Source organism: Sphingopyxis sp. BE235 (genome assembly GCF_031457175.1).
Taxonomy (GTDB): domain Bacteria; phylum Pseudomonadota; class Alphaproteobacteria; order Sphingomonadales; family Sphingomonadaceae; genus Sphingopyxis.
Window position 1 is genome coordinate 920,306 of record NZ_JAVDWC010000001.1, and the last position, 57,671, is coordinate 977,976.

General features: G+C 65.4%; 43 protein-coding genes (2 of these 43 running past the window's edge). 29 read left to right on the plus strand and 14 right to left on the minus strand.

Annotation, left to right across the window (positions count from 1 at the left end; genetic code table 11):
• The 3 genes from J2X38_RS04410 to J2X38_RS04420 all read left to right on the plus strand — a co-directional run.
• Positions 1-533, plus strand: the 3' end of a protein-coding gene (locus tag J2X38_RS04410) for a GH92 family glycosyl hydrolase (protein ID WP_310251690.1). It extends 1,798 nt beyond the left edge of the window; the window shows 533 of its 2,331 coding nt (coding positions 1,799-2,331); the start codon falls outside the window, past its left edge; the stop codon is at positions 531-533.
• A 150-nt stretch (positions 534-683) separates the two neighbouring features.
• On the plus strand, positions 684-1,604 hold the full coding sequence (locus J2X38_RS04415; RefSeq protein WP_310251692.1) for an ROK family protein: 921 nt from the start codon (positions 684-686) through the stop codon (positions 1,602-1,604).
• Between the two features lie 74 nt (positions 1,605-1,678).
• Positions 1,679-4,000 (plus strand): GH92 family glycosyl hydrolase, encoded by a 2,322-nt coding sequence (locus tag J2X38_RS04420; RefSeq protein WP_405053427.1) that lies wholly within the window; start codon positions 1,679-1,681, stop codon positions 3,998-4,000.
• A 99-nt stretch (positions 4,001-4,099) separates the two neighbouring features.
• On the opposite strand, the gene J2X38_RS04425 is transcribed toward J2X38_RS04420, so the two are convergent.
• Positions 4,100-5,689, minus strand: coding sequence for a Na+/H+ antiporter (locus J2X38_RS04425; protein ID WP_310251694.1), 1,590 nt, complete (start codon positions 5,687-5,689; stop codon positions 4,100-4,102).
• A gap of 383 nt (positions 5,690-6,072) precedes the next feature.
• Between J2X38_RS04425 and J2X38_RS04430 the strand changes: the two genes are divergently transcribed.
• From J2X38_RS04430 to J2X38_RS04440, 3 genes are all read left to right on the plus strand, one after another.
• Positions 6,073-6,849, plus strand: a complete 777-nt coding sequence (locus tag J2X38_RS04430) for an SDR family NAD(P)-dependent oxidoreductase (RefSeq protein WP_310252693.1) — start codon at positions 6,073-6,075, stop codon at positions 6,847-6,849.
• A complete protein-coding gene (locus tag J2X38_RS04435) occupies positions 6,843-7,634 on the plus strand; it encodes an enoyl-CoA hydratase-related protein (RefSeq protein WP_310252695.1) in 792 nt (263 codons plus the stop codon). Before J2X38_RS04430 ends, J2X38_RS04435 begins: the two co-directional genes overlap by 7 nt.
• A gap of 106 nt (positions 7,635-7,740) precedes the next feature.
• Positions 7,741-9,582, plus strand: a complete 1,842-nt coding sequence (locus tag J2X38_RS04440; RefSeq protein WP_310251696.1) for an arylsulfatase — start codon at positions 7,741-7,743, stop codon at positions 9,580-9,582.
• Here the strand turns inward: J2X38_RS04440 and J2X38_RS04445 are convergent.
• Together J2X38_RS04445 and J2X38_RS04450 are read right to left on the minus strand one after the other, a co-directional pair.
• Positions 9,502-10,440: a formylglycine-generating enzyme family protein gene (locus J2X38_RS04445; RefSeq protein WP_310251698.1), complete on the minus strand. Its 939-nt coding sequence runs from the start codon at positions 10,438-10,440 to the stop codon at positions 9,502-9,504. The two genes, J2X38_RS04440 and J2X38_RS04445, sit on opposite strands and share 81 nt — an antisense overlap.
• Positions 10,440-11,066, minus strand: a complete 627-nt coding sequence (locus J2X38_RS04450) for a TetR/AcrR family transcriptional regulator (protein ID WP_310251700.1) — start codon at positions 11,064-11,066, stop codon at positions 10,440-10,442. Before J2X38_RS04450 ends, J2X38_RS04445 begins: the two co-directional genes overlap by 1 nt.
• Positions 11,067-11,187: 121 nt before the next feature.
• Between J2X38_RS04450 and J2X38_RS04455 the strand changes: the two genes are divergently transcribed.
• Entirely contained in the window at positions 11,188-12,834 is a 1,647-nt protein-coding gene (locus J2X38_RS04455; protein ID WP_310251702.1) for a sulfatase-like hydrolase/transferase, read from the plus strand.
• Here the strand turns inward: J2X38_RS04455 and J2X38_RS04460 are convergent.
• Complete coding sequence (locus J2X38_RS04460; RefSeq protein ID WP_310251704.1) at positions 12,831-14,414, minus strand: winged helix-turn-helix domain-containing protein; 1,584 nt, start codon at positions 14,412-14,414, stop codon at positions 12,831-12,833. The two genes, J2X38_RS04455 and J2X38_RS04460, sit on opposite strands and share 4 nt — an antisense overlap.
• A 108-nt stretch (positions 14,415-14,522) precedes the next feature.
• On the opposite strand from J2X38_RS04460, the gene J2X38_RS04465 reads away from it, so the two are divergent.
• Entirely contained in the window at positions 14,523-15,401 is an 879-nt protein-coding gene (locus J2X38_RS04465) for a methyltransferase domain-containing protein (RefSeq protein WP_310251706.1), read from the plus strand.
• A 146-nt stretch (positions 15,402-15,547) separates the two neighbouring features.
• Positions 15,548-16,390, plus strand: a complete 843-nt coding sequence (locus J2X38_RS04470; protein WP_310251708.1) for an amidohydrolase family protein — start codon at positions 15,548-15,550, stop codon at positions 16,388-16,390.
• On the opposite strand, the gene J2X38_RS04475 is transcribed toward J2X38_RS04470, so the two are convergent.
• Positions 16,387-17,454, minus strand: coding sequence for a putative sulfate exporter family transporter (locus tag J2X38_RS04475; protein ID WP_310251710.1), 1,068 nt, complete (start codon positions 17,452-17,454; stop codon positions 16,387-16,389). The genes J2X38_RS04470 and J2X38_RS04475 overlap by 4 nt on opposite strands.
• 206 nt (positions 17,455-17,660) lie before the next feature.
• Here J2X38_RS04475 and J2X38_RS04480 point away from each other — a divergent pair, with 206 nt between their 5' ends.
• From J2X38_RS04480 to J2X38_RS04500, 5 genes are all read left to right on the plus strand, one after another.
• Complete coding sequence (locus J2X38_RS04480) at positions 17,661-18,665, plus strand: LacI family DNA-binding transcriptional regulator (RefSeq protein ID WP_192648376.1); 1,005 nt, start codon at positions 17,661-17,663, stop codon at positions 18,663-18,665.
• Between the two features lie 265 nt (positions 18,666-18,930).
• The gene (locus tag J2X38_RS04485; RefSeq protein WP_310251713.1) at positions 18,931-20,739 is read left to right on the plus strand and encodes an ABC transporter ATP-binding protein; all 1,809 of its coding nucleotides are present in this window, start codon (positions 18,931-18,933) and stop codon (positions 20,737-20,739) included.
• A 145-nt stretch (positions 20,740-20,884) separates the two neighbouring features.
• A complete protein-coding gene (locus J2X38_RS04490; RefSeq protein WP_405053428.1) occupies positions 20,885-22,135 on the plus strand; it encodes an MFS transporter in 1,251 nt (416 codons plus the stop codon).
• A gap of 161 nt (positions 22,136-22,296) precedes the next feature.
• Entirely contained in the window at positions 22,297-23,199 is a 903-nt protein-coding gene (locus J2X38_RS04495; RefSeq protein ID WP_310252699.1) for an aldo/keto reductase, read from the plus strand.
• On the plus strand, positions 23,196-24,263 hold the full coding sequence (locus J2X38_RS04500) for an LLM class flavin-dependent oxidoreductase (protein WP_310251715.1): 1,068 nt from the start codon (positions 23,196-23,198) through the stop codon (positions 24,261-24,263). Before J2X38_RS04495 ends, J2X38_RS04500 begins: the two co-directional genes overlap by 4 nt.
• A 103-nt stretch (positions 24,264-24,366) precedes the next feature.
• Here the strand turns inward: J2X38_RS04500 and J2X38_RS04505 are convergent, their stop codons facing one another.
• A complete protein-coding gene (locus J2X38_RS04505) occupies positions 24,367-25,533 on the minus strand; it encodes an iron-containing alcohol dehydrogenase (RefSeq protein WP_310251717.1) in 1,167 nt (388 codons plus the stop codon).
• Positions 25,530-26,864 carry an MFS transporter gene (locus J2X38_RS04510; protein WP_310251719.1) on the minus strand — a complete coding sequence of 445 codons (1,335 nt, stop codon included), beginning with the start codon at positions 26,862-26,864 and terminating at the stop codon, positions 25,530-25,532. The genes J2X38_RS04505 and J2X38_RS04510 overlap by 4 nt, the downstream gene beginning before the upstream one ends.
• A 177-nt stretch (positions 26,865-27,041) precedes the next feature.
• Between J2X38_RS04510 and J2X38_RS04515 the strand changes: the two genes are divergently transcribed.
• Entirely contained in the window at positions 27,042-27,878 is an 837-nt protein-coding gene (locus J2X38_RS04515) for a hypothetical protein (RefSeq protein WP_310251721.1), read from the plus strand.
• Positions 27,879-28,012: 134 nt separating this feature from the next.
• On the opposite strand, the gene J2X38_RS04520 is transcribed toward J2X38_RS04515, so the two are convergent.
• The 5 genes from J2X38_RS04520 to J2X38_RS04540 all read right to left on the minus strand — a co-directional run bounded on the left by J2X38_RS04520 (position 28,013) and on the right by J2X38_RS04540 (position 36,888).
• Entirely contained in the window at positions 28,013-29,431 is a 1,419-nt protein-coding gene (locus tag J2X38_RS04520) for an FGGY family carbohydrate kinase (protein ID WP_310251723.1), read from the minus strand.
• A complete protein-coding gene (locus tag J2X38_RS04525) occupies positions 29,424-30,824 on the minus strand; it encodes an FAD-binding oxidoreductase (protein WP_310251725.1) in 1,401 nt (466 codons plus the stop codon). The genes J2X38_RS04520 and J2X38_RS04525 overlap by 8 nt, the downstream gene beginning before the upstream one ends.
• A 1-nt stretch (position 30,825) precedes the next feature.
• Entirely contained in the window at positions 30,826-32,379 is a 1,554-nt protein-coding gene (locus J2X38_RS04530; RefSeq protein ID WP_310251727.1) for a glycerol-3-phosphate dehydrogenase/oxidase, read from the minus strand.
• Positions 32,376-34,385: an alpha-glucosidase gene (locus tag J2X38_RS04535; RefSeq protein ID WP_310251729.1), complete on the minus strand. Its 2,010-nt coding sequence runs from the start codon at positions 34,383-34,385 to the stop codon at positions 32,376-32,378. Before J2X38_RS04535 ends, J2X38_RS04530 begins: the two co-directional genes overlap by 4 nt.
• Before the next feature lie 172 nt (positions 34,386-34,557).
• Complete coding sequence (locus J2X38_RS04540) at positions 34,558-36,888, minus strand: TonB-dependent receptor (RefSeq protein ID WP_310251731.1); 2,331 nt, start codon at positions 36,886-36,888, stop codon at positions 34,558-34,560.
• A gap of 687 nt (positions 36,889-37,575) precedes the next feature.
• On the opposite strand from J2X38_RS04540, the gene J2X38_RS04545 reads away from it, so the two are divergent.
• Together J2X38_RS04545 and J2X38_RS04550 are read left to right on the plus strand one after the other, a co-directional pair.
• Entirely contained in the window at positions 37,576-38,001 is a 426-nt protein-coding gene (locus tag J2X38_RS04545; protein ID WP_310251733.1) for an AraC family transcriptional regulator, read from the plus strand.
• Positions 37,932-38,471, plus strand: a complete 540-nt coding sequence (locus tag J2X38_RS04550; protein WP_310251736.1) for a GyrI-like domain-containing protein — start codon at positions 37,932-37,934, stop codon at positions 38,469-38,471. The genes J2X38_RS04545 and J2X38_RS04550 overlap by 70 nt, the downstream gene beginning before the upstream one ends.
• Here the strand turns inward: J2X38_RS04550 and J2X38_RS04555 are convergent.
• On the minus strand, positions 38,468-39,382 hold the full coding sequence (locus J2X38_RS04555; RefSeq protein WP_310251738.1) for a LysR substrate-binding domain-containing protein: 915 nt from the start codon (positions 39,380-39,382) through the stop codon (positions 38,468-38,470). The genes J2X38_RS04550 and J2X38_RS04555 overlap by 4 nt on opposite strands.
• 108 nt (positions 39,383-39,490) lie before the next feature.
• On the opposite strand from J2X38_RS04555, the gene J2X38_RS04560 reads away from it, so the two are divergent.
• A complete protein-coding gene (locus J2X38_RS04560) occupies positions 39,491-40,255 on the plus strand; it encodes a phytanoyl-CoA dioxygenase family protein (protein ID WP_310251741.1) in 765 nt (254 codons plus the stop codon).
• A gap of 11 nt (positions 40,256-40,266) precedes the next feature.
• Positions 40,267-40,866: an NAD(P)H-dependent oxidoreductase gene (locus tag J2X38_RS04565; RefSeq protein ID WP_310251743.1), complete on the plus strand. Its 600-nt coding sequence runs from the start codon at positions 40,267-40,269 to the stop codon at positions 40,864-40,866.
• A 54-nt stretch (positions 40,867-40,920) separates the two neighbouring features.
• Here the strand turns inward: J2X38_RS04565 and J2X38_RS04570 are convergent, their stop codons facing one another.
• Positions 40,921-43,971, minus strand: a complete 3,051-nt coding sequence (locus J2X38_RS04570; RefSeq protein WP_310251745.1) for a TonB-dependent receptor — start codon at positions 43,969-43,971, stop codon at positions 40,921-40,923.
• Positions 43,972-44,118: 147 nt separating this feature from the next.
• On the opposite strand from J2X38_RS04570, the gene J2X38_RS04575 reads away from it, so the two are divergent.
• The 10 genes from J2X38_RS04575 to J2X38_RS04620 form a co-directional block, all read left to right on the plus strand.
• Positions 44,119-46,332 carry a chondroitinase-B domain-containing protein gene (locus J2X38_RS04575; protein ID WP_310251747.1) on the plus strand — a complete coding sequence of 738 codons (2,214 nt, stop codon included), beginning with the start codon at positions 44,119-44,121 and terminating at the stop codon, positions 46,330-46,332.
• Positions 46,329-48,491 carry a heparinase II/III family protein gene (locus tag J2X38_RS04580; protein WP_310251749.1) on the plus strand — a complete coding sequence of 721 codons (2,163 nt, stop codon included), beginning with the start codon at positions 46,329-46,331 and terminating at the stop codon, positions 48,489-48,491. Before J2X38_RS04575 ends, J2X38_RS04580 begins: the two co-directional genes overlap by 4 nt.
• Positions 48,488-49,771 carry an MFS transporter gene (locus J2X38_RS04585; RefSeq protein WP_310251751.1) on the plus strand — a complete coding sequence of 428 codons (1,284 nt, stop codon included), beginning with the start codon at positions 48,488-48,490 and terminating at the stop codon, positions 49,769-49,771. Before J2X38_RS04580 ends, J2X38_RS04585 begins: the two co-directional genes overlap by 4 nt.
• A gap of 13 nt (positions 49,772-49,784) precedes the next feature.
• Entirely contained in the window at positions 49,785-50,537 is a 753-nt protein-coding gene (locus J2X38_RS04590; RefSeq protein WP_137890316.1) for an SDR family NAD(P)-dependent oxidoreductase, read from the plus strand.
• Positions 50,537-51,376, plus strand: coding sequence for a rhamnogalacturonan acetylesterase (locus J2X38_RS04595; RefSeq protein WP_310251753.1), 840 nt, complete (start codon positions 50,537-50,539; stop codon positions 51,374-51,376). The genes J2X38_RS04590 and J2X38_RS04595 overlap by 1 nt, the downstream gene beginning before the upstream one ends.
• Before the next feature lie 115 nt (positions 51,377-51,491).
• Entirely contained in the window at positions 51,492-54,356 is a 2,865-nt protein-coding gene (locus tag J2X38_RS04600; RefSeq protein ID WP_231732740.1) for a TonB-dependent receptor, read from the plus strand.
• Positions 54,357-54,438: 82 nt separating this feature from the next.
• Positions 54,439-55,185, plus strand: a complete 747-nt coding sequence (locus tag J2X38_RS04605; RefSeq protein ID WP_058536788.1) for a FadR/GntR family transcriptional regulator — start codon at positions 54,439-54,441, stop codon at positions 55,183-55,185.
• Positions 55,185-55,982, plus strand: coding sequence for a 2-keto-4-pentenoate hydratase (locus J2X38_RS04610; RefSeq protein WP_310251756.1), 798 nt, complete (start codon positions 55,185-55,187; stop codon positions 55,980-55,982). The genes J2X38_RS04605 and J2X38_RS04610 overlap by 1 nt, the downstream gene beginning before the upstream one ends.
• Positions 55,979-56,998 (plus strand): sugar kinase, encoded by a 1,020-nt coding sequence (locus tag J2X38_RS04615; protein ID WP_310251758.1) that lies wholly within the window; start codon positions 55,979-55,981, stop codon positions 56,996-56,998. The genes J2X38_RS04610 and J2X38_RS04615 overlap by 4 nt, the downstream gene beginning before the upstream one ends.
• A gap of 394 nt (positions 56,999-57,392) precedes the next feature.
• On the plus strand, positions 57,393-57,671 hold the beginning of the coding sequence (locus J2X38_RS04620; RefSeq protein WP_310251760.1) for a TonB-dependent siderophore receptor. The gene runs 1,812 nt beyond the window's last position; only the first 279 of its 2,091 coding nucleotides appear in the window; it begins with the start codon at positions 57,393-57,395; the stop codon falls past the right edge of the window.

The window sequence follows — 57,671 nt, forward strand, 5'->3', positions numbered from 1 at the left end:
CGACCTTGCCCGACAATGCGCCGCCCGACATTTCGGGATTGGTCGGCCAATATGCGCACGGCAACGAGCCGAACCATCACGTCGCGTACATGTACGCCTATTGCGGCGCGCCCGCGAAGGCGCAGGCGATGATCCGGCGGCTCCTCGTTGAAATGTACAAGAACGACCCCGACGGCGTGATCGGCAACGACGACTGCGGCCAGATGAGCGCGTGGTTCATCCTCTCGGCGCTCGGCTTCTACCCCGTCGATCCGGTGAGCGCGATCTACGTCTTCGGATCGCCGTTGTTCGACGTCGCCGAGGTGACGGTGGGGGCGGGCAAGACGCTGACCGTCCGCGCCGAGGGCAATGGCGCCGACCGGCCCTATGTTCAGTCGGTCAGCTGGAACGGCAAGCCGTGGAGCAAGAACTGGATCGCGCACGCCGACCTGATCGGCGGCGGCGAACTCGTCTTCGAAATGGGCGCCAAGCCGTCAGCGTTCGGCACCGCGAAGGCCGACCGTCCGCCCTCCTTCGGTTCTGCCCCCGCGTGAAGCAAATTGGCGACAAGTTTTTGGTAACGAAAATAAAATGATAAGAACGGAATGCGTTGTGAAATCTCTCCAAATCCCGACACGTTCGGCCTTGCGCTGCGGCCCGGCACCCTTCAGAAACCTCAGCGATCGAGCGAAGGGGTGGCGCTGATGGATGGTCCCGCAAAAGACCGCGGTGAAGCGCGCCTGTTCGCCGGCGTCGAGCTCGGCGGCACTAAGTGCATCGTCACGCTCGCCGCGGGGCCGGGCGACATTCGCGACCAGCGGACAATCGCGACCACCGTGCCGTGGGAAACGCTGCCCGCGATCAAGGCGGTGCTCGACGAGTGGGCCGGGTCGAATGGTTTCTGCGGTCTCGGCATCGCATCCTTTGGTCCGATCAGGCTCGACCCCGCCAAGGCCGGCTATGGTCGGATCGGCGCGACGAACAAACCCGATTGGGAAGGCGCCGACCTGCTCGGGCCGCTGCAATCGGCCTTCGGCGTTCCCATCGGGTTCGACACCGACGTCAACGGCGCGGCGCTCGCTGAAATTCGCTGGGGCAGCGGGCGCGGTCTCGAGGATTTCGCCTATGTCACCGTCGGCACCGGCGTCGGGGTCGGGTTGATCGTCCATGGCAAGCCGACGCGCGGCTTCAGCCACAGCGAGATCGGCCATGTCCTGGTGCCGCGCCTGAAGGGCGACGAGACGCCGAGCGTGTGCCGCTTCCACGACGATTGCGTCGAGGGGCTCGCCTCGGGCACCGCATTGAATGCGCGGCTGAACGGGCGGCCGATGGCGGACGTTGCGGCCGACGACCCGGTCTGGGAACCGATCGTGCACACGCTTGCATCGATGGTTCATTCGCTCGCCTGCACGACCGGCCCGATGCGGGTCGCGATGGGGGGCGGCGTGCTTGCCGGCCAGCCGCAATTGCTTCCCCGGATCAACGCGAAGCTCGAAGCGAGCCTCTCGGGCTATATGCAGATTCCGGGTGACGGTGCTTATGTCACCGCACCCGAACTCGGGACGATGGCGGGACCGCTCGGTGCGATCGCGCTGGCGATGGACGCGGTGGGCGCGCCCGCATGAGCAGCGACGGCGGCGTAGCGATATCTGTCCTTTCGCCGTTGGACAGCGCGCCCGCCCGGCGGCACAAGGGCGCGATGAAACGCCTGTCCGCCGCTGCCGCGCTGCTCGCCCTTATGCCGATCCAGTCCTTCGCCGAGCAGCCGGCGCCCGATCCGCTGGGCTTCGTCGATCCGATGATCGGCACCGGCCCCGAAGGCCATACTTTCCCGGGCGCGACCGCGCCCTTCGGCATGGTCCAGCTGTCGCCCGACACCGACGCGACGTGCCAGATCCGCGACTGTTACGATCACGCCGCGGGCTACAGCTACAACGACCCGACGATCCAGGGGTTCAGCCACACCCACTTCTCGGGCGCGGGCCATTCGGACCTCGGCGACATCCTCGTCATGCCGCAGGCGGGTGGGGTCAAGCTCGATCCGGGCGATCCGAAACAGCCCGGCTCGGGTTATCGCCAGCGCTTCGACCATGCGACCGAAAAGGCGAGCCCCGGCTATTACGCCGTCACGCTCGCCGACAGCGGCATCCGCGCCGAACTCACCGCGGGCACGCGCGTCGGCGTCCATCGCTACAGCTTCCCCGCGGGCAAGCAGGCGCACCTGCTGCTCGACCTCCGCTCGTCGCTCTACGATTATCCGGGCAAGATCCTCTGGTCGGGGCTGCATCTCCGACCCGACGGCACGCTCACCGGCTTCCGCGAGACGCGCGGCTGGGCGCCGGGGCGCAAGCTTTTCTTCGCGATGCGCTTCTCGGCGCCGCTCAAGAGCCACGCCTTCCTCGATCGCGACGAGAAGGTCGCGTATAAGGGCTTCCAGGCACCCGGCCGCGGCAGCGACGCGCTCGCCGAAAAGCTCGGCAAGGCGCTCGAAGCCCGCCTCGATTTCGGCGCGCTTGCCGGCCCGCTTGAAGTGCGCGTTGCGCTATCCGGGGTCGACGAGGCCGGCGCGATCGCCAACCTCGATGCAGAAGGCACGGGCTTCGATGCCATCCGTGCCCGGACCGAAGGCGAATGGCGCAAAGCCCTAGGCGCACTCGAAATCGAGGCGCCCGCGCCGATGCGCACCAATCTCTACACCGCGCTCTATCACAGCCTGCTCGCGCCGAGCGTGTGGAGCGACGTCGACGGGCGCTATCGCGGCCCCGACGATCAGGTCCACGCCGCGAAGGATTTCACCTTCCGCTCGACCTTTTCGCTCTGGGACACGTTCCGCGCGCAGCACCCGCTGCTGACGCTCGTCCAGCCCGATGCGATGAACAGCGACATCGTCAAATCGCTCGTCGCGAGCCGCAAGGTGAGCCCGCACGGCATCCTGCCCGTGTGGCAGTTCCACGGCCGCGAAACCTGGACGATGATCGGCTATCATGCCGTCCCGGTGATCGCCGACGCCTATATGAAGGGCGTGGGCGATTTCGACGCGAACGAAGCGCTCGATGCTATGGTCGCGAGCGCCGAATACGCCCCCTATGGCGGGCTCGGCGATTATATGAAGCTCGGCTATGTCGCGATCGACCGCGAGCCCGAGGCAGCGTCGAAGACGGTCGAATATGCCTATGACGACTGGACGATCGCGCGGATGGCCGAGAAGATGGGGCGGAAGGACATCGCCGACCGCTTCTACAAACGCGCGGGTTACTGGCGGAACAGTTTCGATGCCAAGACCGGCTGGCTGCGCGCGCGCAAGGCCGACGGCAGCTTCCGCACCCCTTTCGATCCGACCGCGATCAACTATGGCTCGGACTATACCGAGGGCAATGCCTGGCAGTACAGCTGGTTCGTCCCGCAGGATCAGGCCGCGCTCTTCCGCATCCTCGGCGGCGACGCGAAGACGGTCGCCAAGCTCGACGCGATGTTCGATTACGACAACTCGAAGCTCGACTATAGCCATGCCGAGGATATCGCCGGGCTGATCGGCCAATATATCCACGGCAACGAACCGAGCCATCACGTCGCCTATCTCTACGCCTATGCGGGCGCGCCGTGGCGGACGCAGGAGCGGCTGAAGCAGATCGTCGACAGCCAGTATAAGCCGACCCCCGACGGCCTGTCGGGCAACGACGATCTCGGCCAGATGTCGGCGTGGCTCGTCTTCACCGGTCTTGGTTTCTATCCGGTCGCGCCGGGGTCAAACCAATATGTGATCGGCCGGCCCTTCGTCGACCGTGCGGTGCTGAACCTGCCCGGCGGCAAGCGCTTCACCGTCGAAACGGCGGGGCTTTCAGATGCGAACCGCTACGTCGGCAAGGTCGAGCTCAACGGCAAGCCGCTGACGCGCAGCTGGATTTCGGACGCCGAAATCCGCAGCGGCGGCACGTTGCGCTTCACGATGCAGGCAAAGCCCGACACCGCGTGGGGCAAGGCGCCGGGCGCGCGGCCCTATTCGCAGTCGACCGCGCGCTAGAGCGTTTTCAAGTCAGGTGGAATCACCTGACGACTCAGAAAACGCGGTAAAACTAGAATCTAGAGTGCCGGTTTTGATTCAATCAAAACCGAACGCACTCTAGGTCTGTTCGCCGAACTGCAGCGTCATCGCCAGTTCCTCGACGTCGACGTCGCGTTCGAGTTCGTGAAGAACCTCGTCCTCGATCAGCCCGGCGCGATGGATACGGAGCAGCTCGGCGCGCCCGGCGGCGATCGCCTGCAGCAGGACGTCGAAATGCGAGCGTAGCCCGTCCATCGCGGTGCTGGCGTCGGCCTCGTACCGCTCCATGAAATTCATCCGCTTGCGATGTTCTTCGAGCATCATCGGATGGATCAGCGTCCCGTTCTCGTCATAAGCGAGCCGCTCGATCACCGCGAACCGCGCGCGCGCCATCGCGGCTTCGGCAGCGGGCAGCGCCATTTTTGCGGGCGGATCGGTGTCGATCGGCTTCACCGCGCGGATGAGCATCCCGAGGCTCGACCCCTGCGCGACGACGGTCACGAAGATCACCGCAAAAGCGCAGATCAGCATCAGGTCGCGGCCGGGCATGTCGACGGGCAGGGTCAGCGGCACCGCCAGCGTCACGACGCCGCGCATCCCGGCCCAGCTCAGCACCGTCGCTTGCCGCCAGCCCAGCGGCCGCGCGCGTTCCAGTCCGACCTTGCGGGCGATACCCAGAAGCGCCTCCGACCCGAAAATCCACACGAAGCGCGCGATGGTAACGGTGATCACGACCGCGGCGATCACGATGGTCCACGACAGCGGCATCGCCTCGATCCCGCCGATCCGTTCGATCACGCCGCGCAGCGAAAAGCCGATCAGGATGAAGACGAGCGCTTCGAGGACGAACACCATGATGAACCACCCCGAATTGGCGCGGAGGCGGACGTCGGCGGACAATATCTCATGCTGATACCAGCCCATCGCAAGGCCCGCGGTGACGGTCGCGATGACGCCTGACACATGCACGGCTTCACCGGCGATATAGGCGGCCCAGCACAGCAGGATCGTGACGAGCATGACGAGCATGCGGTCGTGGAGGCGCTTGGCGAGGAAAATCCACCCCGCGGCGACCAGCGCGCCGACGATCACCCCGCCGATCGCGACGAAGGCAAAGCTCTGGATCGCCTCGCCGGTGTGGAACACCCCGCTGAGCGTCGCGGCGACCGCGAAGCGGAAGAGGATGAGGCCGGTCGCGTCGTTGAGCAGGCTTTCGCCTTCGAGCAGGGCTTCGAGCCGGCGCGGCAAATGGACGCCCTTCAGCACCGCGCGCGCCGACACCGCGTCGGGCGGCGAGACGATCGCGCCAAGCGCGAAGCACGCCGCCCAGGGCAGTTCGGGCAAGATCATGTGGACGACCACGCCGACGACGAGCGTCGTGAACACTACCGCGCCCACGGCGAGCGACAGGATGCCGGGAAGGTGGCGGCGAAACCGGCCGAGCGCGGTGAAATAGGCGCCGTCCATCAACAGCGGCGGCAGGAACAGCACAAGCGCGAGTTCGGGGTCGAGCGAGATCGCCGGCAACCCCGGGATGAAAGCGAGCGCGCCGCCGCCGACAAGGAGCGCGGTCGCGGGCGGCCAGCGCAGTTTCAGCGCCAGCCAGTGCAGCCCGATGACGAGCGCGAGCAGCCCGAGGACGAGTTCGAAGGTTTCGACGGGGTGCATCGGATCAGGTCCGGTCCATGGCGTCGCCGAACGGTGCTGACATATGGAGGCCCCTTGTTTCGTCCAATCCGACGAGGCCATTTGTGACGGCGTTTGCCGCCGAGTTCAATGCTGGAGATTGGGCAAGCTCAAAAGCTTGGCGGCCTTCGCGACGGGGGTAAGCCATGCCGGGCTGCGGAATGCAAAAGGAGGAACCTTTATCCCCCGCCCGCCGCGCTCGGCAGCCGCGACGGGGGATGAGGTTTGGTGTGCACAAGAGAACATTAGGAGAACAAAATATGTTCGTCAACCTGTTTCTTGCGGTTTTTCAGCGAGGCCGCGCGTCCGGTTGACGCGAACGTCAATCAGGGTCAATGCATAGCAAACGAAGGAAAGGGAGTATGATGGCGGAGCAACCGAAATTCGACCTCAAGGGACGCGTGGCGCTGGTGACCGGGGCGTCCTCGGGCCTCGGTGCGGGCTTTGCCAAGGCGCTGGCGGCGGCGGGAGCGAAGGTCGTGCTCGCGGCGCGCCGCGCCGACAAGCTGGCCGAGCAGGTCGCCGCGATCGAAGCCGCGGGCGGGCAGGCGATCGCCGTCAGCATGGACGTCACCGACGAGGCATCGACGATCGCCGCCTATGACGCCGCCGAGGCGGCATTCGGCACCGTCGACACGATTGTCGCCAATGCCGGGGTCGCGACCGAGAAGATGGCGATGAGCCTGTCGGTCGCCGACGTCGATTTCCTGCTCGCGGCCAATGTCCGCGGTGTCTTCCTGACCGCGAACGAGGGCGCCAAGCGGCTCGATAAGGCGGGCAGCCGCGAAAAGCAGCATGGCCGCATCGTCCTCATCGGCTCGATCACCGCCGAAAAGGTTTTTCCCGCGACCTCGGTCTATGGCGCGACCAAGGCGGCGGTGCGCCACCTCGGGAAAGCGCTCGCGCGCGAATGGGCGCGGCGCGGGATCAGCGTCAATGTGATCCAGCCCGGCTATTTCGAATCCGAAATGACCGCCGAATTGTTCGAGGGCGACGTCGGCGCGGCGATGGTGAAGAGCTTCCCGCGCCAGCGGATGCGTCCGCCGAGCGACCTCCACGCGCCGCTGCTGCTCCTCTGCTCCGACGCCGCGCTCGGCATCACCGGCAGCGTGATCACCGTCGACGACGGGCAGACATTGTGACCGAGCTGCTGATCGAGGCGCGCGGCGCGGTCGAGATCGCGACGCTCAACCGCCCCGAACGCCTCAATGCGCTCAACGAGGCGCTGGTCGACGAGCTCAACGCCTATTTCGGCGGGCTTGCCGAGCGCCCCGACGTGCGCGTCGTCATCCTGCGCGGTGCAGGGCGCGGCTTCTGCGCCGGGCTCGATATTCAGGAGGACCGGTCGAGTGACGAAACACCAGTGCTCCGCACGCTGCGCACCCAGACGCGCATCGGCAATATCTACCGCAAGATGCGCGCCTGTCCGCAGCCGATCATCGCGCTCGGCCATGGCGCCGCGGCGGGGGGCGGCCTGTCGCTGCTGCTCGCATCGGACGTGCGCTATGCCTCGCCCTCGTTCAAGGCGAACGCCGCCTATATCCGCATCGGCCTTGGCGGCTGCGACATGGCGTCGAGCTATTTCCTCCCGCGCCTCGTCGGCGCGAGCCTCGCGTCCGAGATGATCCTGACCGGCCGTTTCATCGATGCCGGGCGCGCGCTGCGCGCGGGCCTCGTCAGCGAGGTCGTCGAAGAAGAGGCATTACTCGGCCGCGGCCTCGCGCTCGCCGACGAGATGCTGGCGACGTCGCCCTATGGCCTGCGCCTCTCGAAACAGGCGCTGAACCTCAACCTCGATGCGCCGAGTCTCGACGCGGCGATGGCGATCGAGGACCGCCAGCAGGTCATCCTTTCGGCGACCGATGACCACCGCGAAGCGCTCGCCGCCTTCCTCGAAAAGCGCGCTCCCGACTATCGCGAGCGATAAGGTTAAGGCTTCCGTATCACCCCCATTGACTCGCGAATATATTGACATAGTAAGTGCCATATCCCGAGGGGGTGGGAGTGATGGCAGTACGCAGGAGGACCACTAAATGCCGGGTCGCTTAGGCGGGTCCCGGCGTGCTGCCATCATCATTATCGGCGCCCTGATCACCATCGCGCCCGCGCAGGCGCAGCGCGCTCCATCCGCGCCAAAGCACCCCAACATCGTTATCCTGCTTGCCGACGACTGGGGCTTTTCGGACGTCGGTTCGTTCGGTTCCGAAATCGCGACGCCGAACATCGACGCACTGGCAAAAGCGGGGATGCGCTTCTCCAATTTCCATGTCGCGGGGTCGTGCTCGCCGACGCGCGCGATGCTGCAGACGGGGGTGATGAATCACCGCAATGGGCTCGGCAACATGCCCGAGACGATCCCCGACGAGCATCGCGGCAAACCCGGTTACGATACGGTGATGAACCTGCGCGTCGTCACGATCGCGCAGCTTCTGAAGGCGGCGGGCTATCGCACCTACCTCACCGGCAAATGGCATCTCGGCAGCGACGCGAAGCGCCTGCCGCACGCGCGCGGCTACGACCGCGCCTACAGCCTCGCCGATGCCGGCGCCGACAATTTCGAACAGCGTCCGATCGAGGGCATGTACGACAGCGCCGCATGGACCGAGAATGGCAAGCCTGCGACCTTGCCCAAGGATTATTATTCGTCGCGCTTCGTCGTGCAGCGGATGATCGACTACATCGAGGCGGACCGGAAAAGCGGCAAACCCTTCCTCGCGTCGATCAACTTTCTTGCCAATCATATCCCCATCCAGGCGCCCGACAGCGACATCGCGCTTTATTCGGCGATGTACAGCGACGGCTGGACAGCGCTCCGCGCCGCGCGGGCGAAGCGCGCCGCGGCGCTCGGCATCGTGCCCGCGGGCGTGCCGATCGTGACGATGGCGACGACGCCCGATTGGAAAAAACTCGACGCCGAAGAGCGCGCCGCCGCGGTGCGCGTGATGCAGGCCTATGGCGGGATGGCGACCGCGATGGACCGCGAGGTCGGCCGCCTCGTCGCGCATCTCAAGGCCACGGGCGATTATGAGAACACGATCTTCGTCTTCCTCTCGGACAATGGCGCCGAGCCGACCAACCCCTTCAACAGCCTGCGCAACCGCCTGTACCTCGATATGCAGTACGACCTCGCCACCGCAAACATCGGCCGGCGCGGCAGTTTCGCCGCGATCGGGCCGGGCTGGGCGAGCGCCGCGGCGTCGCCCCTGTCGGGGTACAAGTTCAGCGCCACCGAAGGCGGGCTGCGCGTTCCGTTGATCATAACATGGCCGGGCCATGCGGAGATCCGCGCGGGCGCGATCAGCAACGGCCTCGCGCATGTCACCGACATTATGCCGACGCTCACCCAGCTTGCCGGCGTGCCGGGCCACGGCGGAAGCTGGCAGGGCAAGGCGGTCGAGCCCGTCACCGGGCGCAGTCTCGTCCCCATGCTGAAAGGACAGCAGGGCAGCGTCCATGGCGACGCGCCGCTCGGCTATGAATTGTCGGGCAATGCGGCGCTGTTCCGCGGCGATTACAAGCTGGTGCGCAACCTCGCGCCGACCGGCGACGGCAAATGGCGCCTGTTCAATCTCAAGACCGACCCCGGCGAAACGCGCGACCTGGCCGCGGCCGACCCCGCCCGCTTCGCCGCGATGATAACCGACTACCGCGCCTATGCGAAGGCGAACGGCGTGCTCGACATGCCCGCGGGCTACACCGCCGACGAACAGATCAACGCCTATGCCTTCGAGCAACAGGGCAAGCCGCGGCTGATCCGTCTCGGCCTGTGGGTTGGCGGGATCGCCGTGCTGCTGTCAGCCCTTGTCTGGGGCCTTCGCCGCCGGCGCCGGGCGCGCCGTATCGATCAGGCGAAAGCCGATATGGTCGGTGCCTAGGCTGCGTTCCTGGAACTGGCGCGCCGCGGGACGATAACGCGCGCAATAATTGGCGGCGCACAGGAAGCTGCCGCCCTTGATCACATTGCTCTCGCCGCCCGCCTTGTTCGTCGTCCATTCCCACACATTGCCGATCAGGTCGTGGACGCCATGCCGGTCGGCGGGGAAGCAGGCGACCGGCGCGCGACCGGTAAAGCCGTCGGTGCCGAGGTCGCGCGCCGGAAAGGCGCCCTGATAATAATTGGCCAGCGGCTTGCCCGCCTTGTCGACCGGGACATTGCGGTCGGCGCCGCCGGTTGCGGCGGCCAGCTCCCACTGCTCCTCGCTCGGCAGCGCCTTGCCCTTCCATTTGGCATAGGCGAGCGCATCGTCATAACCGATCTGCACCACCGGGTCGCGGCCGCGTCCGTCGATATTCGTCTTGGGGCCTGCCGGATGCCGCCACTCGGCGCCGACGACCCAGCGCCACCAGTTCGGATTGCCGTCGGTCGGCGCGGTGAACACCGCCGAGCCCGGGATCAGCATTTCGGGCGGTGCGCCGGGCAGCTTCGGCGGGTCCTGCTCGGCGAGCGTTTTGTAGCCGGTAGCCTTCACGAATTCGGCGAATTCGGCGTTGGTGACCTCGTGCGTCGACATCCAGAAGCCCGCGACGGTCGCGTCGCGCGCCGGGCCTTCTTCGGGCAGGTGTGCGTCGGCGCCCATCGCAAAGGTCGCGCCCGGGATCCACACATAATGTTCTGCGGGGATCGCCGGACATTCGGGCGCCTTCGCTTCGGCAAGCGGCGCATCCTTCGCTTCGCCGCACGCCGCGAGCGCGCCGAGCATTGCGAGCGACAACAGGACCGAAGCGTCGCGCATCAATCTTCTTCGACGATTGTGGTCATCACCGCTTCGACCATCTGCCCCATCACCGTCCCGGCCTCTTCGGCCGACAGGCTCTGGTCGTGGCGCAGCGTGCGCCAGGTCTGGAAAGACAGCGCGGCGCACAAAGCCTCGACGCCGATCCGGTCGGCGCGGACCGAAGCGGGGAGCAGGCGGACGATCAGCTCGCGCTCGAGCATCACGACGCGGCTATATTGTCCCATCAGGAAGGGCGACTGGTAACGCTTGATGTTGGCGGCAAGGCGGAAGGGCAGCGTCGCCTCGAACACGTCGACCCGCCGGCGGACGAGTTCCCCCATATTGGCGCGCCACGGCTGGTCGGGATAGGGCGCCACGACGATCGGCATCACGCGCTCGGTGATTGTCGCCGTGATCTCGGCATAAAGCGCGTCCATATCGTCGAAATGGCGGAATACGGTGCGCAGACCGATGCCCGCCTCTTCGGCGACGCGCGCCGCGCTCGGCGACAGGTCGCCCGCGACGATCAGCTCCATCATCGCCTCGACGATGCGCTTGTGGCTCGACCGCCCGCGTTCGCGGCGGCCGTCGACCCTGCCGGGCTCGATCTTTGGCGCGTCTATCTTCTTCACCCCTGTCGTCATGACCTCTCTGCTGGCCCGGCTTGGCGCCGGGGTCAAACAATCTTGCGTATCGGCCAATATAGTGACACATATAGTGCCAATAGTTTTGGAGCAAGCCGAGCGCAGGGAATAGGGGCCGAAGATGAAGAAAACATGGGTTGCTCTGTGCGTAGTGGCCGCCGCGGGCGCGGGTGGCTATTGGGCCTATGAGGCGAATAAATACAAGCTTCCGGGTATCGTTCAGGACTGGAAGGATCCGGTGCAGCCGAACCGCGCGGTCGTGTGGCAGCAGGGTCCGGCGAAGGCGCATGCCACTCCGCCGGGGGGCAAAAGTCCGCCCAACATCATCCTGATCGTCGCCGACGATCTCGGTTACAACGACATCAGCCTCAATGGCGGCGGGGTCGCGGGCGGGATCGTCAAGACGCCGAATATCGACGCGATCGCGCGCGAAGGAACCAACTTCACCACCGCCTATGCCGCGAACGCGACCTGCTCGCCGTCGCGCGCGGCGATGATGACGGGACGCTACCCGACGCGCTTCGGTTTCGAATATACCGCGGTGCCGGTCGAGTTCGCCGAAAGCGTTTCGCACGGCGAGGGGATCGGGCCGCACAAGGCGATCTTCCACAAGGATCTGATCACGCCCGACATCCCCGCCTATCCCGACATGGGCGTGCCCGCAAAGGAAGTGACGATCGCCGAGGCGGTCAAGGCTGCGGGTTATCACACGCTGCACATCGGCAAATGGCATCTGGGCGAGTCGCCGGCGCTGCAGCCGCACGCGCAGGGCTTCGACGAAAGCCTTGCCGTGCTCGGCGGCGCGGCGATGTTTCTGCCCGAGGATGACGCCGATGCGGTGAATGCGAAGTTGCCGTGGGACCGCATCGACCATTTCCTGTGGGCCAATTTGCGCCATGCCGTGACCTTCAACGGCGGCAAACGCTTCCATCCCAAGGGGCATATGACCGATTATTTCGCCGATGAGGCGATAGCGGCGATAGCGGCGAACAAGAACCGGCCCTTCTTCCTGTATCTCGCGTTCAACGCCCCGCACACGCCGTTTCAGGCGACAAGAGCGGACTATGCAAAGCTGCCGCAGATCAGGGATCACAAGACGCGCGTTTACGGCGCGATGATCGCGCAGCTCGACCGGCGCATCGGCGACGTGATGGCGAAACTGAAAGAGCTGGGGATCGACGACAGCACCCTTGTGATTTTCACCAGCGACAATGGCGGCGCCTGGTACACGGGCATCGACAACTTGAACGCACCCTATCGCGGATGGAAGGCCACTTTCTTCGAAGGCGGCATCCGCACCCCCTTCTTCATGCGCTGGCCGGGGCATCTCGCGCCCGGATCGACGCGCGCCGATGCAACGGGGCATATCGACCTCTTCTCAACCATCGCGGCCGCGGCGGGCGCGAAGGTGCCGGCCGACCGGATCGTCGACAGCGAGAATATCTTGGCGGGCCCCGCAAAGCGTACGGCGCTCTATTGGCGCTCGGGCGATTATCGCGCCGTGCGCGCGGGCGACTGGAAATTGAAGGTGACGAAGCGGCCCGAAAAGGCGCGCCTCTATAATCTCGCGGTCGATCCGACCGAACGGCGCGACCTGTCGGCAAGCGAGCCACAGCGCGTCGCCGAGCTTCGCGCGATGATCGACGCGCAGAACAAAGGCATGGCCAAGCCCATCTGGCCGGGACTGGTCGAAGCGCCGGTGCGGATCGACGTGCCGCAGAATGCGCCGTGGAAAGACGGCCAGGATTATGTCTACTGGACGAACTAAAGCCCGGTGCCCTGCAGCGCCCGCTCGATCATCTCGCGTCCGCTCGTCGCGGCAAAGGGGAAGGATCGCAGGAAAGTCCCCCGCGACACTTGCGGGTCGAGTTGCCGCGCCCGCCCGATCCACTGCGCCGCGCGCTCGTGATTGCCCGACGCCTCGGCGGCGATCGCCGCGATCACCGCGATATGCTTGTGCGCGCCGGGCGACTGCGCGGCGCGCTCGCCCCAGTCGAGTGCGCTCTGATGGTCGCCGCGCATCAACGCACTGACCGAGCGCACCCCCAGCATCGCATAGCGCAGCGGATCGAGCGGGCTCAGGCGCAGCGCCAGTTCGGCATGTTCGTCGCTGTGCCCGACATCGCACTGCGTCATCTCGGCCCAGGCTTTCGAATAGATCGCCTGCGCATAATTGGGGCTGAGCGCGATCGCCGCCGACAGCCGCTCCATGCTTTCGGGCACCGCATCGGCAAACCACAGCGATCGACCGAGGTTGAGGTGCGCGAAGGGGTCGAGCGGATCGAGCTGCACCGCGCGCTCGGCAAGCGACCGCGCCTGCTCGGCCATCGCGTCGGGGTCGTCCGAATATTGCAGGAAGCAATCCTGAAAGCGCGTGAAGGACAGCCCCGACAGCGCGCGCGAGAAATTGGGATCGCGTGCCAGCGCCTGCGCGAACAAATCGGCCGCGCGCGCATTGTCCGACCGGTTAAAGCGGAACATATGGTCGAGCCCGAGGTGATAGGAGGACCAGGCGTCGAGCCCGGACTCGGGCATGCGGCGCGCGCGCTCGACTTCGTTCTGGACGATCCGCGTTTCGAGGTTGGCTATCACGGCGCCAAGCACCTCGCAGCGCAGCTCGTGCAATTCGTCGCGGCCGGCGGTGAAGCGGTCGGCCCACACCACTGCGCTGTCACTCGTTCGTGCAAGGCTGACCGACAGGATGACGCGGCCGGCGGCTTCCTCGAGCGTGCCGGTCAGGCAATAACGGACACCCAGCGCGGCGCCGACCTGTTCGCAGCCCGCCTCCTGCCCGCGAAAACGGAAGGTCGACGTGCGCGCGATCACGAGCAGCCAGCGCAGCCGCGACAAGTCGCCGATCAGTTCGTCGGCGAGCGCATCGGCGACAACCGACAGCGGTCCGGGGCCGCCGATGAGATGGAAGGGGAGGACGGCGATCGACGGCCGCTCTTCCGCGGCGGAGGCGGGGGGCGATCGATCGGCGGCGGGTTCGGCGAACCGCCGCACGGGCCCGGGCGCCTGTTCGAACAGGACCTGCGCACCGAACCGAAAGCCCTTGCCGTGGACGGTGCGGATGAAGCGCTGTTCCTTGCCGTCGTCGCCCAGCGCCTGCCGCGCCGCCTTGACGCGCGACGCCACCGCGGCTTCGGAGACGATCCGGCCGCCCCAGATCTTCTCGATAATCTCGTCCTTGCTGACGAGGCGGTCGGCATTGCTGGCAAGCAGGATCAGCAGCGACAGCACCTGCGGCTCCAGATGCTTCGCCTGCCCGTGCTCGCGCAGTTCGAACTTGCCCGGATCGAGCTCGAAGCCTGCAAAGCGGTAGATCAGGGCGGCGCCGAACGACAAGCCAGCATTTCTCCATAACTTCTCCATGCCGTCTTCAAGCATGGGACCACGGAAAGCCTATTCAGCGTCATATCGAACCGGCACCCGGTTCCGTTCAAGGAGGCTATCGTGACGCTCGCAACAACCAGGCCGGAAACGGCGCCTACCGCGCCGCAAACCGAAAATCTATCAACGACGGGTAACCCGAACAAGGCTCTTTGGGAGAAGGGAGATTTTACCCGTCTCGCGGCGTGCATGCGCGAAAGCGGCGATGCGCTGATCGAGAGCCTCGGCGTGCATGCCGGGCTCGACGTGCTCGATCTCGGCTGCGGTGACGGCACGACCGCGCTGCCGTCGGCCGCCCGCGGCGCGACGGTGCTCGGCGTCGACATCGCATCGAACCTCGTTGCCGCCGGCAATGTCCGCGCCCGCGAAGCCGGCCTGTCGAACCTCCGCTTCGAGGAAGGCGACGCCTCGCACCTCGATGGACTCGCCGACAACAGCTTCGATCTCGTCGTCAGCATCTTCGGTGCGATGTTCGCGCCGCGGCCGCTCGACACCGCTGCCGAAATGGTCCGTGTGACGCGCCCCGGCGGGCGCATCGTGATGGGCAACTGGATCCCCGGCGATCCGACCCTCATCGCGCAGGTGCTCAAGATCTGCGCCGCCTACACCCCGCCGCCGCCCGAAGGCTTCATCAGCCCGGTGACCTGGGGACAGGAAGAGGCAGTGCGCGAACGCTTCGGCGCCGCGGGCATCGCGCAGGACCGGATCAGCTGCGAACGCGCAACCTATACCTTCCGCTATGCGGGAAGCCCGCGCGAATTTCTCGCGATCTTCCGCGACTATTACGGCCCGACGATGAACGCCTTTGCTGCCGCCGAGGCAAGCGGCCGCCGCGCCGAGTTGCAGACCGAACTCGAACAATTGTTCGAACGCGAAAATTTTGGCGGTGCCGATCGCACCGAAATTCCGGCGACCTATCTCAAGGTCACCGTCCGCAAATAGGACCCTGCCGATGCCGCTCCTGCATTCTCCCGGCGGGGGCGGCGTCATGCATTCTTCTCTTCGAACAATGGCTTCCAAGGTAATTGGCCAACCGCCGGCTTTGTGGCAGGTCAGGGGCACCCAACCCTATCCTTCCCGGAGCCCCCATGCGAACCTTGCTGCTTTCGATTGTTCTTCTGGCGTCCGCCGCGCCCGCTTTTGCACAGGACGCCGTCGTCGACACCCACGTTCATCTGCACAAGGGCGAGGCATCGATTGCCGAATATCGCGCGCAGCTCAAAGCTGCGAACCAGCCGGTCACGGCGTTTGGCGCGATGTGGTTCGGCGGCCCCAATCAGGCACTCGCAGGCAACCCCGCCGACATCGGCAAACGCAACGACGAACTGATCGCGCTCGCGGCAAAGAACCCCGATATGATCGCGATCGCCACGGTCCACCCCTATGACGGCGACGCCGCGCTCGCGGAGGTCGACCGCGTGGCCGCGCGCGGGATCAAGCTGCTCAAGATCCACCCGCACACCCAGAAATTCGATGCCGCCGACCCGCGCGTGCTGACGCTCGTCAAGCGAGCGGGCGACCGGGGCATGATCGTCGTCATGGACAACGCCAGCATCGTCCCCAGCGACAATGAGAAACTCTTCAACCTCGCGCTCGCGGCGCCGAAGACGAAATTCATCTTCGGCCATATGGGCGGGCTGGGTTTCCGCTTCTGGAACATCCTCGCGCTCGCGCGCACCGCCGAAAATCTCTTCGCCGACAATATCTATTTCGACATTTCGGCAAGCGTCATCCTCGCCGCGGATTCGCCGATCGAGGCCGAATATGTCTGGACGATCCGCAACGTCGGCGTCGACCATGTGCTGATCGCGTCGGACTTCCCGCAAATTTCGCTACCCAAAACGCTTGAAGCCTTCGCCAAGCTCGACCTGACCGACGAGGAGCGCGCCAAGATCCGCTCGGGCAATGCGCGAAAGCTGCTCGGGCTTTAGACGATCGCGAGCGCGAAGAGCAGCGACACGGCAAAGCTCGCCAGCGACGCCAGCAGCACCGGAACGCCCGCGCGCCAGCCCATGTCGAGCAGCAAGTCCATCCGCGTCCGCATCGCGGTCGCGGTCACCGCGAGCAGCAGCAGCGCCTTCGACGCGGTCAACGCGCCGCCGCGCATCGCATCGGGGATCGGCGCAAGGCTGTTCAGCGTCACCATCGCAAAGAAAGCGACGATGAACCAGGGCAGGGCAAGGCGCCGCCAGATGCGCCCGTCGCTGCCGTCCTCGGGCTTCAGCAGCAGCCCGACGAGCGCCACCACCGGGGCGAGCAGCGCGACGCGCGCCAGCTTGACGATCGTCGCGCTCGCCCCCGCCGCGTCGGAAAAGGCATAGCCGCCGCCGATCGCCTGCGCGACATCATGGATCGACGCGCCGATCAGGAATCCCGCTTGCGCATCGCTCAGCCCGAACCGCGCGGCGAGCAGCGGATAGATGGTCATCGCGAGCGCGCTGGCGAGCGAGACGCCGACGAGGGTCAAGGCGAACTGCGCCTGCGACAGCCGCTGCCGCCCGATCACGCCATAGAGCGCCAGCGCCGCGCTCGCGCCGCAGATTGCGGTCGCACCGCCCGCGAGCAGCCCGGCGTAGGCGGATTGTCCCGAAATCCGCGCGCCCAGAAATCCCGCGCCCATCGTCAGCGTCATGATGATGATCAGCGCCGCGAACGGCACCGGCCCGAGCACCGCGATCTGCAGAAAGGTCACCTGCAGCCCGAGCACGACGATCCCGATGCGCAGGAAGGTGCGCGAAGCGAAGTCGAGCCCGCGGTGCGTCGCCTCGTTCGTCGCGATGAAATTGAGCGCCAGCCCGACGAGCAGGCCAAGCAGGATGATCGGAAAACCATAATGGTCGGACAGCCATGCCGCGGCCGCCGATGCCACCGCGCAGGCGGCGAGACCCGGAAACAGGCGGCCTTTCGGCGCCGTGCCGGCCCTGGTCTGCGCGAGATGCAATTCGCCGAACAGGTCCCCGCCGCTCGGCAAATTGTTCCAATGCGCATGGCGCATCGATGTCAGATCGTTTCTGTCTAACGCTGTCATAAGATTGCGCCATATCGCCAACGCGGGCGCTGGCGCAAGGCTTCTCTTGCGGCGCGCGGCGCGACGCGCCAAAGCAGACAGCGCCAAAGAAGACAGCGGTGGTCAACAGGCCGAACGGGGAGATGCGCAGCCGTGACGAGGATTTTCCAGCCGGGTGCGGAGCGCAAGCGCGCATGACCCGGGCGACGATCAAGGATGTGTCGCGCGTCGCCGGCGTGTCGATCAAGACCGTCTCGCGCGTGCTCAACAAGGAACGCTATGTCAGCGACGACATGCGGCAAAAGGTCGAGGAAGCCGTCGCGCGCCTCAACTATCACCCGAGCCAGGCGGCGCGCACGCTCGCGGGAAAACGCTCGTTCCAGATCGGGCTGATCCACGACAACCCCAGCCCCTATTATATCTTCAACATGCAGGCCGGCGTCGGACAGCGCTGCCGCGAGGCCGACTTTCGCATGATCGTCCAGCCGTGCGACATCAACTCGCCCGGCCTCGTCGACGACATCGGCGCGCTGATCGATCAGGCGCAGCTCGACGGCATCATCATGACCCCCCCGGTGACCGACGTCGGCACCGCGCTCGCCGAGCTGTTTCGCCGCAAGATTCCCGTCGTGCGCGTCCAGCCGGGCACCGATCTGACCGCAACCTCAGCGGTTTACATCGACAATGTGCAGGCGGCCGACGACATGACCGCGTACCTCATCTCGCTCGGCCACCGCCGCATCGGCTTCGTCACCGGGCATGGCAATTATTTCGCGAGCGGCCAGCGGCTGACCGGATATCGGCAGGCGCTCCAGCGCGCAGGCATCGGCTTCGACGCGGCGCTGGTCTTTCCGGGCCAGTTCGATTTCCAGTCGGGGACCGCCGCGGCCGAAGCCTTGCTGGCGCTCGACCAGCCGCCGACCGCGATCTTTGCGAGCAGCGACGATATGGCGGCGGGCGTGCTCGCGGCGGCGCACCGGCTGGGCGTATCGGTGCCCGACCAACTGTCGGTTGCGGGCTTCGACGACACCGACCTCGCACAGGTCGTCTGGCCGTCGCTGACCACGATCCACCAGCCGATCCGCGACCTCGGCTACGCCGCCGCCGACCTGCTGCTCGAATTCGGCGAGACGATCGAGCGCCGGCAGCTTCCGCACAAGCTGGTCGTGCGCGGCTCGACCGCGGCGCCGAAAGGCTGAGCGGGAGGGGCCGCCCCGGCCCGCCCATCGGGCGGAAAAGTCAGGACTTGCCAAGCAGATGGCAGGCCGGTACACCGGCCGTCCGTTCCAATGCGAAGAAAGGAGGGCGCAATGAAATTTTCGATCGCAGCATGCCCTCCCGGAAGGTTTAGAGCCTTCGAGCGCTTCGACCACTAGGTCCTGAAGCCTCCGTGATCCGGTTTTCCGACCCGATCGCCCCCTGATACAACGCTTTGGAGACGGCGCTTTCGCGCCGGTTCATGATATGACATCGACACCCGACACGGGCCGCGCGAATTCGATTCGCCGCGTCCTCGACTTCACTTTCCGCCACTGGGCCGTGCAACGCGGGCGCGCCGCCTTCATCGCCCTGTTCATCACCGTCGCGACGGTCACCGAGATTTTCGTGCCGCTGTACGCCGGCCGGCTGATCGACGCGCTCGCTGCCGGCCGGCAGGACGGCGCGCTCGCGCTTTTCGCGGCGATGGCGGCGCTCGGCCTCGCGATGGTGATCCTCCGCCATTTCGCCTGGGCGGGCATCATCCCCTTCACGCTGCGCATGATGCAGGGCGTGACGCAGGGCAGCTTTCACCGCGTCCAGCGTTTCTCGACCGACTGGCACGCCAACGCCTTCGCCGGTTCGACGGTGCGCAAGATCACGCGCGGCATGTGGGCGTTCGACACGCTCAACGACGTGCTGCTGCTGCAGCTGCTGCCGTCGGCCGTCGTGCTTGTCGGCACGATGCTCCTCCTCGGCTGGCACTGGCCGGTGCTCGGGCTCGTCATGGGCATCGGCGCGGCGCTCTATGTCGCGATGACTGTCGCACTCGCCGCGCGCTGGGCCTCGCCCGCGGCGACGCTGTCGAACGCATGGGACACAAAGCTTGGCGGCCTCCTCTCCGACGCGATCGGTTCCAACGCCGTCGTCAAGGCGTTCGGCGCCGAGGACCGCGAGGAAGCGCGTGTCGGAACATTGCTCGCCAAATGGGCGAAGCGCACGCGGCGGACGTGGATGCGCTACACCTGGTCGGGCAGCGCCCAGATCCTGCTCCTCTGGGTTGTGCGCAGTGCGATCACCGGCGTCGCGCTGTGGCTGTGGTGGCGCGGCGCCGCAACGCCGGGCGACGTCGCCTTCGTGCTCACCAGCTATTTCGTCGTCCACGGCTATCTCGTCGACATCGGCTTCCATATCCATCACCTGCAACGCTCGGTGAACGAGATGGAGGAACTCGTCGATCTTCACGACCAGCCGCTGGGGATCGAGGACCGGGCGGACGCCGCGCCGATCCGGATCGGCGCCGGCGAAATACGCTTCGACGATGTCACCTTCCGCTATGGCGGGCACGAAACGCCGCTCTACGAACATCTCGACGTCCTGATCCGGGGTGGCGAGCGGATCGGTCTTGTCGGCCATTCGGGATCGGGCAAGACGAGCTTCGTCAAACTCATCCAGCGCCTCTACGACGTGAACGAGGGGCGGGTGACGATCGACGGGCAGGATGTTTCGCACGCGACCCAACAGTCGCTGCGCGCGCAGATCGCGATCGTGCAGCAGGAGCCGATCCTGTTCCACCGCAGCCTTGCCGACAATATCGCCTATGCCCGTCCCGGCGCGACCCGGGCGGAGGTCGAGGCGGCGGCACGGCTCGCCAACGCGCACGACTTCATCGCCCGGCTCCCGCGCGGTTACGCGACGCTTGTCGGCGAGCGCGGGGTCAAGCTGTCGGGCGGCGAGCGTCAGCGCGTGGCGCTCGCACGCGCCTTCCTCGCCGACGCGCCGATCCTGATCCTCGACGAGGCGACGTCGAGCCTCGATTCGGAAAGCGAGGCGTTGATCCAGCAGGCGATGGACCGGCTGATGAAGGGGCGCACCGCGATCGTCATCGCGCACCGCCTGTCGACAGTGCGCACGCTCGACCGAATCCTCGTGTTCGATCAGGGGCGGGTGATCGAGGATGGCAACCATGAAGCGCTGCTGGCCGATCCCGACGGTCAGTATCGCCGGCTGTTCGATCGGCAGTCGGGCAATATCATCGACGAGGATGACGAGGATCCGGCGTTGATCGACGCATAACGCCAAGCGGGCAGGCCACCGGTCGTTGTCCTTGGGGAAATGATCGGGAGCCTGCCCGCACCCCAGAATCAAAAAAACCGCTGTCCATTCCGATATGACAACGTTATCTCATCCGCCGGACAGATGGATTCGGGGAGAGACGATCTTGGCGCAAATCGCCGATAAACGCCGCTGGCTCGTGGTGGGACTCGTCTTCATCGCGATCGTCCTCAACTATGTCGATCGCCAGATTCTCGCGCTTTTGAAGCCGACGCTCCAGCTCGAGTTCGACTGGACCGACCGGGATTACAGCCACATGGCGTCGGCCTTCCAGTTCGCCGCCGCGCTCGCCTTCCTCGGCACCGGCTGGTTCATCGACAAGGTTGGCCTCCGCTGGGGCTTCGCGATCGGCGTCGGCGTGTGGAGTCTCGCGGGCATGGCGCACGCCTTCGCCTCGACCGTTTCGGGCTTCGTCGCCTCGCGTGCCGTCCTCGGCGCCGCCGAATCGATCGGCACCCCCGCCGCGGTGAAGACCGCCGCGACTTACTTTAACGCGAAAGAACGCAGTTTCGTCCTCGGGCTCGGCGGCATCGCACCCAACGTCGGCGCGATCCTGACGCCTTTGCTGATCCCGCTGATGGCGCTGATGTGGGGCTGGCAGGCGACCTTCCTGATCGCGGGCGGGCTCGGCCTCGTCTGGGTCGTGGTCTGGCTGATGGTGCGCATTCCCGAACAGCCGAACGCCGCGCGCGACGCCGCGGCGCCAAAGATCGCGTGGAGCAGCCTGCTGCGCGACCGCCGCCAATGGGCCGTCATCCTCGGCAAGGCTCTCACCGATCAGGTGTGGTGGTTCCTGCTCTTCTTCATGCCCGACTTGTTCCACCGCGTCTTCGGGCTGACGCAGGGCACGCTCGGGCTCCCCGTCGCCTTCGTCTATTTCATGGCGGCGCTCGGCGGCATCACCGGCGGGTATCTCCCGTCGTACCTGATGGGTCGCCGCGGCTGGACCGTAAACGCGGCGCGCAAGACGACGATGCTCATCTACGCGCTGCTCATCCTGCCCGTGCCCTTGCTCGTCGGCGTCGACAGTGCATGGACCGCCGCGATGATCCTCGGCCTTGCGCTCTTCGCACACCAGGGTTTCTCGACCAATCTCTTCGGCCTCACCACCGACGTCTTTCCCGCGCGCATCGTCGGCTCGGCGATCGGCATCGGCGCCTTTGCCGGGAACCTCTCGGGCATGGCGATGATCGAATTCGCGGGCTGGTCGCTCGACACGGGGCGCGGCTATCTGCCGATGTTCCTCGTCTGCGCCGTCACCTATCTCGTCGCGCTCGCCGCGATCCACCTCATCCTGCCGCGCATCGTCGCGGTGGATGAGGAGCGGGATGGCGAGGTGCAGGTGCTGGCGCATTGAATAATTTCCTCGTCATTCCCGCGAAAGCGGGAACCCAGTGTGGAGTAAGCCGACGCACGCTCTGGGTCCCCGCTTTCGCGGGGATGACGAAAGAAAGAGATTAGCTCGCACGCATACGAAACCCGCTTCCCTCGTCCCGACTTATGGAGTATATGACAGCGATGTCAGATTTTCTTCCCGCTCCCGCCAATGTGACTCTCGCCGGTCATGAGGTTTCACCCATCGCATGGGGCATGTGGCGCTTCGCCGGCGTCGACGTCGCGACTGCTCGCGCGCGCATCGATGCTGCGTTCGAAGCCGGCGTCACCCTGTTCGACACCGCCGATATCTACGGCTGCGATACTCCCGGCGGTTTCGGCTCGGCCGAGGCTTTGCTTGGCGACGTTTTCGCCGAAGCCCCCGGCCTCCGCGACAAAATGGTGCTCGCGACCAAGGGCGGGATCATCCTCGGCGTACCCTATGACAGCAGCGCGCCCTATTTGACCTCGGCCATCGACATCTCGCTGAAACGCCTGCGCACCGATCATGTAGAGCTGTGGCAGATCCACCGTCCCGACCTGCTCACCCACCCGCAGGAAATCGCGCGCACGCTCGAGGAGGCGTTTCGCGCGGGCAAGATCGGCGCGATCGGCGTCTCGAACTTCACGCCTGCCCAGACCGCGGCGCTCGCCAAATTCCTCCCCGTCCCGGTGGTCAGCCATCAGAGCGAATTTTCGCCGCTCCACCTCGCGCCGCTCTTCGACGGCATCTTCGACCAGTCGATGGCCGAGGGCATGGGCTTCCTCGCCTGGTCGCCGCTCGGCGGCGGCCGGCTCGGCGATCCGGCCGACGAGCGCACGCGCGCAGTCGCCGGACTGCTCGACGCGAAGGCGGCCGAATATGGCGTGTCGCGCGCCGCGGCGACCTATAGCTGGGTGATGGCGCATCCCGCGCGCCCGATCCCGATCGTCGGCACGCAGAATGTCGAACGCATCAAGGAAATTCCGCAGGCCTTCGCCCCGCGCTGGACGCGCGCCGAATGGTACGCGGTGCTGCAAACATCGATGGGGGAGAATCTGCCATGACCGACCGCAGTTGCGAAGTCAGCTGGTTTTCGGCGCTCTGCGACGACGACTATGAATTCCTCGGCGTTCCCGACCCGATGCTCAAATCGAGCTGGGAACATTGCCGCGACATCGTGATGCAGGCGGACGCTCAAGGGTTCGATAATATCCTGCTCCCCTCGGGCTATGCGCTTGGCATCGACACCACCGCCTTCGCTGCCGCGGTCGCGACGATGGTCAAGAACATCCGCCTCCTGATGGCGGTGCGCATCGGCGAAAGCTGGCCGCCGCAACTCGCGCGCCAGATCGCGACGATCGACCAGATCCTCGGCGGCCGCCTGACGGTCAACATCATCTCGTCCGACATGCCCGGCGAGACGATGGACTCCGAACCGCGTTACCGCCGCACGGTCGAGGCGATGCATATCCTCAAGACCCTGCTCAACGGCGAGGCACTCGACCATGACGGCGAGTTCTGGAAGCTGCAGGTCGCACCGGCGCGCGTCGGCACCGTCTCAGGCAAGGCGCCGCCGCTCTATTTCGGCGGCCTCTCGCCCGCTGCCCGCGATGCCGCCGCGAAGGGTTGCGACGTCTTCCTGATGTGGCCCGACCGTGAAGAGGTGGTGAAGGAGATCATCGCCGACATGACGCAGCGCGCCGCCGCCTACGGTCGCACCCTCAAATTCGGCTACCGCGCGCACATGATCGTGCGCGACACCGAGGCCGAAGCGCGCACCGCCGCCGACCGCCTGCTCTCGAAACTCGACGCCGCGAAGGGCGCCGAGATCAAGGCCAAGTCACTCGACTCGCAGTCGTTCGGCGTCAACGCGCAGGTCGCCTTGCGCGAGGCCGCCTCCGACGACGGCTATGTCGAGGACAATCTGTGGACCGGCGTCGGCCGCGCCCGCTCGGGCTGCGGCGCCGCGATCGTCGGCGACCCCGATCAGGTTCTCGCAAAGCTGAACCGCTATCAGGACATGGGCATCGAAGCGTTCATCCTCTCGGGATACCCGCACGCCGCCGAAGCCGATCTCTTCGCGCGCCATGTGCTGCCGAAGATGACGCACGGGCCGCTGGTGCTCTGATCTGAAAGGATACCCCGCCTCCACGTTTGAGACGTAGGAGAGAAGGAGGCGGGGCGAGCGCGCTTAAGCAGCGTTCGCCTTACCTGTCGATGAACAAAAGATTTTATCCAGCCCAAACCTGCGCATAAAGCGTCGCCATCTCCTCCGCATCGGGCACGCGCGGATTGTTCGCCGGCGACCCCGACGCCGCCGCCTGCGCGCACATCGTCGGGACCAGCGCGTCCCAGCGCGCCGCGTCGATGCCCCACGCCGCCGGTCCCGGCACCTCGAGCTCGCGGTTCAATGCCGCAAGCTCGTCGAGTAACCGCGCCACCGCCGACTGGTCACCCTCGGCTTCGTCCGCCACCCCCATCGCGCGCGCGCAATCGGCATAGCGATGCAGCGCCGCGGGCGCCGACCAGGCGGTCACCGCGGGCAGCAGCATCGCGTTCGACAATCCGTGCGGCACATGGAAATGCGCGCCGATCGGCCGGCTCATCCCGTGGACCAGCGCGACCGAGCTGTTCGAAAAGGCGATCCCCGCTTGTGTCGCGCCCAGCATCATCGCCTCGCGCGCCGCGGCATCCATCGGGTCGCTGCACACGCGCCGCAGGTTCGGCGCGATCGCGCGCATCGCGAGCAGCGCCATGCCGTCGCTGAACGGGTTGGCGCGCTTCGACACATAGGCCTCGATCGCGTGCGTCAGCGAATCAATCCCGGTATCGGCAGTCAACCGCACCGGCTTGGTAAAGGTCAGCTCATAATCGACGAGCGCCGCAACCGGCAGATAGGCGAGCCCCGGGCACAGCATCTTCTCGTCGGTCGCCTCGTCGGTGATGATCGTGAAGCGCGTCGCCTCCGACCCCGTGCCCGCGGTCGTCGGGATCGCGATCACCGGCAACCCCGGCGCATCCTGCACATGCGGCGCCTTGTAATCGGCCATCGCCCCGCCGAACCGCCCGAGCAGCGCAATCGCCTTCGCGCTGTCGAGCGGACTGCCGCCGCCGAAACCGACGACGCAGTCGTGATCGCCCTCGAGCAGATACGCCACGCCCGCATCGACCGACGCGACCGTCGGATCGGGCACCGTATCGGCGAACACCCGGGCCGCGATCCCCGCCGCCGTCAGTCCATCGACCAGTTCGGCAACCCGCCCGCTGCTCACCAGCCAGCCGTCGGTCACGATCAACGGCCGCGCCAGCCCCAGCGCGCCGAGCACGTCGGGCAATTGCTTCGACGCCCCGCCGCCGATGCGAAAGATGCGGGGCAGGGCGATACTCGCGATACTCAACTCACCATCTCCTCGCGGATAGAACTCCGCGCCATCCAGAACAACGCCGAGGCGAGCGCGCCGAACAGGATGAAGATCATCAACGACCAGCGCACGCCTTCCGCCGACCCTAGCCCCATCGGGCCCGAGAGGAAATCGCTGACCACACCCACCCCGAGCGGGCCGAGCCCAAGCCCGAGCAGGTTGATGATGAACAGCAGCACCGCTGACGCCGTCGCGCGCGTCTGCGGCCGCACCAGCCCCTGCACGGCGGCGAAGCCCGGCCCGTACCAGAGCGTGTTGAGCACCGGCGGAAAGGCGAACATGATCAGCGCGAACACCGCCGAATCGGCCATCAGCCCCGCGATGTAGAAAGGGATGCCGAGGAAGGTCGAAACCGCCGGGATCGCCACATAAGCGCGCAGGTCGCGCGCGCCATATTTGTCGGCCAGCTGCCCGCCCATCCAGGTGCCGAGCGCGCCTGTCAGCCCGAGCACGATGCCGAGCGCAACGCCCAGAAATCCCGTCAGCCCCAGCCCGAAATCGCTCGCGATCACGGTCAGCTCCTCGGCGTGGTTGCGAAAAAAGAAGGGCGCGAGGAAGGCTGCGGCGCCATAGCCGATGAACGCCTTGATTGCGGCGGCAAAGGCGATCAGCCAGAAGGTGCGCTTGCCGCGGATTTCGGCCATCGCGGTCTTGAAGTCGGGCCGCGCCGCCTTGAGCGCCGCGAGATCGCCGTGCATCTGCCGCCGCGGTTCCTTCAGCGTCGTCCACGCGATCAGCGCCATCAGCACCCCCGGCGCCCCCGCAAACAGGAACGCCGTCCGCCAGCCGTATGCATCGGCGATCAGACCGCCCAACGCGAGCCCGAGCAGCCCGCCGAGCGGGATGCCGAGTGAATAGAAGGCGAGCGCCGACGCGCGCTTCTCCTTCGGCGTATAATCGGTGATCAGCGAATGCGCGGGCGGCGTGCACCCCGCCTCGCCAATCCCGACCCCGATCCGGCACAGCACCAGCTGCACGAAATTCTGCGCAAAGCCGCACGCGACGGTGAACACGCTCCACAACCCCGCCGCCACCGCGATGATCCGTGGCCGGTCGCCCGTCTCGGCAAAGCGCGCGATCGGAATCCCGAGCACGGTATAGAAAAGCGCGAAGGCGAGCCCCGTCATCACCCCCAGCTGCCAATCGGCCAGATGCAGCTCATTCTTGATCGGCTCGGCGAGGATCGAGACGATCTGTCGGTCGAGGAAGTTGAGGATATAGATGATCAGCAGCACCGTCAGCGCATAGCGGCGATACGCCGGGGACACCGGCGCAATGACGGGCGGGGCGGGGGCTTCGGTTTTCATCTCATCCTCTCACGATCTTTTCTTTTTTCGTCGCCCCCGCGAAGGCGGGGGCCGCTGTCGGTTTATGCAGCAATGCTGGGCAAGGCCTCCGACGGCCCCCGCCTTCGCGGGGGCGACGGGTTTGATTTGACTCCCGCCACCGACGCGATATGACAGCGTTGTCTGAAAGGAAAACCGTTGCCCGAATTGCTCGTTCTTCAATCGGTCTGGGGCCTCGACAAATGCCCCGGTTTCGACATCGAAAACCGCCTCGACGAAGCGCTGGCCGAGGTCGTCGCCGCGGGCTTCGACGGTGTCGGCGTCAACCTCGCGCGCACCACGCGCGCCGACGGTGTCGCGCGCGTGATGAACCCGCTCGGTCTCGCGTGGGAAGGGCAGGTTCTCGTCCATGACGCGGGCCAGCTCGCGCACTGGATCGGCGAAGCCCACCGCCTCGGCGCACACCATCTCAACGTCCAGATCGCCGGCCCGACCGCCGACTTCCGCGCCGCGCTGCGCCTGATCGATGCTCTTGTCGCGGTCGCGAAGGACGCGCCGCTCCCGGTGTGGTTCGAAACCCACCGCGGCCGTCTCACCAACGATTTGCTCTTCACGCTGCAATTGATCGAGGAACGCCCCGGCCTGCCGCTTACCGCCGACCTGTCGCACTATCCCGTCGCCGGCGAGATGGAACTGCCGCTTTCGGGCGACCAGCTCGCGGCGATCGAGACGATCTTGCAGGGGAGCCATAATTTCCACGGCCGCGTCTCGACGACGCATCAGGTACAGGTCGCGCTCGATGCGCCGCAGCACGCGGGCTGGCGCGACCAGCATATCGCATGGTGGCGCCGCGGCTTCGAACTCTGGCTCGAACAGGCGCGGAGCGACGACGCGCTGACCTTCATGTGCGAACTCGGGCCTCCACCTTACGCGATCACCGCGCCCGACGGCCGCGAACTGACGAACCGCTGGGACGAGGCGCAGCGCATGCGCGACATCGTGCGGGGGCTGTGGAGCGAGGTGAGCGGTTCCTAACTTCAATACTACCGTGCCCCTGCGAAGGCAGGGGCCCATCACCGAATCTTTCGTTGCCAAGCCGACGTTGCCGGAGGGATGATAGCTCAGGTGATGGGCCCCTGCCTTCGCAGGGGCACAGGGAAGGGCAGGCATCACACCGCCACCGCATCCCGCCAGCGCGCAAACGCCGCATCGGCCTCAGCGCGCCCGACCTTCGGCAGAAACTCGGCATCGTATCGCGCCAGCCGCTTGAGATCGCTCTCGCCGAACAGTCCCGCGCCCATCCCCGCCGCCAGCGCAGCGCCATAGGCACTCGCTTCGCGTACCGCATGGCGCCGCACCGGTCGCTGCAGCGCGTCGGCCTGCAACTGCATCAGCGTATCGCTCGCCGACAGCCCGCCCGCGACGGGCAGCGCCTCCGGGACCGGTAAGGCGTCGGCAATCACATCGGCGATCTCGCGAAAGCGGAATGCGATACCCTGCAACGCCGCGCGCGCGACCTGCCCCGGCCCGTCGGCAAAGCTCAGCCCCGCGATCAGCCCGCGCGTCTCGAATAGCCCATGCGGCGCGCCCATCCCGGCGAGCGACGGCCGCACCACGACCTTGCCCGCATCGGCGACCGAAGCCGCCGCCGCTTCCATCGCCGCGGGCGACGCGAACAGGCCGAGCCCGCCGCACAGCCACTCGATCATCGATCCGGTGGTGATCACCATGCCCTCGACGCAGAAGCGCGCCCTCCCGCCCGCAAAGGCGAGCGCTTCGGCGGGCATGCTGTTGTGGATCGTCTCGGGCGCATCGCCGGTCCCCGCCATCAGCACGCCCGACGTGCCATAGGTCGCCTTCCAGTCGCCGCGCTCCAGCGCGCCATGCGCGACCATCGCGGCTTCCTGATCGGCGATCAGCGCGGTGATCGGCACCTGCGCGCCGATCACCGCGGGATCGCTCTCCGCTATCGCACCCCAGCTATCGACCTGCGCCGGAAACATCGTCAGGGGCAGCTTCTGGTGCGCGAGCAACGCCGCATCCCACCCGCTGCCGTTTGCATAATCATAATAGCCCGTCAGCCACGCCGCCGAGGCATCGGTGACATGTGCGCCGCTCAGTCTGTAGGTCAGCCAGCTGTCGAGCGTGCCCCATTGCAGATCTTTGGGATCGCGCCCCGACAGCGCAATCGCCGCGGGCAGCTTCGCCGACGGCACTTGCGGCCAACTGGTAAAGCCTGCCGCGCGCAGTGCCTTATACTCGTCCATCCCGCGCAAGTCGCTCCACACGAGCATCGGCGCCACCGGCTCGCCCGTCGCCCGGTCCCACAACACAATGCTTGCCCGCTGCGTCGTCACCCCGAACGCAGCAACATCGGATATGCTGCGCCCCGCCGCGGCTAGCGCGCCGTCGATCACCGCACGGCAGATATCCCAAACCTCGGCGGCATCCTGTTCGACGAAGCCGGGGGCAGGAAAGTGGCTCGCGATCGCCCGTTTGTCGACGCCCAGCACCGCGCCCGCCGGATTAACCAGCATGGCGCGGGCGCCCGTCGTGCCCGCATCGAGTGCGAGCAAAAGCTCAGGCATCGGGTATCAGATTGCCCGGATTCATGATCCCCTCGGGGTCGAGACAATTCTTCAACCGCCGTAGCAACGCGACGCCGCTCTCGCCCAGATCATGGTGCAGATACGGCTTGCGCAGGCGTCCCGCGCCATGATGGTGCGCGACCCCGCCGCCATGCTTGGCGGTCGCTTCCATGATCGCGCGCCAGCCGGCGAAATAGGCGGGTTCCATCTTCGCGCTGTCCTCGAACGTCGCGGCAAAGCTGAAATAGAGGTTGATCCCCGACCGGTACACGTGGCTGCTGTGCGCCGACGCGTTGATTACGCCGGGAATTTCGTTGAGCGCTGCGATGCTGGCGTCATAGATTGCGCCGATCTCGCTCCAGCGCCCCGAAATCTCGACCGTGTCGGCGACATAGCCGCGCTCGAACATGTCGCGCCAGCTCGGCACATGGTTGCGCCGCTCGATCCACTGCTTCGCCGCGTTCGGGTCGCCAGCCTCAAGACCGGCCGCCCCGCAAATCTCGTGCATCGCTGCGAGTTCGGCATCGACACGCGCCTTCGGCCCCTCATGCACCATCAGCAGCATCGCCTTGCCGTCGCGCTCATAGTCGCGGAACAGCCGCCGCACCTCGCGCCCGTCATATTGACGCATCACCGGCGGGCGCCAATCGGCACGCACGATCCGCCGCTGCGCCTCGAACCCGGCGCGCATATCGTCGGCGTAGAAGATGCTGTAATCGCGGTGCGGCGCTTTCGCACGCAGCGAGAAAGTCACCCCGGTGATGACGCCCATCGTCCCCTCGGCACCCATCAACAGGTGGCGGAGGTCGGGTCCGGCTGCGGCGCGCACCGCCTTTCCGAGCGTCACCAGTTCGCCGTTCGGCAGCACCGCCTCGATCGAATGGATGATGTCCTCGATATTGCCATAAGCGGTCGAAAACTGTCCCGACGCGCGCGTCGCCACCCAGCCGCCGACGCTGCTGATCGCGATCGACTGCGGCCAGTGCCCGATCGTCAGCCCGTGCGCCGCGACCGCCTCCTCGGCCTCCATACCGTTGAGGCCCGCATCGAAGCTGGCCAGCAGATCGTCGCTGTCGATATAGCGCACGCGGTTCATGGCGCTCATGTCGAGCAGGATCGCATCCGGCGTCGGCTCGATCCCGCCGCACACCCCGCTGCCAAAGCCAAAGGGGATCAGCGGCACGCGTTTCTCGGCGGCGAGGCGCACGACCTTCTGCACATCCTCGACCGACTGCGGCCGCACGACGCAGCCCGGTGCGGGCACTGCTTCACCGCGCCAGTCGCGCAGATGCTTGACCGCCCACTGGTCGTAACGCCGCGCGTTGAGCGCCTCCGCATCGCTCGCGACGCGGTCGGCGCCGATGGCGCTCGCCAAGGCTTCGGCAATATTCATTTCACTCTCCCAAAAGCCTGCGGCTCTCATCGTTAATCCGGCGGCAATGCGCGATCTGCGCTGCCTTCATGGCGTCATCCCAGCCGAGCAACGCGCCCATCGCCCCGGCGGCGGGCGCCAGCGCGGCGAGGCCCGCGCCATGGTCGAACCAGGCGCGCGCGCTCCGCCGCACCCAATAATCTTCGAGGGTGGCGGCGCCCTCATGCGTCACCGCGCGCACCGCCTCGGCAGCGACATCGCCGCCCGCGATCAATATCTCGTTCGCCTCGTCGCCATAAAGCCCCGCCAGCCGCTCGGCGGCCAGCGGATCGAGCCCGTCCAGCTGCACCCCGCGCGACCCGCCCGGCAACGGCATATTGGCGGTCGAACAGGGCAGGGCGGTGGCGCCCAGCCGCTCGACGACCAGATCGACCACCCGCTCCGCCATCGCGCGATAGGCGCTGAGCTTCCCGCCCGCGATCGACACCAGCCCGCCCGGCGAAGTCCATATCTCGTCCTTGCGCGACACCTCGTTCGCCTTCTTCCCCGGCTGCGCGATCAGCGGCCGCACCCCCGACCACAAAGACACGATCTCGGTATCGCGGATCGGATCGATGCTCAGCGCCGCCTCGGTCGCGCGCAGCAGATAGTCGATGTCCTCGCGCGTCGGCGCGGGCCAGTAATCGGCGCCGTCGTGGAACACGTCGGTCGTGCCGACATAGGTGAACGCCCCGCGCGGCACCGCAAAGATGCTGCGCTTGTCGGGCGCGCGGATGATCAGCGTCGAATTGATCGGCAGCCGCTCGCGCGGCAGCACGAGGTGGATACCGCGGCTCAGCGACATGCGCATGTCGCTTTCGCCCGCCTCCAGCCCGCGCACCTTGTCGACCCACGCGCCCGCTGCGTTCACCACCAGCTTCGCCTTGATCCGCGCGCCCAGATTGTCATCCAGCGTCGACGTCGCCACCAGCCCGTCGCCCGTCAGTTCCGAAGCCGCCGCATGGTTCACGACAACTGCACCCGAGCCCTGCGCGCTCCGCACATTGGCGAGCACCAGCCGCGCATCGTCGGTCAGGAATTCGGGATACAGCACCGCGCCATTCAGTCTGTCGGTCCGCATCAACGGCTCGCGCCGTTGCAACTCGGCCAGCCCGATCACCTCATGCTTTTCGGCCTCGGGCACCCCGCCCAATTTCTCGAAGGTCCAGAGGCCCGTGCGCAGCTTCGCGGTCATCGCCATGTTCGTCGTCGGGATCAGAAAGGGCGAGAGTCGCGTCAGGTGCGGCGCGATCCGCCGCAAGATCTGCCGCTCCGACGCCGCTTCCTTGACCAGCGCGATGTCGCCCTGCGCCAGATAGCGGAGGCCGCCATGGATCATCTTCGACGACCGGCTGCTCGTCCCGCTCGCATAATCGCGCGCCTCGACCAGCGCGACCGACAGCCCGCGCATCGCCGCATCGCGCGCGATCCCCGCGCCGGTAATTCCGCCGCCGATCACCGCGAGGTCGAACGTCCGGGCTTCCAGCTCAGCGAAAACCTCCGCGCGCCGCCGCGCATCGAGCGCGGTGCCGGTCACGCGGCGACGATCCCGCCAAACAATGCCGCATCCGCCGACCCCGCGCGGTAAAATACCGGCGGCTCGCCGAACGGCGCCGCCACCGTTACATCGCTACCGCCTGCGTAAGTCTGCCCCGACCAGACGTGCACCCACTCGGCGCCGGCGGGCAGATAGGTCGTCCACTCGCTCTTCCCCGCCGCGATCACCGGCGCGACGAGCAGATCGGGTCCGAGCAGATAAGCGGTCTGGATCGCATAGGTCTGCGGATCCTCCTCGAAATGCAGGAATAGCGGCCGCTGCACCGGCAACCCCGTCTCCGACGCCTCGTGCGACAGCCGCCGCAAATAGGGCGCCAGATGCGCGTAAATCCGCGTCATCTTCGCAAAATGTGCGAGCAACTCGGGATCGTCGTCATATTGCACATTCTGCCGCGGCCGGTTGCCCTCATGTGTGCGCATCATCGACGTAAACGCCGACATCTCGGCCCAGCGCATCGCGAGTTCGGTATCGCGCGTGGTGTCGAACAGGCTCGTGTAACCGCCGCAGTCGCTGTGATGATGCGCGTTGCCCAGCATCCCCGCCGACAGTGCCGCGCAGATCACCGTGCCGATCCCGTCGTGCCGCGAAAAATCGACCGCCTGATCGCCCGCCCACAGCATCGGGCAATGGCCCTGCACGCCGGCCCCGCCCGAGCGCATGAACACCATCATCTCGCCCGTCTGCCCGCGCCCCGCGATGCCCTTGGCATTGACCTCGCCCCACAGCGCCGGCCAGCGATTATGCGCGGTCATCCCGCTCTCGCCATTCGCCAGCCGCACGTCGACCGGCAGATATTCGCCGAAATCGGCCATCCAGCCCGACAGCCCGAAATCGATCATCTTCTCGCCGATGATCGTGTCGGCGAACCATTCCGCCGCAGCGGGATTGGTGAAGTCGACATGCCCGCAATCGAACTCGCCGAAGTCGATCACATAGGGCTCGTCCTTCTCAGGATGCATCACCATGAACCCCTGCGCCGCCGCCTCGGCATAAAGCGGCCCGTCGACCGCGAGATAAGGGTTCACATAGCCGAGGAAACGAATGCCGCGTTCCTTCAGTTCGGCGATCCGCGCGGGCAGCTCAGGATAGCGGTCGGCGTTCCACTGCCAGTCCCAGAACAGCCGATTGCCAAAGCTGGTGATACGCAGCCCGACCCAATCCTCGCACCACAGCCCCGACACCGCGACCCCGGCATCCTCGTAAGCCTTCAATCGCGCAAAACTGTTGTCGCCATCCTTCAGCCCGATCACCGCACCCTTCAGCAGCCATTCGGGCAGCGGCGGCTGGCGCCCGAAACGCTCTGCCAGTGCCGACACCAGCCCGGCAAAACGCGGCCGCGCCCACAGCTCGATCCTTGCGGGAATTTCCCACACCTCGACCTCGTGAAAATCGTCATCGCGGAAATCGAACGCCGCATAGGCAAAGCTGTCGACATGCAGCGCATAACGCCGCGAGCTGATAAAGGTCGGCTGCGGATAGTTGGTGTGGGCATAGCTGCCGCCGCCACCCTTGCGATGCGCCTCGACCTGCTGGAACAAAGGCGAGGCTGGATCGCGCCCGACGCCGGGCTCGCTCGACCAGAGCGGGAAATGCCGGCCCCTGAGGTCGAAGTAGGAGAATTGCTCGCCGCCCCCCCACACATGCTCGCCGGCCTCGGCGGGCACGCGCAGCCACAACCGGTTGAGTGCCGGGTCGAGCGCCTTCAGCGCGATCACCGCATCGTCGCCGTCACCCGAAACCTTCGCTTCGAGCAGCCAGCGCGCGCCCACGCTTTCGGCAAAGCGCACCATATCGCCATCGGTCTCGACATGCCCCAGCGCGATCCGCTCGATCACCTCCTGCGCCACATCGAAATGGCCGAGTTTCGAATGAACATGCGGCACACCGCGTCCGACGAAAAAACAGGGTGACCCTGCACTATGCGTCAGGATCGTCTGCCCGCCGAGGCGGAGTGCAAAGCCGGTGTCGAGCGCATCGAGCGCCATGGGGAGATCCTTTCGCACTAGCCATACAATCCTCCCTGTCGCGAAGCGATGGGGAGGGGGACCGCGCCCGCAGGGCGTGGTGGAGGGGCCGCGACGTTAGCGCCAGAACCCCTCCGTCAGCGGCTTCGCCGCTGCCACCTCCCCATCGCTACGCGACAGGGAGGATTTACCGTCAGAAATTCATCCGCGCGGTCACCCCGAAATAACGCTCGGCATCACGCGGCGTGATCTGGCGCATGAAGCTCGTCCCGTTCGGGATGCGCTGGATCACGAACTGCTTGTCGGTCAGGTTCTTGGCGATGAACGACAGGCTGTATTTGTCGTCGTCGGTGCTCACCTTGATCCCGGCATCCCAGATCGCATAGGCACTCTGGAACGCATTGGGGTTCTGGTTGATGTCGAACTGCGTGCGGCTCTGATAGACAAGCGAGCTGTTCAGATCGACGTTGAACCCGTCGATATTGAGCGGCAGGCGCCAGTCCATCGTCACCGTGCCCTTATACTTCGGCGCAAAGGGCAAAGGCTTGCCGTTGATCGCGGCGGCGCAGGTCACCGCGGCGCCCGGCGGGCAGATGAACTCGTTGATATGCGCGTCGGTGTAGTTGAACCCGCCCGACAGCGAGAAATCGTCGGTGATCGCGGCGTTGAAATCCATCTCGATGCCGCGCGTCGACACCGTGCCCGCATTGGTCAGGCGCGTGACGACCTGCCCCGCGACGATGTCGAGGAAGTTCGCCTGATAATTGTCGTACTTGGCATAGAAGCCCGCGAGGTTCAGCGTCAGGCGGCGATCGAACAGTCGGGTCTTCAGGCCGACTTCATAGGCGTCCGACTTTTCGGGATCGATGCGGCCGGTGTCGCGCGCCAGCATGTTGAAAAATACGTTGAGCGCCGGCCCCTTATAGCCGCGCGTATACGTCGTATAGGCGACGACGTCGTCGGTCACGTCGTACTGCAGGCCGGCATTGCCCGACCAGCCGTTGTCCTTGATCGACCCCGCCGAAGCGAACGCCGGGTTCACGCCGGAGAAGGCCGCGAGCGAGGTCGACCGGCGCGCGAAGTCATAGCTGACCTTGTCCTCGGTATAACGCAGCCCGAGGATGCCGCGGAATGCGTCGGTGAAGTTGAGCGTGCCCTGACCGAAGGCCGAATAGCTCGTCAGCTTGGTCGTGAAATCGGCATTGCCTTCGTTGGTGACAAAGGTCGACGACCCCGCCGCGCACGGCGTCAGCCCGCCCACCGTCGGCAGCGTCGATGCGGTGCAGCTCGTCACCGTGCGGTTGAAGAAATCGACTTCCTTCGTGTGGTAATAATAGAGCCCCGCAACATATTCGAAAAATTGCGGATTCGCCGACGCGATGCGCAACTCCTGTGTGAACTGGTCGAACTTCAGGTCGCCGCGGTCGTGCGAACGCACATCCCCCGCCGCGGTGCCGGTGTTGACATAGCGCGGCGCGTCCGACCGGAAATCGCCGTCGCGCTGCTGGAAATTATACCAGTGGCGATACGCGGTGATCGAGGTCAGCGTAACCCCGCCGAGGTCGAGGTCGATCTGCCCCGAAACGCCGCTGTTCTTGTCCTTGGTGTACGGATCGAGGTCGTTGTCGATATCCTTGTTCTTGCCGTCGAGCACCAGCGGCGCGAGGCTCGGGATGAACACCGCGTTGTTGAACGCCGAGGGGAAGACGGTGCCGATGCTGTCGGCAAAACCATTGTCGCTGTTCTTCGAATAATCGGCGATCAGCGTGATCTTCAGATTGTCGGTCGGCTCGGCGATCAGCTTGCCGCGCACGCCCCAATGTTCGTATCCATTGACCTTGCGGTTGTTGAACACGTTGCGGGCGTTGCCGTCATATTGCGACCAGAAACCGGTGAGCGAGGCGCGAAGGCCGTCGCCCAGCGGACCGCCGACGCTGCCGCGGATGCGATATTCATTGCCCTCGTACCAGGCCGCGTCGACATAACCGCCCAGCTCGTTGCCGGGCTCGCGCGACACGATGTTGATCACGCCGGCGCTGGCATTCTTGCCGAACAGGCTGCCCTGCGGGCCGCGCAGCACTTCGATGCGCTCGACGTCGAGGAAGTCCGACGTCTGCTGGCCGGTGCGCGCATAGACGACGCCGTCGATCACCGTCGACACCGACGGCTCGACCCCCGACGAGAAGCTGATCGTGCCGACACCGCGGATCGACAGCGCCGAATCCTTGTTCGTATTGCCCTTGCGGAAGGTCAGCGTGGGCACGCGCTGGAACAATTGTTCGGCCGAATTGACGTTCGAGCGTTCGAGTTGCGCCCCCGACACGACCGAGATCGCGACCGGCACATCCTGCAAATTCTGTTCGCGCTTCTGCGCGGTGACGATGATGTCGGTCGATGCGAAGGGTGCATCGGCTTCGGCCGGGGCCTGCGCGGCGGCCTCCTGCGCGTGGGCGGGGGCGGCGATCAGCGCCATTCCCAAGGCCGTCGTGATTGTCAGATAGGCTTTGGCTTTCGACGAAACCATATTCAGATCCTCCCTTGATGCGCTGCCGTCCGGTATGTCAATCAATTCAATTGACAATTACGAGCCGACCCATGCGCGCAATTATTTTTGTGGTCCAATAGAGAAATGTCGCGATGCCATGTCCGAATGCTATGGCTTGCGGGACAGCGTAAGGCGCAGACTGCTGCGCTCTGATCTGGTGTCGGCCCTGTCATCGGCAACCCTTCCCTTGTCATCGCGGATCGTGCGTCCGCTTCGACATCGGGCCGCGAACCTTTGTCGCGCGCGGCCTCGAATCGGCTGAAAGGCGCCATGCCCATCAGCCGCCCCAGGGATGCGCGTCAAAATCATTGCAGTCTAATCGAGAAATGTCGGTAGATTATGTCCAAATGCTATGGCTTTTAAGTGGCCGGCGTTGGGAAAAATCAAATGCGCCCTTTTATCGTCACCCCGGACTTGATCCGGGGTCCAGCTTGATCTTGAACGCCGGCGATGCGTCAAAAAAAGCGGGATCCCGGATCAAGTCCGGGATGACGGAAGAAATCGAGCAACATCCGCTCACCACGCCATAGCGGACATGCACAGGCTTCGATGCCCGTTGGCGGGCGGGTCAGCCGAATTTCCCGTTGATCGATTGCGAATAGCAAGATTGGTCGAGCATGTGACGGCTCGGAGCGACTAGCTGGTGCAGCCACGGAGAATGGATTTATGAAGGCGGCGCTTCGAAACTATCATAACCGGATGCAGCGGGTGCTGGACTATATCGACCAGCATCTCGACGGTGATCTCGACCTGGACACGGTGGCCGGCATTGCGGCTTTTTCCAAGTTTCACTTTCACCGGCAATTTACGGCGACCTTCGAGTTGTCGGTGAATCGCTACATCCAGCTTGCCCGTATGCGGCGCGCTTCGCACCAGCTTGCCGGTCGCGACGCGTCAAGCGTCACCGACATAGCGATGGACGCCGGTTATGATGCACCAGATGCCTTCGCCCGCGCCTTCCGGCGACGGTTGGGGCAGTCGCCTTTGTCGTTCCGGAAATCCCCCGACTGGGAACGTGGCTTGTGGCCTTCGGGCCTCTCGACAACGCGAGGAACAAGCTCATGCAGATTATCTTTACCGACGACGACGTGACAATCCGCGATGTGCCGCCCACGCCGGTGGCGATCATGGAACATCGCGGCGACCGGGCGACGCTCGGCGACACTATTCAGCGCTTCAGGGACTGGGGGAAGGCGGCCGGCTTGGCGCCCGGGGCAAACCCGACCTTCATGGTCTTTCGTTCCGAAAGATGTCCGGCCAACCCGGCCGATTACAGCATGGACCTGTGTGTCGCGACCGACGCGCCGATCGAAGCGAACGATCCGCAAATGAAGGCTGGCGTGATCCCCGGCGGGCGCTGCGCGGTGCTGCGCTATCCCGGCAACACGAACAATCTCGAGCCCGCCGCGCTCTACCTTTATCGCGACTGGCTTCCGACCAGTGGCGAGGAAGCGCGCGCATTTCCGATCTATTGCAGGCGCCGGCTCGCCCTCATTCCCGAGGTGCCGGCGCATGAGGTGGTTGTGGAATTGTTTCTGCCACTGGAACAGGTGATGGCCTAGCTCGACGCCACCACCCGCTTCACATGCGCCAGACACGCTTCCGTTTCACGCGCCACATCGGCGTTGAGCCACGCCACAATCTCGGGCGTCGGCCCGATATCGGGCTCAAGCAACGCGAAATCGAGATACACCGGCGGGGAAATCGGGCGGACCGCGACGCCCAAGCGGTGGAAACGCGGCGCACTGAACGGCTCGGCGATCGTCACGCCCAGCCCGGCTTCGACGAAGGCGTATAAGATCTGCGAATGCTGCGTCTCCAGCCGCCGCGATACGCTGATGCCGGACTCTTCCAGCGCGGTGTCGATCCCGGTCCACAGCGCATCGGCCTCGTGCATCGGGCCGACAAACTCCTCGCCCGCCAGATCGGCGATCTCCAGCCGTTCGCGCGCCGCGAGCGGGTGGTTGGCGGGCAGGATGCACACATATTCGGCGCGCGCGAGCGGCGTCGACCTGATGCCTTCGCGCCCCTGCATATCGACCCCGACGCCAAGGTCGGCCTGACCCAGAAAGACGCGCTCCTCGATCGCGCGCTGGCCGAGCGATTCGACGATGATCTTGATGTCGGGATAGAGGATGCGGAAGCGCGCGATCACCGCGGGCAGGATCGCCATTGCGATCGCCGCGAGCGCCGCGATGCGCACCGTCCCAACCGGATGCGCGCGGATACGCCGCGCTGCCTGGTCGAGCAGGTCGAGCCCCGCATAACTCCGCCGCACCGCCTCATACAGCGCCTGCGCTTGCGCGGTCGGGTGCACGCGCGCGCCGCGGCGGTCGAAGAGCCTAAAGCCCACCGCGCGCTCCATATCGGCGATCAGCCGGCTCACCGACGGCTGGCTGATATTCAGCATCGTCGCGGCGGCGGTAATGCCCCCGCTCATCATCACGGCGCGAAACGCCTCAACCTGTCTCATTCGCATCGGTCATAGTATAGACGTATGATCGCGCGATGCAATTCGATTGGATACGATGACTGGCCTCTGCGATATGCGTGAAGATCGAAAAGATACGGGAGAGTGAAGATGGATTTCTCGGCCCAGCGCGAACAATTCGCCACCGAAGGCTATGCGGTGTTCGAACGCATCCTCGAAGGCCCGCTGCTCGACCTGCTGCGCGCGGAATGCGGCCGCGTCATCGACCGCGAAGACGCGCGCCTCGACAGCCTCGGCGTCGAGGTCGACGGCATCAGCCACAAGGGCAAGCGCTATTTCGCCGGCGAATGCCAGCGCCAGCAACCCGATCTGCGCAAGATGCTGTTCAGCGAGACGATGGCCGACATCTGCCGCGCGACGCTCGGCGACGACGCCTATTTCTTCTACGACCAATATGTCGTGAAGGGCGCGAGCGAAGGCATGCCGTTCAGCTGGCATCAGGATTCGGGCTATGTCGTCGGCAACGGCGGCCCCGTCGATCACAAGCCGTACCTGACCTGCTGGTGCACGCTCGACGACACCACCGTCGCGAACGGCACCGTGCGCATCCTGCCCTTCTCGCAGGCGCCCGAAACGCGGGGCGGCATCGTCCCGCACATCCGCCAGCCGGGCAGCAACGACCTCGTCGGCTACACCGGCGACAGCGAGGGCGTGACGCTCGAGGTTCCGGCAGGCAGCGTCGTCGCCTTCTCCAGCCTTGCGCTCCACGCGACCGGATCGAATTCGACCCCGAACATGCGCCGCGTCTATCTCGCGCAATATTCGCCCGAACCGATCCTCAACCCCGGCACCAATCACCTCCGCCGCAACGCGATCGCCTTCCTGCGCGGCGGCAGCCAGGTGACCTTCAACTAAGGGAGACTGCCATGACCGCACGCCCCTGCATCGTCGCACTCGGCGGCAACGCGACCGCCGGCGGTTCGGCCGAACGTCTGCTCCGCCACGCCCTGATGCGCTGCGAGGCGTTGGGCGCCGAAACGATGCTGTTTGCTGGCGAAGCGATCGACCTGCCCATGTATGCCCCGCACCGCAGCGAACGTTGTTCGAAGGCGCGGGCGCTGATGGCCGCGCTGCGCGAGGCCGACGGTATCATCGTCGCCTCGCCCGCCTATCACGGCACCGTGTCGGGCGTGGTCAAGAATGCGCTCGATTATGCGCAGGATCTCGTTTCCGACGCACAGCCCTATTTCGATGGCCGCGCAGTGGGGTTGATCGCGGTCGCGGGCGGATGGCAGGCGGCGGGCAGCACGCTCGCGACGCTGCGCTCAATCACCCATGCGCTGCGCGGCTGGCCGACGCCGATGGCGGTCACGGCGAATAGCAGCCAGCCGCTCTTCGACCCCGACGGAATGCTGACCGATCAGGGTATCGCGTCGCAACTCGACATCATGACCGGACAGGTCGTGACCTTCGCGCGCATGAAGAGCGCTTATGCCGATGCGGGCAGGGCCGCCTTGACGGCCTGACGTCCGCCGGACCCGGGAGGCCCTTGCGATGCCTTCCGGTCCGTACGGAGCATATCAGAACTTCACGCTGAGCCCGGCCGTGATCCGGCGATCGGTGAGGCCCTGGAAGCAGAGCAGCGCCTTGTCGTTCACGCAATATTGGTTCTGGTCGCCGCGCAGCAGGTTGATGCCCTCGACCCCGACGTTGATATTATCGGTGATGTCATAGTTGATGCTGGCGTTGAGCTGCCCGCGTGCGCCGTTGATCAATGGCAGCCCGAAAAAGAAGGGATCGTTCGACACATAGCTCGAGCGCCACGTGTAGCGCAGGCGCGCGTTCAGTCCGTATTTGTCGTAGAACAGCGTGGTATTATAAGCATATTTCGACAGGTTGGTCAGCGAGATGAGGTCGCGCGAACCCGGAAACCCGAGCTGCGTGAACACCGTCCGCGGACCGTCGGCCACGCGATACTCGCGCGCCGAACCGCCGGCCTTCTGATAGGTGAAATTGCCGATGAAGCCGAAGCCCGAGGCGAAACCGAGCGTGTCTTCCCATGCCGACAGATCGTGCTGGAAGGCGACCTCGATACCCGTCTGCGTCGTGGTTCCAGGAACGTTGAAGGTCGAGCTGCGCGGGACGCAGATGCCGACCCCTTGGATCGGGTTGTTGATGTTGCGGTTGGCGATCGGATTATAGATGCCGCCGCCCGGGCACGACGGATCGATCGAGATATTGAGATTGCCGTTGGCGTCGAGGTTGGGCGCCGGATCTTCCTGCCGCTGCGCGAACAGGTTCGTGCGGCTCTTGTGGAAGAAGCCGATGCTGATCAGGCTCGACGGCGCGAAATAATATTCGCCCGAAAGGTCGAACGACCACACCGCTTCCGGGACGAGGTCGGGGTTGCCCACCGCGACCGGCGTGTTCGCGCCGGTGCCGAAGGAAAAGGACGTCGACAGTGTGTCGAAGTTCGGGCGGCGAATGTCGCGCGCGATACCGGCGCGGACGAGCAGCTTGTCGGCGGGTTCGAGGACGAGGCTGAAGCGCGGGAGCAGGAAATTGTACGAGCTCTTCGCGACCGTCTGTCCGGTCACCGTGCCGTTCGCGATATTGTTGCCCGTCGACGACAGCTTGGTGTGCAGCCAGCGGAAACCGGCATTGCCGCGCACCGGCATGCCGGCGATTTCGCCTTCCATATTCGCCTGAAAATAGGCGGCGTTTGTCGTTTCCTTGATGCTGAAGAAGCCCGCGAACGATTCGGTCGGCGTGACGAGCGAAGCGACAGCGGGCCCCTGCGTCCGTGCAGCGTTGCTCGCCGCGATTGCCTTGTTCAGCGATTCCAGCACCTTCGCCGGGTCGCGGAAGGACAGGCCGCCATCGATCAGCAGGAAGTCGGGGAAATAGAGGCGGCGCCCGTCGGCGGCGTTGAAGTTGCTGGGCCCGGGGATCAAAATGTCCGAAAACAGGTCGCCCGACGGCCGGTTCCACGCGCTCGTTGTGTTGGTCAGGCTGACATTGTTCGAAAATTCGCTGTTCTCGGCCGATGTCCGGTTCCAGCGATAGCCGAAATCGAGCGATGTGACGAAGGGGTTGAGGTTGGTCGTGTCGTAAGAGAAATCGAGGCGCGCCGCCCTTTCCTCATTGTCGGTCGAATTGGCGCCCTGCGTGACCTGCTGCAGCTGATAGTTCGCGGGGTCGAGCAATTGCGCCGTCGTCGGCGCAAAGGGGCTCGCCTGATCGATGCCGAATTGCAGCGTGCCGCCGCGCAGGTCGAATTCGATCGGCACGCCATTGTCGATGCTCCGCCCGATCACCGGCTGCGGGCCATTGGGATTGATGAAGTCGAGCGTGGTCGAGAAGTTCGGGAAATCGGATTTGGAGGTCGACAGCGACACTTCGGCGCGCACCTTCAAATTGTCGGTCGCCTGCCAATCGGTTCCGAAATCGAAGACGCGGCTTTTGGTCACGCGCGCGCCGGTGTCGCTCGATGTGCGCAGGTTAGGATCGATCACGCTTCCGGTCGTGCCGCCGATCCCGATCGTGCCCGCGACCGCGGCCTGCACGGTGCCGAGGTCGATCGGACCATTCGGGCCGTCGAGCCTGCCGAAATCGACCGTTTCGAACGCGGTATTGTTCATCGCATCGACGACTGAGGGCGTCGCGGTGCCCGAAATCTGGACGCGGTGGCTTTGCTGTCCGCGGCGCTGGTTGTTCAGCGTCGCGTCGAAATAGAATTTCAGATCGTCGTTCGGCTTCCATTCGAGCGCCGCGCTGCCGTTGTAGGTTTCATATTCGTAATTCTCGAGCCCCTGCTGGAGGAACTGGATGCGCAGGAACGGAAAGGCCTCGGCGCTCGGGCCCGAACCCGGCAGGACGAGCGCGTCGCGGTCAACGCGCGGCTTGAACGACGCGACATCCTGGCGGGCGTAGCTGCCGCTCACGACGATGCCGATCTCGCCGATGCCCGTGTCCCACCGGTTGCCGAGCGTGGCGGAGAGGCGCGGCAGGGTCGATTTCGACAGGTCGCTGTTTTCCATCTGCGCGCGCGCGGCAATCAGCGGATCCTTGAGGTCGAGCGGGCGGATCGTACGCAGATTGATCGTGCCGCCGACCGACCCTTCGATCGTCTGCGCGGTTGGAACCTTGGTGACCTCGACCGAGGCGATCAGTGCGGCGGGCAGATCTTCGAAGCTGATCCCCGAGCGGCCGGCGCCCGATCCCACGGTCGAAACGCCATTGATTTCGGTGCGGTTCGCGTCGGTGCCGCGGATCTGCACCGCGTTGCCAACCCCGGCTTGCCGGGTGATCTGAACCCCGGTGACATTTTCCAGCACTTCGGCGAGGTTCTGGTCGGGCAATTTGCCGATGTCTTCGGCCTGGATGACCTCGACGATATTGTCGGTGGCGCGCTTTTCGCCCAGCGCGGTTGCAAGGGAGCTGCGAATGCCCGTCACGACAATCGCATCGTCACCCGTGTCATCCGCGGACGCTGTCGCGCTATCCTGCGCGGCGGTGTCCTGCGCAAAGGCCGGGCCGCCAAGCATCGCCAGTGCCGTGGTGCCGAGCAGCACCGCTGCAAGGTTCATTTTGCCGGCGCCCGATGCGCGCCCGATGCTGCCCCGAATCATCCCACTCTCCCTGTTTGATCTTGTTTGGAGAGAAGCTCGCTTTGTCAGACCAATATGTCAACCCAGTTTGTATACCGATATCGGGTTGATATTGTCCTACCTCTTGTATAGTCCAATGAGCAAGAATCATAAAAAGGGTGAGGCGCAGTGCAGATAAGGGCGTTTTTTACGGTAGCGATGCTGGCCTCGGCGGCCCATCCCGCGCTGGCGCGCGACCTGCTGGTTGCCGATCAGGCGCAATATAAGGCAGCGGTGAAAAAGGCGCAGCCGGGCGACACGATTATCCTCGCCGACGGCGAATGGCGCGATTTCCAGATTGTCTTCACCGGCCATGGGAGCGCCGCCAAGCCGATCACGCTGACGGCGCAGACCAAAGGCAAGGTGCTGCTCACGGGCCAATCGAACCTGCGCATCGGTGGTCGGCATCTGCTCGTCTCGGGCCTTGTCTTCAAGAACGGCGCCAGCCCGACCGCCGAAGTGATCAGCTTCCGCCGTGATTCAAAGACGCTCGCAACCGACACGCGCGTGACCGAGGTCGTGATCGACGGTTTCAGCAAGGCCGACCGCCGTGCCGAGGACATATGGGTCGCGCTCTATGGCACCGGCAACCGCGTCGACCATTCGCATTTCGAGGGCAAGACGAACAGCGGCGTGACGCTTGCAGTGATCCGCCGCGCGGGTGCTCCGCTTGATAACCGGCACCGCATCGATCACAATTATTTCGGCCCGCGCCCGCCGCTCGGCTCGAACGGCGGCGAGACGATCCGCATCGGCACCAGCGAGGAGTCGCTCTCGGCATCGAACAGCATCATCGAGCGCAACATCTTCGACCGCACCAGCGGCGAGGTCGAGATCGTCTCGATCAAGTCGGGCGGCAATATCATCCGCGAAAATCTGGTGCTCGAGGCGCAGGGCGCCATCGTGCTGCGCCACGGCAACGGCAACCTCGTCGAGCGTAACATCTTCCTCGGCAAGGGTGTAGCCGACACCGGCGGTGTTCGCGTGATCAACCGCGACCAGATCGTGCGCGACAATTATTTCGAAGGGCTTGCGGGCACCTCGTTCAAGAGCGCGATCAGCGTGATGAACGGCGTGCCCAATTCGGTGATTAATCGCTATCATCAGGTCGCGAACGCACGGATCGAGGGCAACAGCATCATCGACAGCGCGCGCATCACCTTGGCCGCGGGTGCCGACGCCGAACGCTCGGCGGCACCGACGGACAGCAAGTTCGAACGCAATCTGATCGTCGGCGCGAAAGGACAGGATCCGTTCCGCGCGGAGGGCGAAATCGGCGGCATCGCGCTGGTGGGCAATGTCGAGGCGAAGGTCGAGAAGCCGTTGCTGGACGCGGGCGTCGAGCAGCGCGACGTGGCGCTCGAGCGCGCCGCTAACGGCCTGCTTTACCCGATCGATCCGGCGCTTGCCGCGGTCGGTGCGCCGCGTGATCTGAAGCCGGTAACGCGGGTTGAGGTTGGCGCCAGTTGGTATCGTGGCGATGCCCCCGAAGCGGCATTCGGCAGCGGCAGCAAGCGGCCGCTGATTGCAGGCGCCTCGCTCGCGCAGGCGGTTGCCGACGCGAAGGCGGGCGATACGCTGATGCTCGCGACCGGCACTTATGAGGTCGCCGCGCCGCTGACGGTGCGGCACCGGCTGACCATCGCGGGCGCGAAGGACGCGAAGCCCGTGCTGCGCGTCGCGTCGAGCCTTGCGCGGATCGAAGGCGGCGGAGGATTGCGGCTCGAAAATCTGGCGATCGACGCGAACGGTGCTGCCAGCGAGGGCGCGCTGATCGCGGTCGCGCCAGGAGTTGCGCCCAACTATTCGGTCGCGCTCGACCGCGTGTCGGTGCGCGGACCCGGCAAGGGCCGTCTCGATGGCATCGCCATGGCGCCGGGCACTTTCGCCGATGATGTGACGATCCAAAACAGCGACTTTGCGGAGATGGGCGTCGTAGTCGCCGCGACCAGCGAACAGGAACCCAAGGGCTGGTATCCGATGGAGCGGCTGACGATCACCGGGAGCCGCTTTGCGCGCGTCGCGATGGTCGCCCACCTGCTGCGTAAGGGCACCGATGAAAGCACTTTCGGCCCCTGGTTCGCGATGACCGGGTCGAGTGTCGCCGACAGCGGCGGTGGCGGCGCGTCGCTGCGCATTTCGGGCGCCCAGCACACCGACATCGCGCGGAACAACTTCGCCAAATCGGAAGGCATAGTCGTCATCCATTCGGTCGGCGCGCCCGAAACGCGGATTGCGTCGAACGCCTTCGCCGCGACGCCCGCGCCGCGCATCGAGGAACTCGCGTGGAAAGGTCCGCCACGCGGGCTGATCGCGGGCAATGTCGTGGAGGCGCGCCCGTGACCCGCACTCTGGCGCTTCTGCTGGCTGCCGCCGCGCTGCCGGCCATCCCCGTTTCGGCGCAGACCCCGCCCGCCGCTTCGGCGCAGGCGTTCGCGCCGCTGTTCGCCGCCGAGATCGAGCGCGCCAAGGCAGGCGTCGAGGCATCGATCAAGGCAGGCATCAACGTGCCGGTGCCGAAGGACCCCGGCGGCGGCTTCACCCATGAACAGCATAAGCGCAATTACCGCGTCATTTTCGAGGGCGGCCAGCTCTTCAGGCTGACGGGCGACGTGCGCTATCGCGACCATGTCCGCGATCTGCTGCTTGCCTATGCCGATCTCTATCCGAAGCTCGGGCCGCATCCCGCCGCATCGAACCAGGTGCCGGGCCGCCTCTTCTGGCAGAGCCTCAACGACAGCGTCTTCCTCGTGAACGCGGCGCAGGGCTATGCCGAGATCCGCGATGCGCTATCCGCCGCCGACCGCAAGCGCATCGACGATCGGGTGATCCGCCCGATGGCGCACTTCTTGTCCGACGGCTCGCCCGAGGTGATCAACCGCATCCACAATCACGCGACCTGGGCCGCGGCGGGCGTCGGGCTGTCGGGCTATCTGCTCGGCGACCGCGACCTTGTCGACAAGGCGCTGCTCGGGCTCGACAAGAGCGGCAAGGCCGGGTTCCTCCGCCAGCTCGACTTGCTCTTTTCGCCCGACGGCTATTATGCCGAGGGCCCCTATTATCAGCGCTACGCGCTGCAACCTTTCGTCGTCTTCGCAGCGGCGATCGCGGCGAACGATCCGGGTCGCAAGATTTTCGAGTATCGCGACGGCATCGTACTCAAGGCGATCCGTACCGCGATCGACGTGACGCACGACGGCTATTTCCTGCCGATCAACGACGCGATGCCCGACAAGAGCCTGCGCACCGAGGAACTCTATCACGCTGTCGCCATCGCCTATGGCGCGACGAAGGATCCGACCTTCCTGTCGATCGCCGACTGGCAGGGACGCACCGTGCTGACGCCGGCCGGGCAGGCGATGGCCGCCGATCTCGCCGCGGGCAAGGCGAAGCCTTGGCCCTTCGGCTCGCGGCTGCTTTCCGACGGCCCCGACGGCAAGGACGGCGCGCTCGTCCTGCTGCGCACCAAGGCCGATCCGACCGGGCCTTTGCTTGTCGCCAAGAACACGGTGCAAGGCATGGGACACGGCCATTTCGACCGGCTCGGCTGGCTCTATTATGACGAAACCGGCGCGGTCGTGACCGACTATGGCGCGGCGCGCTTCCTCAATGTCGAGGCAAAGCGGGGCGGGCGCTACCTCCCCGAAAACGACAGCTGGGCCAGCGCAACAATCGCGCACAATACGCTGGTTGTTGACGAGCAAAGCCACTTCGCAGGCGACTGGAAGGCCGGCGAAAAATCGGGGACGCGCCAGCTCGCAGCGTCGCTCGAAGGACCGACGCGCTACGCGATCGGCGAAATCGACAGCGCGTATGAGGATGTCAAAATCCGCCGCGCGCTATTGCTGGTCGAGGTCGACGGTCTCGCCAATCCCCTTACGCTCGATATCCTCCACGGGACTGGCAGCGGCAGGCATCGCTATGACCTGCCGCTGCATTTTTCGGGGCAGATCATCGACAGCGATATCGCGTTCGACCGCAAGCTCGCCGAGCGGCCGGTGCTCGGCAAGGCGAATGGCTACGAGCATCTGTGGGTCGACGGCGAGGGCACGAAAGCCGGCAAGGCGCGGCTGACATGGATGCAGGGCAGCCGCTTCTACTCATATCATATGCTCCCGCCCGCAGGGGCGCGCTTCATCGTCGCCGAAAGCGGCGCGAACGATCCCGAATTCAACCTGCGGCGCGAACCCGCGCTGATCCAGCGCATCGACGGCGCGGCGGACGCGACTTTCGTCAGTCTGCTCGAACCGCACGGCGCCTATGACGCGTCGGCGGAAACCGTCGTCGCGAGCAGCGCGCGCGCGTCGGGACTCGAGCATCGCAGGGAAAAGGGCGTCGATCTTGTTCTGATCACGCTCGTCGACGGCCGCCGCATCGCCATCGCCGTCGCCGACGATGTCACCGCCGGCGCCAAACACAGCGTCGCTGTCGAGGGTCGCACCCTCGCATGGACCGGCCCCGTCGGTCGCCTCGACCTCGCCAAAACCGGAGCGAAGAAATGAGCAATATCAAGGGCCGCTTCCGCTGGTGCGTCATCGCGCTGATCGCGCTCGCGACGGTGATCAATTATATCGACCGCAACGCGCTTGCGGTGATGTGGCCCGAAGTGTCGAAAGAGATCGGCGCCACCAAGGAAGATTATGCGCTGCTGGTGACGATCTTCATGATCTTCTACGCCTTTGGCCAGTCGATCTTCGGGCGCATCTTCGACGCGATCGGCACGCGGATGGGCTTCACCATCTCGATCGTCGTCTGGTCGCTGTCGATCGCGGCGCACGCACTGGTACGTTCGATGCCCTTGCTCCTCGTCCTGCGCGCGACGCTCGGGATCAGCGAGGCGGGCAACTGGCCCGGCGCGGCGAAGGCGAACGCCTTGTGGTTCCCGTCGCGCGAACGCGCGCTGGCGCAGGGCATTTTTAACGCGGGTGCCTCGCTCGGCGGCATCATCTCGGCGCCGCTGATCGCGCTGCTCTTCGTCCAATTTGGCTGGCACGGCACCTTCCTGTTGATCGGTGTGCTTGGCTTTATTTGGCTCGTGCCCTGGCTCTGGTTCTACAAGGCCGATCCCGAAAAGCATCCGGGGCTGAGCGAGGAAGAGCGCGACTATATCCTGACCGGCCGCACCGAGGCGTGCCGCGACGACAGTCGCCGCGTGCCGCTCGGCGAACTGCTGCGCTATCGCCAGAGCTGGGGCGTCATCCTGTCGCGCTTCTTTCTTGACCCCGTGTGGTGGCTCTTTGTTTCGTGGCTGCCGATCTATCTCGCCGAAACCTTCGGCTTTGACGTCAAACAGATCGGGCTTTTCGCCTGGGTGCCCTTCGTCGGCGCGATGCTCGGCAGTCTGTTCGGCGGCTGGCTGGCGGGGCGGATCATCAGCAAGGGCGGCGGCGTGCACAAGGCGCGCACGCTGACCATCGCGATCGGCTGCGCGATCATGCTACCTTCGCTGCTGTTTACGATCGGCGCGAGCGAGCCGCTCTCCGCGGTGCTGCTGATCGCGTGCATCCTCTTCGGGTTCCAGATGGCAATCGGCAATATCCAGACGCTGCCGAGCGACTATTTCGGCGGCGGTGCGGTCGGCAGCCTTGCGGGGATCAGCGGCACTGCCGCGGTCGCCGGCACGCTGATCACCACCTGGCTCGTCCCCGTGCTCACCAAGACGAGTTACGCGCCGATTTTCGCGCTCAGCGCGGCGATCGTGCCCGTCTCCTTCCTCTGTTTCTGGCTGATCGGCGGACGCGTCGAACCGGTCGTCACCCAACCCACCAACACCCAAGAATAAGGAATAGCATCACATGAACCTCCAGGGGAAAACCGCGCTCGTCACCGGCGGCGGACGCGACATCGGCCGATCTGTCTCGATCGCCCTCGCGCGCGCCGGCGTCCGCGTCGCGATCAACTACAACAGCGGCCGCGAAGCCGCCGAGGAAACGCTGAAAACGATCAAGGACGCCGGCGGCGACGCCTTCTTGATCCAGGCCGACGTCACCGACAGCAATGCGGTGAAAGCGATGCTCGACGAGGTCGGTGTCGCATTCAGTGGCCGGCTCGACATCCTCGTCAACCTTGCGGGCGGGATGATCGCGCGCAAGACGCTGAGCGAGATGGACGAGGCTTTCTTCGACCAGGTCATGACGCTCAACCTGAAATCGGTCTTCCTCGTCCTGCAGGCGGCGCAGCCCTTCCTCGGCGAAGGGTCGGCGGTGGTGAACGTGTCGTCGCTCGCCGGCCGCGACGGCGGCGGTCCGGGCGCGTCGGTCTATGCGACCGCGAAGGGCGCGCTGATGACCTACACGCGCTCGATGGCGAAGGAACTCGGGCCGCAGGGCATCCGCGTCAACGCCGTCTGCCCCGGCTTGATCGGCACGAGCTTCCACGACATTTTCTCGAAACCCGAAGGCCGCGCCGCGACCGCCGGCAACACGCCGCTCCGCCGCGAAGGTCATCCCGACGAGGTCGCCGACACGATCGTCTATCTGGCGTCGCCGGCGGCGAGCTTCCTCGCGGGCGTCTGCCTCGACATCAACGGCGGGCTGGGCTTCTCCTGATGCGCCGGCTCGTAGCGACGGCCGTCGTTGCCCTGCTCGCGAGCGTGGCGCAGGCCCAGACCCGCGAACGGACCGACGCGCCGCCGCTCGAGCCGTACAAGATCATCCTGGTCGGCGATTCGACGATGGCGCCGCACAGCGGATGGGGCGGGGCGTTCTGCGCGCGCCACGTCAAATCGTCGGTGGCCTGTGTCAACGCCGGCCGCGGTGGGCGCAGCACGCGCAGCTACCGGCAGGAAGGCGGCTGGGATATCGCGCTCGCCGAGGCGAAGGTGCCGGGGTATCGCGGCACCTGGGTGCTGATCCAGTTCGCGCATAACGACCAGTCGAGCAAATCCGAACGCTGGACCGACGAGGCGACCGAATTCCCCGCCAACCTCCGCCGCTTCGTCGAAGAGGTGAGGGCGGCGGGGGCGACTCCTGTGCTCGTGACGCCGCTGACGCGCCGCGAGTTCAAGGACGGCAAGCTCAGGAACACGCTCGCGAGCTGGTCCGATCAGGTGCGCTCTGTTGCGAAGGCGATGGACGTGCCGCTCGTCGATCTCAATGCGCTGAGCGCCGCGCAGGCGCAGGAGATGGGTGCGGAGATGGCGACGAAGCTCGCGCAAGAACCGCCGACGGCCGAGGAACTTGCCGCGGCGAAAGCGGGCACCACGCTGACCGCGCGTCCCGCACCGCCCGAACCGGCGCCGATTACCGGCGACGGCGCGCGCGGACAGGTGACGCGCAAGTTCGACTACACGCACCTCGGCGACATCGGCGCCGAGGTTACCGCCAAGCTCGTCGCACAGGCGCTCGCGCGCGCTGTGCCCGGGCTGCGGAGCCAGCTCGTCCGCTAACAAAGATGTGTATGGCAATTTGGACTAACCAATTTGCCATACACACTGGTTGACAAAATGGCTGACATGTTCGACAGCGTCGGGCAGAACAGAATCGATATTTGGGAGAGACGACGTGAATTCTCGTAATCAGATCCGTGCGCGGATGCTGCGCGCCGCGTTGCTGGCCGGCGCCGGCTCGACGCTGCTGATGGCCGCGACACCAACGATGGCGCAGGACGCGCCCGCACCGCAGGCCGAGCCCGAAGAAGACGCAATCGTCGTCACCGGTATCCGCGAGACGATCCAGAATTCGATCAACACCAAACGCGAAGAGACGGCGATCGTTGACGCGCTGTCGTCAGACGATATCGGCGATATCCCCGCCATTTCAGTGGGGCAGGCGATCCAGACGATTACCGGTGCAACCACGCACCGCGAAAAGGGCGACGCGTCCGAAATCGCGCTGCGCGGCCTTGGCCCCTTTCTGTCGAACGCGACCTTCAACGGCCGCGACGCATCGAACGGCAGCGGCGACCGCTCGGTGAACTTCAACCAGTTCCCCTCCGAGCTCGTCAACAATATCAAGATCTATAAGACGCAGCAGGCAAGCCTTGTCGAAGGCGGGGTCGCGGGCACGATCGAGATCGGTACGCTGCGCCCGCTCGATTTCGGCAAGCGCCGCCTGCAGGGCGAGGTAAAGGCGCAGTTCAACCCCTATGGCGACCGCATCACGGGAGGATCGGGCGGGATCGGCTGGCGCGGGACGCTGAGCTATGTCGACCAGTTCGCGAACGACACGATCGGCATCGCGATCGGCGTCCAGCGCAACGATACGAACAACCCCGAGGAAACCTACGCCGCGTCGACCACCTGGACCGCGTGCCAGGCCTCGCCGGTCGTCGCGAACAACAATTGCAACGAATATGAGCGCGGCGAATATCGGCAGAACCTGCCCTTCTACCTCGTTCCCAACGCCTATACCTTCCGCCAGATCAGCGAGAGCGACAAGCGCGACGCGGTGTTCGGCGCGATCCAGTTCCGCCCGACCGACACGCTCGACATCAATCTCGACGTCCAATATTCGGACCGGACCTTTGTTGAGAGCCGCCGCGACCTCAACCTGTCCGAAGGTCGCGTCGGCCTGACCAACGTCGTCTATGACGAAAATGGTATCATCCAGAGCCTGAACGGCTTGTCCGCCATCGAATCGAACGGCTCCGAACTGTCGCGGTCGGAGGAATATCTGGGCGGCGGCCTGTCGGTCGACTGGGAAGCGAGCGACCGGCTGACGATCAAGCTCGACGGCAGCTATTCGCGCACGATCCGCAAGGAAGTCGAACGCAACGTCCGCCTGCGCACAGCGGCGACCGACGTCAATGGCGTGCGCACCGTGTTCAACAACCGGCGCATCCCCTATAAATATGAGATTGCGCCGGGCAGCTTCGTCCCGACGATCACGATCGACCCGCGCTTCGACCTCAACAATCACGACCTCTTCTGGGAGGACGCCCGCTTCCGCCGCGACGAGGCCAAGCGCCACAACGAGATTTTCGCCGGCCGTTTCGACGCGACCTATGAACTCGACGGCTTCCTGAAGACGATCTCGGCCGGCGGCCGCTGGTCACAGCTCACCTATCGCGACTACGACCTGCGCAACGAAGATCCCAGCCTGGTTACTCCGACCGCGACCGACAAACGGATCAACAATATCTGCCGCCAGGCCTTCCCGCAGACCGACTTCCTCTCGGCGGCGAAGGGCAACAGCATCAACAGCTGGGCGACCTTCGACGTCGACTGCCTGTTCCGCGAATATCTGGGCACCGAGGACCCCGGCTTGCCCGACGAGATGCGGTCGGTCGCGAGCCGCGACGTCAAGGAAAGCACGCTCGCGGGCTATGTGATGGCCGATTATGAAGGCGACCTCGGCAGCATGCCGGTACGCGGCAACATCGGTGTGCGCGTCGTCAACACCCGCGTCACCTCGAAGGGGCTGCGCAGCGACCTCATCCTCGTCCCCGATCCCAGCGGCGATGGTTCCTTCGGGCTCGACGAGACCGGCAACTTCGTGACCGAGACGATCAAGAGCAGCAACACGCGCGTCCTGCCGAGCGTCAACGCGATCTTCGAGGTCGCGCCCGACACGCTCGTTCGTCTCGCGGGCTATCGCGCCATGTCGCGTCCCAACCCGAGCGCGCTCGGCGCCGGCCGCACGATCACGCTCGAGGGCGGTGAGGAGTTCACGTCGATCGAGGATGCGATCGACAATATCCGCGCCAACGGCAGCCCGCGCCTGAAGCCGCTGATGTCGTGGAACGGCGATTTGTCGGTCGAATGGTATCCGAACAAGGACAGCCTCCTCTCGGCAACCGTCTATTACAAGCAGTTCAATGGCGGCTTCCAGCCGGTGGTGTTCAACGAGGATTTCACGATCAACGGCGAGACGGTGTCGATCCCGGTGGCGCAGACCCGCAACAGCCCAGACAAGTCGCGCATCTATGGCCTCGAACTGACCGCGGCGACGCGCTTCAGCTTCCTGCCCAAGCCGCTCGACGGCCTCGGCGCGAAGGTCAGCTATAATTATGCCGATTCCAATTTCGAAACGCATGATATTCGCCTTGGTGACCAATATGATCCGGAAACCGAAGACGTCAGCGAAGGGATCATCCCGCCGGCCGGCCTGTCGGGCTATTCGAAGCATGTGCTGTCGGCGCAGGCCTATTACGACATCGGCCCGGTATCGCTGCAGGCGATCTACAATTATCGCTCGAGCTATTTCCAGGACTTCGTGGGTGGCAACAGCCAGCTCCGCTACGTCGGGCCGAGCGAGACGGTCGACTTCCGCGCGTCGATGAATCTGATGCCCGGCGTGTCGCTGCGCTTCGAGGCGCTCAACCTCTTCAACGAGCCGAAGGCGACCTACATGCCGGTCTATGGCAGCAGCCGCCAGTATCACTATTATGGCGCGAAATATTTCGTCGGCATCCGGGCGCGAATTTGAAACTAAGTTCGGTCATGGGCTTCAAACTTGTCCTACCGGATTGTATGGACTTCCTGACGCTTGTGCGGGGAGAAGATTGACCATGGCCGAACGCCGCCTTTTCGAAGATGTCGCCGACACGATTCGGCGCCTGATTCTCGACGGAACCTTTCCGCCGGGGACGCGGCTGCCCGGCGAGCGCGAGCTTTCCGAGCGCTTCGAGGTGAGCAGGGTGACGATCCGCGAGGCCGAGATCGCGCTGCAGGCGACGGGGTGGATTCACATTCGCACCGGTGCGGGCGCTTATGTCGAGGCGATCCTGCCCGGCGACAACGCGATCCTGCCCAAGGTCAGCGCCTTCGAGCTGACCGAGGCGCGCTCGCTGTTCGAGGCCGAAGCCGCGGCGCTTGCGGCGCCGACGATATCGGCCGAAACGCTAGCGAAACTCGACGAATTGCTCGACGCGATGGCCGACGACAGCAAGAGCGAAGAAGAGATCAGTGCGATCGACCGCGAGTTTCACATGACGATCGCCGCAGCGTCGAGCAATAAGGCGATCATCCATGTGATCGAGAGCCTGTGGCGCATGCGGATGGAATTGCCCGAGGTGCGCAGCAGCCATTCCCTGGTGTGCCGCAAGGATGGCAGCGCGCGCCAGGCCGAGCATGCCGATGTCGTCGCGGCGCTGCGCAATCGCGATGCGACCGGCGCCCGGCTCGCGATGCGGCGTCACTTCAACCGCCTGATCGAATCGATGCTCGACGAGACCGAGGAACGCGCGATCGTCGAGCTGCGCCGCCAATCCGCCGAAAGCCGCGAACGCTACCTGCTGAGCGCAAAACTGGCCTGATGCCGGACCATTCGCCTTCACCGGCCGCGCCGGATCCGGTTGCGGCGCTGCTCGGCGCACGCCTGTCGGGACGGGCGCTGCCCGCCTTTCCTGCGCCGGTGCCGGCCACGCTCGCCGAAGCCTATGCGGTGCAACAGCGCCTGATCGCCGCGCTGGGCGCGCCGGTGCTCGGCTGGAAGGTCGGGCGCATTCCGGTGGCATTGATCGAGACCTTGGGCGCCGAGCGTGTCGCCGGGCCAGTGCTGCGGATCGCCGAACTCGACGGGGACGTTCCGGGCGCGGCGGCGATTTTCGCCGGCGGCGCCGGTGCGATCGAGGCCGAGGTGATGCTGCACCTTCGCGCGGTGCCCGACCGGCTGACCGGCGGCGACGATGGTGCCACATGGGTCGATGAGATCCGCGCCGGGTTCGAAGTCGCAAGCTCGCCCGCACCCGACGTCCACGACCATGCCCCCTATGGCATCATCGCCGATATCGGAATCAACAATGGCCTGTTGCTGGGGCCGAGGCTCGACATCGACGATTTCGCGACGCTGGCGGTCGAGACGCAAATCGACGGCGTGACGGTCGGAACCGGGCGCGCGATCGACGTGCTCGACGGTCCGTGGGGATCGCTCAATTTCCTGGTCGACCTCCATCGGCGCGGCGTCATCGCATTGAAGCCCGGCCAATGGGTTTCGGCCGGTGCGATCACCGGGGTTCATCCGATCGGCATTGGCGGGGCGGCGACGGCCCGTTTCGGCTCGACCGTCCATATTGCCTGTACCGCCATTGCGGAAACCGGATTCAAACCATGATCGCCCCCCAAGGACCCATCGCCTGCTTCGGCGAAATCGTCATGCGCGTCTCCGTTCCGCACGGCGAATTGCCGCTGCAATCGGCGCGGTTCGACGCGCATGTCGGCGGCGCCGAGGCGAACGTCGCCGTCGCGCTCGCCGCGCTTGGCCATGACACCGCGATGATCAGCGCCGTCCCCGAAGGTTCGATCGGCGACGGCGTACTTGGGGAACTGCGCCGCCACGGCGTCGATGTTGCGCCCGTGCTCCGCCCCGCTGGCCGCATGGGTCTCTATTATTACCTCCCCGGCGGTCCGATGCGGCCGGCAGAGGTCGTCTATGACCGCGCCGGCTCGGCCTTTGCCGAGACCAGAGCGGGCGACTGGAACTGGGATCATTCGTTCGACGGCGTCGGCTGGCTGCACGTGTCGGGGGTTACGCCCGCGCTCGGGCCGAACAGCGCGGAAGCCGTGCTCGAAGCCGTTACGCGTGCGCGCGCGGCCGGGATCGGCGTGTCGTTCGACGGCAATTGGCGCGGACGCCTTTGGGATCGCTGGCAGTCCGATCCTGCGGCGGTATTGAAGCCGATCGTTGCGCAGGCGACGCTGCTGTTCGGCAATCATCGCGACGCGGCATTGCTCCTCGGCCGCGAATTTTCGGGTGAAGCCGAAGACCGGCGGCGCGAGGCGGCGCTTGCACTGCTCGATCATTTTCCGTCGCTCGAATATGTTGCATCGACTGCGCGCGAGATCGTCGGCCCGGATATGCACCGGATCACGGCGCGTATCGATACACGCGACGAAGGGGGCGTAAGCGATCCCACCGTCGTCGCGCCGGTAATCGACCGGGTCGGAACCGGCGATGCGTTCGCGGCCGGCGTTCTCGACGGATTGTGGCAGGGGAGGGCGCTGGCCGATGCAGCGAAGCGCGGCCTCGGACTATCGGTGCTCAAACATGGCATCCACGGCGATTTTGCGCCATTTTCGCGCGCAATGCTCGACCGCGTTTCCGATGTAGCGCAGGACATTGCGCGCTAGAGCCCGCCGGGTGAAATCCGGCTGAATGGCCAATGTCCATTTATCGCTCGGCAAACGGCGGCAGTCCGCTTTCGTCATCGCCATCAAAGTTTCGAGATAAAGGGAGCAACAACGCCCGCTAAGTTTATGGTTTCAGCCAATATGCTGAAAACAAGCCATAAACTGTTTATGATGGTGCGGCCGCGTGGGGCCTCCAAGCGGCTGGACTGCCAGACCGGGAATGCCAGTTTCTGGCGAGCGCTACCCTCAGCCATCAGTAATAGGATAAATTTGTCACCGGCAGCTTCAGGGCTGGACAGGCTTTGCCAATTCTATGATACGATATTATATATCATGATTCGGGTTGTCGGGCAGACCATGTGTCCGGTGCTCAAGGCAGTTCCTAGGGGGTTTAATGTTTCGGACTATTCTTGCTGGCGGTGCCGCGGTTGCGGCTCCGACGACGGCCGTTGCGCAGGTTGAGGCAGTCGACGAGATCGTCGTTCTCGGAACGCGCGAGCAGGGGTATCGGGCCACGGTCGCACCGCAGACCAACAAGTCGGACACACCGATCAAGGAAACACCCTATTCGGTGCAGGTCGTGACGCGCGAACTCATTCGCGACCGCGGCATTACGACGATCGGCGAGGCGCTGCGCTATGTGCCGGGCTTCAGCCCGCAGGTCGGTTTCGGC

Coding starts and splice junctions, on each gene's coding strand:
- J2X38_RS04415 (WP_310251692.1), top strand. CDS start 684: ATGGATGGTCCCGCAAAAGACCGCGGTGAAGCGCGCCTGTTCGCCGGC.
- J2X38_RS04420 (WP_405053427.1), top strand. CDS start 1,679: ATGAAACGCCTGTCCGCCGCTGCCGCGCTGCTCGCCCTTATGCCGATC.
- J2X38_RS04425 (WP_310251694.1), bottom strand. CDS start 5,689: ATGCACCCCGTCGAAACCTTCGAACTCGTCCTCGGGCTGCTCGCGCTC.
- J2X38_RS04430 (WP_310252693.1), top strand. CDS start 6,073: ATGGCGGAGCAACCGAAATTCGACCTCAAGGGACGCGTGGCGCTGGTG.
- J2X38_RS04440 (WP_310251696.1), top strand. CDS start 7,741: ATGCCGGGTCGCTTAGGCGGGTCCCGGCGTGCTGCCATCATCATTATC.
- J2X38_RS04445 (WP_310251698.1), bottom strand. CDS start 10,440: ATGCGCGACGCTTCGGTCCTGTTGTCGCTCGCAATGCTCGGCGCGCTC.
- J2X38_RS04450 (WP_310251700.1), bottom strand. CDS start 11,066: ATGACGACAGGGGTGAAGAAGATAGACGCGCCAAAGATCGAGCCCGGC.
- J2X38_RS04455 (WP_310251702.1), top strand. CDS start 11,188: ATGAAGAAAACATGGGTTGCTCTGTGCGTAGTGGCCGCCGCGGGCGCG.
- J2X38_RS04470 (WP_310251708.1), top strand. CDS start 15,548: ATGCGAACCTTGCTGCTTTCGATTGTTCTTCTGGCGTCCGCCGCGCCC.
- J2X38_RS04475 (WP_310251710.1), bottom strand. CDS start 17,454: ATGCGCCATGCGCATTGGAACAATTTGCCGAGCGGCGGGGACCTGTTC.
- J2X38_RS04480 (WP_192648376.1), top strand. CDS start 17,661: ATGACCCGGGCGACGATCAAGGATGTGTCGCGCGTCGCCGGCGTGTCG.
- J2X38_RS04485 (WP_310251713.1), top strand. CDS start 18,931: ATGACATCGACACCCGACACGGGCCGCGCGAATTCGATTCGCCGCGTC.
- J2X38_RS04495 (WP_310252699.1), top strand. CDS start 22,297: ATGTCAGATTTTCTTCCCGCTCCCGCCAATGTGACTCTCGCCGGTCAT.
- J2X38_RS04500 (WP_310251715.1), top strand. CDS start 23,196: ATGACCGACCGCAGTTGCGAAGTCAGCTGGTTTTCGGCGCTCTGCGAC.
- J2X38_RS04510 (WP_310251719.1), bottom strand. CDS start 26,864: ATGAAAACCGAAGCCCCCGCCCCGCCCGTCATTGCGCCGGTGTCCCCG.
- J2X38_RS04520 (WP_310251723.1), bottom strand. CDS start 29,431: ATGCCTGAGCTTTTGCTCGCACTCGATGCGGGCACGACGGGCGCCCGC.
- J2X38_RS04525 (WP_310251725.1), bottom strand. CDS start 30,824: ATGAATATTGCCGAAGCCTTGGCGAGCGCCATCGGCGCCGACCGCGTC.
- J2X38_RS04535 (WP_310251729.1), bottom strand. CDS start 34,385: ATGGCGCTCGATGCGCTCGACACCGGCTTTGCACTCCGCCTCGGCGGG.
- J2X38_RS04540 (WP_310251731.1), bottom strand. CDS start 36,888: ATGGTTTCGTCGAAAGCCAAAGCCTATCTGACAATCACGACGGCCTTG.
- J2X38_RS04545 (WP_310251733.1), top strand. CDS start 37,576: ATGAAGGCGGCGCTTCGAAACTATCATAACCGGATGCAGCGGGTGCTG.
- J2X38_RS04555 (WP_310251738.1), bottom strand. CDS start 39,382: ATGAGACAGGTTGAGGCGTTTCGCGCCGTGATGATGAGCGGGGGCATT.
- J2X38_RS04560 (WP_310251741.1), top strand. CDS start 39,491: ATGGATTTCTCGGCCCAGCGCGAACAATTCGCCACCGAAGGCTATGCG.
- J2X38_RS04565 (WP_310251743.1), top strand. CDS start 40,267: ATGACCGCACGCCCCTGCATCGTCGCACTCGGCGGCAACGCGACCGCC.
- J2X38_RS04570 (WP_310251745.1), bottom strand. CDS start 43,971: ATGATTCGGGGCAGCATCGGGCGCGCATCGGGCGCCGGCAAAATGAAC.
- J2X38_RS04585 (WP_310251751.1), top strand. CDS start 48,488: ATGAGCAATATCAAGGGCCGCTTCCGCTGGTGCGTCATCGCGCTGATC.
- J2X38_RS04590 (WP_137890316.1), top strand. CDS start 49,785: ATGAACCTCCAGGGGAAAACCGCGCTCGTCACCGGCGGCGGACGCGAC.
- J2X38_RS04595 (WP_310251753.1), top strand. CDS start 50,537: ATGCGCCGGCTCGTAGCGACGGCCGTCGTTGCCCTGCTCGCGAGCGTG.
- J2X38_RS04605 (WP_058536788.1), top strand. CDS start 54,439: ATGGCCGAACGCCGCCTTTTCGAAGATGTCGCCGACACGATTCGGCGC.
- J2X38_RS04610 (WP_310251756.1), top strand. CDS start 55,185: ATGCCGGACCATTCGCCTTCACCGGCCGCGCCGGATCCGGTTGCGGCG.
- J2X38_RS04615 (WP_310251758.1), top strand. CDS start 55,979: ATGATCGCCCCCCAAGGACCCATCGCCTGCTTCGGCGAAATCGTCATG.